Annotated in this window: 43 protein-coding genes, 2 rRNA genes, 1 other RNA gene and 6 pseudogenes (1 of these 52 running past the window's edge); 24 read left to right on the forward strand and 28 right to left on the reverse strand. The window is 31.0% G+C overall.

Translation table 11 applies throughout. The annotated features are described in order from the left end of the window. The first annotated feature begins 3 nt into the window (after positions 1 to 3). The 6 genes and pseudogenes from AJ930_RS00765 (at position 4) to AJ930_RS00790 (ending at position 11898) form a co-directional block, all read left to right on the forward strand. A 23S ribosomal RNA gene (locus AJ930_RS00765) occupies positions 4 to 3060 on the forward strand. A 254-nt stretch (positions 3061 to 3314) separates the two neighbouring features. After that, positions 3315 to 3431: ribosomal RNA gene (gene rrf / locus AJ930_RS00770) — 5S ribosomal RNA — on the forward strand. Positions 3432 to 3536: 105 nt separating this feature from the next. Beyond that, complete coding sequence (locus AJ930_RS00775) at positions 3537 to 4934, forward strand: PDDEXK-like family protein (RefSeq protein WP_002800617.1); 1398 nt, start codon at positions 3537 to 3539, stop codon at positions 4932 to 4934. Between the two features lie 60 nt (positions 4935 to 4994). After that, positions 4995 to 8751 (forward strand): annotated as a pseudogene (locus tag AJ930_RS00780) (class I SAM-dependent DNA methyltransferase). Next, a complete protein-coding gene (locus AJ930_RS00785) occupies positions 8739 to 9905 on the forward strand; it encodes a hypothetical protein (protein ID WP_032585832.1) in 1167 nt (388 codons plus the stop codon). The pseudogene AJ930_RS00780 and the gene AJ930_RS00785 overlap by 13 nt, the downstream one beginning before the upstream one ends. Next, positions 9892 to 11898: a putative membrane protein gene (locus AJ930_RS00790; RefSeq protein ID WP_021137770.1), complete on the forward strand. Its 2007-nt coding sequence runs from the start codon at positions 9892 to 9894 to the stop codon at positions 11896 to 11898. The genes AJ930_RS00785 and AJ930_RS00790 overlap by 14 nt, the downstream gene beginning before the upstream one ends. Before the next feature lie 29 nt (positions 11899 to 11927). Here AJ930_RS00790 and AJ930_RS00795 read toward each other — a convergent pair whose 3' ends face one another. Together AJ930_RS00795 and AJ930_RS00800 are read right to left on the reverse strand one after the other, a co-directional pair. Next, a complete protein-coding gene (locus tag AJ930_RS00795; protein WP_002875622.1) occupies positions 11928 to 12629 on the reverse strand; it encodes an SIMPL domain-containing protein in 702 nt (233 codons plus the stop codon). Further along, a complete protein-coding gene (locus tag AJ930_RS00800; protein ID WP_002779294.1) occupies positions 12626 to 13828 on the reverse strand; it encodes a multidrug effflux MFS transporter in 1203 nt (400 codons plus the stop codon). Before AJ930_RS00800 ends, AJ930_RS00795 begins: the two co-directional genes overlap by 4 nt. A gap of 103 nt (positions 13829 to 13931) precedes the next feature. Here AJ930_RS00800 and AJ930_RS00805 point away from each other — a divergent pair, with 103 nt between their 5' ends. After that, positions 13932 to 15281: a DUF2130 domain-containing protein gene (locus AJ930_RS00805; RefSeq protein WP_053872666.1), complete on the forward strand. Its 1350-nt coding sequence runs from the start codon at positions 13932 to 13934 to the stop codon at positions 15279 to 15281. A gap of 23 nt (positions 15282 to 15304) precedes the next feature. Here the strand turns inward: AJ930_RS00805 and AJ930_RS00810 are convergent, their stop codons facing one another. The 3 genes from AJ930_RS00810 to typA all read right to left on the reverse strand — a co-directional run bounded on the left by AJ930_RS00810 (position 15305) and on the right by typA (position 18981). After that, the gene (locus AJ930_RS00810; RefSeq protein WP_002860887.1) at positions 15305 to 16348 is read right to left on the reverse strand and encodes a c-type cytochrome; all 1044 of its coding nucleotides are present in this window, start codon (positions 16346 to 16348) and stop codon (positions 15305 to 15307) included. A 177-nt stretch (positions 16349 to 16525) separates the two neighbouring features. Next, positions 16526 to 17173, reverse strand: a complete 648-nt coding sequence (locus AJ930_RS00815) for a hypothetical protein (protein ID WP_002860888.1) — start codon at positions 17171 to 17173, stop codon at positions 16526 to 16528. Further along, a complete protein-coding gene (typA, locus tag AJ930_RS00820) occupies positions 17173 to 18981 on the reverse strand; it encodes a translational GTPase TypA (protein ID WP_002799607.1) in 1809 nt (602 codons plus the stop codon). Before typA ends, AJ930_RS00815 begins: the two co-directional genes overlap by 1 nt. A 134-nt stretch (positions 18982 to 19115) precedes the next feature. Here typA and AJ930_RS00825 point away from each other — a divergent pair, with 134 nt between their 5' ends. Genes AJ930_RS00825 through AJ930_RS00840 form a run of 4 tightly spaced genes read left to right on the forward strand, consistent with a single transcriptional unit; the run spans position 19116 to position 23897 of the window. After that, on the forward strand, positions 19116 to 19439 hold the full coding sequence (locus AJ930_RS00825; protein ID WP_053872605.1) for a hypothetical protein: 324 nt from the start codon (positions 19116 to 19118) through the stop codon (positions 19437 to 19439). Positions 19440 to 19456: 17 nt separating this feature from the next. Beyond that, entirely contained in the window at positions 19457 to 21319 is a 1863-nt protein-coding gene (locus AJ930_RS00830; RefSeq protein WP_074498169.1) for a flagellar hook-length control protein FliK, read from the forward strand. Positions 21320 to 21377: 58 nt separating this feature from the next. After that, positions 21378 to 22256 carry a flagellar basal body rod modification protein gene (locus AJ930_RS00835; RefSeq protein ID WP_096637118.1) on the forward strand — a complete coding sequence of 293 codons (879 nt, stop codon included), beginning with the start codon at positions 21378 to 21380 and terminating at the stop codon, positions 22254 to 22256. Positions 22257 to 22259: 3 nt separating this feature from the next. After that, on the forward strand, positions 22260 to 23897 hold the full coding sequence (locus tag AJ930_RS00840; protein ID WP_053872546.1) for a flagellar hook-basal body complex protein: 1638 nt from the start codon (positions 22260 to 22262) through the stop codon (positions 23895 to 23897). A gap of 3 nt (positions 23898 to 23900) precedes the next feature. On the opposite strand, the pseudogene AJ930_RS00845 reads toward AJ930_RS00840, so the two are convergent. Next, positions 23901 to 25771, reverse strand: a pseudogene (locus AJ930_RS00845) (flagellar assembly protein A). Between the two features lie 2 nt (positions 25772 to 25773). After that, positions 25774 to 26451 carry a hemerythrin family protein gene (locus AJ930_RS00850; RefSeq protein ID WP_044780471.1) on the reverse strand — a complete coding sequence of 226 codons (678 nt, stop codon included), beginning with the start codon at positions 26449 to 26451 and terminating at the stop codon, positions 25774 to 25776. A gap of 190 nt (positions 26452 to 26641) precedes the next feature. Between AJ930_RS00850 and ffs the strand changes: the two genes are divergently transcribed. Both ffs and AJ930_RS00860 read left to right on the forward strand, forming a co-directional pair. After that, an RNA gene (ffs, locus tag AJ930_RS00855) (signal recognition particle sRNA small type) lies at positions 26642 to 26739 on the forward strand. A 191-nt stretch (positions 26740 to 26930) separates the two neighbouring features. Further along, the gene (locus tag AJ930_RS00860) at positions 26931 to 28727 is read left to right on the forward strand and encodes a DASS family sodium-coupled anion symporter (protein WP_070274708.1); all 1797 of its coding nucleotides are present in this window, start codon (positions 26931 to 26933) and stop codon (positions 28725 to 28727) included. 27 nt (positions 28728 to 28754) lie between these two features. Here AJ930_RS00860 and mnmA read toward each other — a convergent pair whose 3' ends face one another. From mnmA to aroQ, 10 genes are all read right to left on the reverse strand, one after another. Then, positions 28755 to 29771: a tRNA 2-thiouridine(34) synthase MnmA gene (gene mnmA / locus AJ930_RS00865; RefSeq protein ID WP_002860896.1), complete on the reverse strand. Its 1017-nt coding sequence runs from the start codon at positions 29769 to 29771 to the stop codon at positions 28755 to 28757. Beyond that, positions 29771 to 30376 (reverse strand): TIGR00730 family Rossman fold protein, encoded by a 606-nt coding sequence (locus AJ930_RS00870; RefSeq protein WP_070274709.1) that lies wholly within the window; start codon positions 30374 to 30376, stop codon positions 29771 to 29773. The genes mnmA and AJ930_RS00870 overlap by 1 nt, the downstream gene beginning before the upstream one ends. Positions 30377 to 30444: 68 nt before the next feature. After that, positions 30445 to 31287 carry a flagellar motor switch protein FliY gene (gene fliY / locus AJ930_RS00875; protein ID WP_070210676.1) on the reverse strand — a complete coding sequence of 281 codons (843 nt, stop codon included), beginning with the start codon at positions 31285 to 31287 and terminating at the stop codon, positions 30445 to 30447. Continuing rightward, a complete protein-coding gene (fliM, locus tag AJ930_RS00880) occupies positions 31284 to 32363 on the reverse strand; it encodes a flagellar motor switch protein FliM (RefSeq protein ID WP_002851710.1) in 1080 nt (359 codons plus the stop codon). The genes fliY and fliM overlap by 4 nt, the downstream gene beginning before the upstream one ends. Continuing rightward, positions 32363 to 33055 carry an RNA polymerase sigma factor FliA gene (locus AJ930_RS00885; RefSeq protein WP_032603269.1) on the reverse strand — a complete coding sequence of 231 codons (693 nt, stop codon included), beginning with the start codon at positions 33053 to 33055 and terminating at the stop codon, positions 32363 to 32365. The genes fliM and AJ930_RS00885 overlap by 1 nt, the downstream gene beginning before the upstream one ends. Continuing rightward, a complete protein-coding gene (locus tag AJ930_RS00890) occupies positions 33036 to 33392 on the reverse strand; it encodes a hypothetical protein (RefSeq protein WP_002854547.1) in 357 nt (118 codons plus the stop codon). The genes AJ930_RS00885 and AJ930_RS00890 overlap by 20 nt, the downstream gene beginning before the upstream one ends. An 18-nt stretch (positions 33393 to 33410) precedes the next feature. Continuing rightward, entirely contained in the window at positions 33411 to 34277 is an 867-nt protein-coding gene (gene flhG, locus AJ930_RS00895) for a flagella biosynthesis ATPase FlhG (protein WP_002854691.1), read from the reverse strand. Further along, the gene (gene flhF / locus AJ930_RS00900; RefSeq protein ID WP_002871493.1) at positions 34270 to 35724 is read right to left on the reverse strand and encodes a flagellar biosynthesis protein FlhF; all 1455 of its coding nucleotides are present in this window, start codon (positions 35722 to 35724) and stop codon (positions 34270 to 34272) included. The genes flhG and flhF overlap by 8 nt, the downstream gene beginning before the upstream one ends. A gap of 9 nt (positions 35725 to 35733) precedes the next feature. Then, positions 35734 to 36207 carry a 2-amino-4-hydroxy-6-hydroxymethyldihydropteridine diphosphokinase gene (gene folK, locus AJ930_RS00905; protein WP_002851803.1) on the reverse strand — a complete coding sequence of 158 codons (474 nt, stop codon included), beginning with the start codon at positions 36205 to 36207 and terminating at the stop codon, positions 35734 to 35736. A gap of 2 nt (positions 36208 to 36209) precedes the next feature. Further along, positions 36210 to 36689: a type II 3-dehydroquinate dehydratase gene (gene aroQ, locus AJ930_RS00910; RefSeq protein ID WP_070274710.1), complete on the reverse strand. Its 480-nt coding sequence runs from the start codon at positions 36687 to 36689 to the stop codon at positions 36210 to 36212. Positions 36690 to 36780: 91 nt separating this feature from the next. On the opposite strand from aroQ, the gene mqnF reads away from it, so the two are divergent. From mqnF to AJ930_RS00925, 3 genes are all read left to right on the forward strand, one after another. Next, a complete protein-coding gene (gene mqnF / locus AJ930_RS00915) occupies positions 36781 to 38010 on the forward strand; it encodes an aminofutalosine deaminase family hydrolase (protein WP_070274720.1) in 1230 nt (409 codons plus the stop codon). Beyond that, positions 37998 to 38894, forward strand: a complete 897-nt coding sequence (gene sppA, locus AJ930_RS00920; RefSeq protein WP_070274711.1) for a signal peptide peptidase SppA — start codon at positions 37998 to 38000, stop codon at positions 38892 to 38894. Before mqnF ends, sppA begins: the two co-directional genes overlap by 13 nt. A 78-nt stretch (positions 38895 to 38972) precedes the next feature. Then, the gene (locus AJ930_RS00925; RefSeq protein WP_070274712.1) at positions 38973 to 40004 is read left to right on the forward strand and encodes a Cj0069 family protein; all 1032 of its coding nucleotides are present in this window, start codon (positions 38973 to 38975) and stop codon (positions 40002 to 40004) included. Here the strand turns inward: AJ930_RS00925 and AJ930_RS00930 are convergent. From AJ930_RS00930 to AJ930_RS10225, 9 genes and pseudogenes are all read right to left on the reverse strand, one after another. After that, positions 40001 to 40185, reverse strand: a pseudogene (locus AJ930_RS00930) (hypothetical protein). The gene AJ930_RS00925 and the pseudogene AJ930_RS00930 overlap by 4 nt on opposite strands. A gap of 48 nt (positions 40186 to 40233) precedes the next feature. After that, positions 40234 to 40842 (reverse strand): bacteriohemerythrin, encoded by a 609-nt coding sequence (locus AJ930_RS00935; protein ID WP_052858899.1) that lies wholly within the window; start codon positions 40840 to 40842, stop codon positions 40234 to 40236. A 2-nt stretch (positions 40843 to 40844) separates the two neighbouring features. After that, positions 40845 to 41491, reverse strand: a pseudogene (locus tag AJ930_RS00940) (bacteriohemerythrin). 178 nt (positions 41492 to 41669) lie between these two features. After that, positions 41670 to 42326 carry a LutC/YkgG family protein gene (locus tag AJ930_RS00945; RefSeq protein ID WP_002871085.1) on the reverse strand — a complete coding sequence of 219 codons (657 nt, stop codon included), beginning with the start codon at positions 42324 to 42326 and terminating at the stop codon, positions 41670 to 41672. Then, positions 42319 to 43758, reverse strand: a complete 1440-nt coding sequence (locus AJ930_RS00950) for a LutB/LldF family L-lactate oxidation iron-sulfur protein (RefSeq protein ID WP_070274714.1) — start codon at positions 43756 to 43758, stop codon at positions 42319 to 42321. The genes AJ930_RS00945 and AJ930_RS00950 overlap by 8 nt, the downstream gene beginning before the upstream one ends. Further along, a complete protein-coding gene (locus AJ930_RS00955; RefSeq protein WP_074486977.1) occupies positions 43755 to 44495 on the reverse strand; it encodes a (Fe-S)-binding protein in 741 nt (246 codons plus the stop codon). Before AJ930_RS00955 ends, AJ930_RS00950 begins: the two co-directional genes overlap by 4 nt. Positions 44496 to 44614: 119 nt before the next feature. Beyond that, positions 44615 to 46297 (reverse strand): L-lactate permease, encoded by a 1683-nt coding sequence (locus AJ930_RS00960; protein WP_079860759.1) that lies wholly within the window; start codon positions 46295 to 46297, stop codon positions 44615 to 44617. Positions 46298 to 46467: 170 nt separating this feature from the next. Next, positions 46468 to 47007, reverse strand: a pseudogene (locus AJ930_RS00965) (cytolethal distending toxin subunit A/C). Positions 47008 to 47043: 36 nt separating this feature from the next. After that, positions 47044 to 47866 (reverse strand): annotated as a pseudogene (locus AJ930_RS10225) (cytolethal distending toxin subunit B family protein). Positions 47867 to 48011: 145 nt separating this feature from the next. On the opposite strand from AJ930_RS10225, the gene AJ930_RS00980 reads away from it, so the two are divergent. Genes AJ930_RS00980 through cydB form a run of 3 tightly spaced genes read left to right on the forward strand, consistent with a single transcriptional unit; the run spans position 48012 to position 50932 of the window. After that, positions 48012 to 48245: a DUF4492 domain-containing protein gene (locus AJ930_RS00980; RefSeq protein WP_002860921.1), complete on the forward strand. Its 234-nt coding sequence runs from the start codon at positions 48012 to 48014 to the stop codon at positions 48243 to 48245. After that, the gene (locus tag AJ930_RS00985) at positions 48246 to 49808 is read left to right on the forward strand and encodes a cytochrome ubiquinol oxidase subunit I (protein WP_044779365.1); all 1563 of its coding nucleotides are present in this window, start codon (positions 48246 to 48248) and stop codon (positions 49806 to 49808) included. Further along, positions 49808 to 50932: a cytochrome d ubiquinol oxidase subunit II gene (gene cydB / locus AJ930_RS00990; protein WP_070274716.1), complete on the forward strand. Its 1125-nt coding sequence runs from the start codon at positions 49808 to 49810 to the stop codon at positions 50930 to 50932. Before AJ930_RS00985 ends, cydB begins: the two co-directional genes overlap by 1 nt. 193 nt (positions 50933 to 51125) lie before the next feature. Here cydB and AJ930_RS01000 read toward each other — a convergent pair whose 3' ends face one another. Both AJ930_RS01000 and ung read right to left on the reverse strand, forming a co-directional pair. Then, positions 51126 to 51821: an aspartate/glutamate racemase family protein gene (locus AJ930_RS01000; protein WP_002860924.1), complete on the reverse strand. Its 696-nt coding sequence runs from the start codon at positions 51819 to 51821 to the stop codon at positions 51126 to 51128. A gap of 119 nt (positions 51822 to 51940) precedes the next feature. Next, positions 51941 to 52636, reverse strand: a complete 696-nt coding sequence (ung, locus tag AJ930_RS01005) for a uracil-DNA glycosylase (RefSeq protein ID WP_070243405.1) — start codon at positions 52634 to 52636, stop codon at positions 51941 to 51943. A gap of 275 nt (positions 52637 to 52911) precedes the next feature. Here ung and aspA point away from each other — a divergent pair, with 275 nt between their 5' ends. From aspA to lpoB, 5 genes are all read left to right on the forward strand, one after another. Next, positions 52912 to 54318 carry an aspartate ammonia-lyase gene (gene aspA, locus AJ930_RS01010; RefSeq protein ID WP_002854440.1) on the forward strand — a complete coding sequence of 469 codons (1407 nt, stop codon included), beginning with the start codon at positions 52912 to 52914 and terminating at the stop codon, positions 54316 to 54318. A gap of 16 nt (positions 54319 to 54334) precedes the next feature. After that, the gene (locus AJ930_RS01015) at positions 54335 to 55672 is read left to right on the forward strand and encodes an anaerobic C4-dicarboxylate transporter (protein ID WP_044779367.1); all 1338 of its coding nucleotides are present in this window, start codon (positions 54335 to 54337) and stop codon (positions 55670 to 55672) included. Between the two features lie 105 nt (positions 55673 to 55777). After that, positions 55778 to 57139 carry a COG3014 family protein gene (locus tag AJ930_RS01020; protein ID WP_070274717.1) on the forward strand — a complete coding sequence of 454 codons (1362 nt, stop codon included), beginning with the start codon at positions 55778 to 55780 and terminating at the stop codon, positions 57137 to 57139. Positions 57140 to 57148: 9 nt separating this feature from the next. Then, the gene (locus AJ930_RS01025; protein WP_002860928.1) at positions 57149 to 57517 is read left to right on the forward strand and encodes a DUF1425 domain-containing protein; all 369 of its coding nucleotides are present in this window, start codon (positions 57149 to 57151) and stop codon (positions 57515 to 57517) included. 23 nt (positions 57518 to 57540) lie between these two features. Next, on the forward strand, positions 57541 to 57671 hold the 5' end (the start) of the coding sequence (gene lpoB, locus AJ930_RS01030) for a penicillin-binding protein activator LpoB (protein WP_002851945.1). 493 nt of this gene lie beyond the right edge of the window; 131 of the gene's 624 nt are visible here — the first part of the coding sequence; the start codon lies at positions 57541 to 57543; the stop codon falls past the right edge of the window.

Genomic DNA, 57671 nt, shown 5'->3' on the forward strand with positions numbered 1-57671 from the left:
AAAAGGTAAGCTACTAAGAGCGAATGGTGGATGCCTTGACTGGTAAAGGCGATGAAGGACGTACTAGACTGCGATAAGCTACGGGGAGCTGTCAAGAAGCTTTGATCCGTAGATTTCCGAATGGGGCAACCCAATGTATAGAGATATACATTACCTATATAGGAGCGAACGAGGGGAATTGAAACATCTTAGTACCCTCAGGAAAAGAAATCAATAGAGATTGCGTCAGTAGCGGCGAGCGAAAGCGCAAGAGGGCAAACCCAGTGCTTGCACTGGGGGTTGTAGGACTGCAATGTGCAAGAGCTGAGTTTAGCAGAACATTCTGGAAAGTATAGCCATAGAGGGTGATAGTCCCGTATGCGAAAAACAAAGCTTAGCTAGCAGTATCCTGAGTAGGGCGGGACACGAGGAATCCTGTCTGAATCCGGGTCGACCACGATCCAACCCTAAATACTAATACCAGATCGATAGTGCACAAGTACCGTGAGGGAAAGGTGAAAAGAACTGAGGTGATCAGAGTGAAATAGAACCTGAAACCATTTGCTTACAATCATTCAGAGCACTATGTAGCAATACAGTGTGATGGACTGCCTTTTGCATAATGAGCCTGCGAGTTGTGGTGTCTGGCAAGGTTAAGCAAACGCGAAGCCGTAGCGAAAGCGAGTCTGAATAGGGCGCTTAGTCAGATGCTGCAGACCCGAAACGAAGTGATCTATCCATGAGCAAGTTGAAGCTAGTGTAAGAACTAGTGGAGGACTGAACCCATAGGCGTTGAAAAGCCCCGGGATGACTTGTGGATAGGGGTGAAAGGCCAATCAAACTTCGTGATAGCTGGTTCTCTCCGAAATATATTTAGGTATAGCGTTGTGTCGTAATATAAGGGGGTAGAGCACTGAATGGGCTAGGGCATACACCAATGTACCAAACCCTATCAAACTCCGAATACCTTATATGTAATCACAGCAGTCAGGCGGCGAGTGATAAAATCCGTCGTCAAGAGGGAAACAACCCAGACTACCAGCTAAGGTCCCTAAATCTTACTTAAGTGGAAAACGATGTGAAGTTACTTAAACAACCAGGAGGTTGGCTTAGAAGCAGCCATCCTTTAAAGAAAGCGTAATAGCTCACTGGTCTAGTGATTTTGCGCGGAAAATATAACGGGGCTAAAGTAAGTACCGAAGCTGTAGACTTGCACACAACTTAGATTATTTAAGTTTAGAATATGAGAAACTAAGTTATATGTTTTAGTTATATTTTTACTGATTTTTATAGAGTAAAGATAGAAATAAAACTTAGTAAAATCAATAAAAATATTCTTAGGCTAAAGTTAAGTAGTTTAAGTTGTGTGCAAGTGGTAGGAGAGCGTTCTATTTGCGTCGAAGGTATACCGGTAAGGAGTGCTGGAGCGAATAGAAGTGAGCATGCAGGCATGAGTAGCGATAATTAATGTGAGAATCATTAACGCCGTAAACCCAAGGTTTCCTACGCGATGCTCGTCATCGTAGGGTTAGTCGGGTCCTAAGTCGAGTCCGAAAGGGGTAGACGATGGCAAATTGGTTAATATTCCAATACCAACATTAGTGTGCGATGGAAGGACGCTTAGGGCTAAGGGGGCTAGCGGATGGAAGTGCTAGTCTAAGGTCGTAGGAGCTTATACAGGCAAATCCGTATAAGAACACTCCGAGAACTGAAAGGCTTTTTGAAGTCTTCGGATGGATAGAAGAACCCCTGATGCCGTCGAGCCAAGAAAAGTTTCTAAGTTTAGCTAATGTTGCCCGTACCGTAAACCGACACAGGTGGGTGGGATGAGTATTCTAAGGCGCGTGGAAGAACTCTCTTTAAGGAACTCTGCAAAATAGCACCGTATCTTCGGTATAAGGTGTGGTTAGCTTCGTACTAGGATTTACTCCGAAAGCGAAGAAACTTACAACAAAGAGTCCCTCCCGACTGTTTACCAAAAACACAGCACTCTGCTAACTCGTAAGAGGATGTATAGGGTGTGACGCCTGCCCGGTGCTCGAAGGTTAATTGATGGGGTTAGCATTAGCGAAGCTCTTGATCGAAGCCCGAGTAAACGGCGGCCGTAACTATAACGGTCCTAAGGTAGCGAAATTCCTTGTCGGTTAAATACCGACCTGCATGAATGGCGTAACGAGATGGGAGCTGTCTCAAAGAGGGATCCAGTGAAATTGTAGTGGAGGTGAAAATTCCTCCTACCCGCGGCAAGACGGAAAGACCCCGTGGACCTTTACTACAGCTTGACACTGCTACTTGGATAAGAATGTGCAGGATAGGTGGGAGGCTTTGAGTATATGACGCCAGTTGTATATGAGCCGTTGTTGAGATACCACTCTTTCTTATTTGGGTAGCTAACCAGCTTGAGTTATCCTCAAGTGGGACAATGTCTGGTGGGTAGTTTGACTGGGGCGGTCGCCTCCCAAATAATAACGGAGGCTTACAAAGGTTGGCTCAGAACGGTTGGAAATCGTTCGTAGAGTATAAAGGTATAAGCCAGCTTAACTGCAAGACATACAAGTCAAGCAGAGACGAAAGTCGGTCTTAGTGATCCGGTGGTTCTGTGTGGAAGGGCCATCGCTCAAAGGATAAAAGGTACCCCGGGGATAACAGGCTGATCTCCCCCAAGAGCTCACATCGACGGGGAGGTTTGGCACCTCGATGTCGGCTCATCGCATCCTGGGGCTGGAGCAGGTCCCAAGGGTATGGCTGTTCGCCATTTAAAGCGGTACGCGAGCTGGGTTCAGAACGTCGTGAGACAGTTCGGTCCCTATCTGCCGTGGGCGTAAGAAGATTGAAGAGATTTGACCCTAGTACGAGAGGACCGGGTTGAACAAACCACTGGTGTAGCTGTTGTTCTGCCAAGAGCATCGCAGCGTAGCTAAGTTTGGAAAGGATAAACGCTGAAAGCATCTAAGCGTGAAGCCAACTCTAAGATGAATCTTCTCTAAGCTCTCTAGAAGACTACTAGTTTGATAGGCTGGGTGTGTAATGGATGAAAGTCCTTTAGCTGACCAGTACTAATAGAGCGTTTGGCTTATCTTTAATAAAGCATCACTTCCTTGTTAAGGTTTTTAGAAGACTTTGAATATAGATAATATTTAGAGTTTAATAGAAATCTTTCAAGTAGAGTTTGTATTAGAACTTGCTCTTAACATTGTTTTTTAAGTATTCTATATAAAAACTTATCAAAGATAAAAGATAAGTAAAGAAGAAAGAGAATAAAGAAAAAAGTAAAGGAATAAAAGATTAAGTTTTATTCTTAAATTCAATCTTTCAAAGAATATTTAAATAACAATGTCCGTGATTATACAGATGTGGAAACGCCTTGCTCCATCCCGAACCAAGAAGCTAAGCACATCGTGGGTGATGATACTACGCCTTACTGGCAGGGGGAAAGTAGCTCATTGCGGACTTGTTAATTCTGCTTAACTTGCCTATAAAATTAATAATCAGTTTTTTTAGTTTGTAATTAAAAATTTATTTACATGTAAAATTGTATAAAATTTGGAAAGTGATACATGGAAAAATTTATTGAAAGGTTGCTTGAAGAAGATATTAAATTTGAAAAAGATGTGAATAATGGTTTGAGTGATATAAATATATTTGATGCTTTGAATATTGAAACAAAAGAAAATTATCATTCTAAATTTATAGCTTATTTAATTGATATAAATAAGGATCATTATCAAAAAAATTTTGCAAAGGTATTTTTAGAAAAACTTGGTAAGAGTTTAGTAAATACGAAATTTGAAAATTTAAACATAGAAGATATAAAAAGCGTAGAAACAGAAGCCTGCATAAAAGATAATAGAAGGATAGATATTTTAATAACATTAAGTGATAAAAGATATATTATAATAGAAAATAAAATTTATGCAAAAGATCAAAAAAATCAATTGAAAGATTATATTAATTTTGTAAGAAAAAATATCAAAAATATAAAAGATTGTTATAAAAACATATTGACTATATATTTGCATCAAGATGAGTGTGCTAGTCCTAGTGATTATAGTTTGGGAAATTTTACAATAAAGACAAATTTGATTAAAGATAAAAATGAAAATAATGTTAGCTATTATTTGAAGATGGATTATATATGGATTAAGGAATGGATTGATGAGTGTATAAAAATATATGAAGAAAAATCAACCAAAGATCAAAAATTTATTCTTGATATACAAAACATTATTTTTACTCTAAATCAATACAAAAGTATTTTACAATGGTATATGACAGATGAGTATACTCAAAGAGATGATGTACTAGAATTTATTTTTCAAAACAATATAAAAATGCAAAATTTAAAAAATGCGATGATTTTATATAGATATAACAAAAACAAATCAGAGCTTAAAAATTTAAATGAAGAAAACTATAAGAAAGCTAAAGATATTATCCAGCATAAATGGAGCAACATCTGCGAATATATAATAGAAGAATTTTTTGATAGTTTTGAACACAAGGAAATTAAAATAGGTGATATAACTTTTATCGGCAATAAAATAGAAGAAAATCGTGTTAATCATGGTGTGTTTATATTTTATCCTATTGATTATAAGAATGAAAGCATATATCCATGTATATATATTTATTTTAAAAAAAAATACTATGATATTATTGGTTTGACATTTGAAATTTCAAATGATGATGAAGAAGATATAGAAAATGAAAAATATAAAGAATGTTTAAAATTATTTAAAGATGTAAAAGAAGAAAATGTTAGAAAATATCAAAATCACTATTATTGTGATAAATTAATAAACAATGAAAAATTAGAAGGAGAATACGCTTTTATTTATTGGTTGATTGAAAATCAAAATTCTAAAAAAGATTTTATTCAAATTTTAAATGATTTTTTTATTAAAAAACCTATACAGGAAGCATATAAAGGTATTAATGATATATTAAATTCTTAAAAAATTTTATATAAAAGTAAAATTTGATAAAATACAAAATATTTTTTATAAAGGTTAAAAATGCATTTCACTTTGCTAAATGAAAAAGATTTTTTCAACCCATACTACCGCAAAAAGCAAATCATGCAAAATGAATTTGATATATTTAACAAGGCTTTAATGCAATATCTAGAAAGACTTGAAAGTTCGCAAAGTGAAAATGAAGATTATCTTGTAGCTAATGCACTTAGTCCATTTTTAACCATGTTAAATTTCAAAACCCACATCAAAACCAAGCAAAAAGGCAAAAGTGAGATTGACTTATCCATCTCTAAAGATGAGTTTAGTAAAGACTTAGAAGTTCTTATTGAGGCTAAAAAGCCAAATTCAAAAGAATTTATCACTCATACAAAAGTAAATTCTAAAGCCTTACACGAGACTATTTTATATTATTTTAGAAATAGAGAGTATAGTTTTAGCTTAAAATTTATTATCATCACAGATTTTTATAAATTTTACATTTTTAAAATTAGTGAGTTTGAAGAGCTTTTTTATAAAAATCCAAGTTTTAAAAAACTTTTTGAAGAATTTTATAATCCAAATTCACTTTTCAAAGGTAATACTGAAGAATTCTATAAAGAAGTAGCCAAACTCATAGAAAATTCCAAAGAAAACTTAAAAGGCTTTTTGATTGACTTGACGTTTTTAAAAGACAAACAAAAATCAAATTTTAAAAACCTAGCAAGTATTTATAAAACTTTTCATAGAGACTTTTTGCTAAGTGAGTTTAACCCCAACGATGCAAATTCACTCAACAACGCTTTTTACAAAGAGCTTTTATATATCTTAGGGCTTTGTGAGAGCAAACAAAACTCAAAACTCATCATCGCAAAAAGTGAAGAAAGCAAAGAAGAGCAAGGCACTTTCTACACCGCTATAAATTCTAAGCTTAAAGAAGAAAATTTTGAAACCATCTTAAAACTTTTGATCTTATGGCTTAATCGCATTTTGTTTTTAAAGCTTATAGAGTCAAATTTGGTGCGTTTTAATGATGATAAAAATTTGAAATTTTTAAATTTCAAAAAAATCCCTGATTTTGACAAGCTTAGCGAACTTTTCTTTGAAGTTTTAGCCAAAGAAAAAAGCACAAGAAAGAAAAGCGAATTTGCTTATCTGCCTTATCTAAATTCTTCTTTGTTTGAAAAACAAAGCATAGAAAACACACTTGAAATTTCAAGCTTAAGCAATGACTTAAAGCTTTTTTACTATAAAAACACTGTGCTAAAAGATGATAAATGTAAAGCTAAAAAAGGACAAGTGGGGCTTTTAGAATACTTGTTTGAATTTTTGGATAGCTTTGATTTTGGTAGCGATGATGAGCAAAGCGAAATTTTAAGCCAAAAAGAACTCATAAGTTCAAGTGTTTTAGGAAATGTGTTTGAAAAACTCAATGGCTACAAAGAAGGAAGCTTTTACACGCCAAGCTTTATCACTTCTTATATGTGCAAAGAAAGCATCGCAAAAGTTGTGCTTGATAAATTCAACGCTCAATTTGATCTTGATGCTAAAGATATAAGCGAACTAAGAAAGTCTTTAAGAAAAGAAGACAAAAAAGCACAAAAAGAGCTTTTAAACTCTATAAAAATTTGCGATCCTGCGGTGGGAAGCGGGCAATTTTTTGGTTTCTGCTTTAAATGTTATGTTAAGCATTTATGATGAGCTAAATCTTTTTGATGAAGAGTTTTACCTAGAAGTGCAAAACGATGAAATTCTCATCACGGGTAGAAAAGGTGAGTTTATAGAGTATAAACGCCCAAAAACACCTAAAGATAAAGCCCATCTTATCCAGCAAGAACTTTTTCATACCAAAAAAGACATCATAGAAAACAACCTTTTTGGAGTCGATATCAACCCTAACTCATGCGAGATCACCAAGCTAAGGCTTTGGATAGAGCTTTTAAAACATAGTTTTTATCAAAGCTTTGATGATGGGAATTATCACGATCTTAAAACCCTGCCAAACATCGATATAAACATAAAATGCGGAAATTCTTTGGTATCTTACTTTGAAACAGGCAAAAGCCTAAACCACTATCCTAACATCAAAGAACGTATGGGCAAATACAAACGCATAGTAAAAGACTATAAAGAAGGCTTTTACACGGATAAAAGCCACATCAACCAAGAGATAAAAAATCTCAAAATTTCTTTTAAAAATTTCTGCTTTGCAGATAAATTTAAAAAAGAAATGAAAAGCTTTAACGATAAATGTGAAAAATACTCTAAAAAATACGGAAATTTCTTAGCCGTAGATGATGAAAATTTGAAATTCTTTGTTAGTGCGAATTTGACTCTTTTTGACTTTGATGAAAAAGAAGCCATAAAAGAATTTGCAAATCTTAAAAAAGAATACGACAATATCTTTAACCTAGAAAGCAATCATCCTTTTGAATGGCGTTTTGAATTCCCTGAAATTTTGGACGATGATGGAAATTTCAAAGGCTTTGATCTCATCATCGGCAATCCACCTTATATAAGACAAGAAGAGCTTAAAGAACTCAAGCCCCATTTAGCTAAAAATTATAAGGTTTATAAAGGCACGAGCGATATTTATACTTATTTTTATGAACTAGGATTTAATGTTTTAAAAGATAGTGGAGGGGTATTGAGCTATATCACTTCTAACAAATACACGCGTGCAGGATATGGGGAAGCTTTGCGTGAATTTTTGCTTAAAAATGTTAAGTTTTTAGAATACACTGATTTAAACGGCATAAAAGTTTTTGATAGTGCTACAGTGGATACTTCCATACTTTGTTTTGAAAAATCAAAAAGCAAAGATAATAAATTCAAATACCTTGCTCTAAGCAATGAAATTTTAAAAACTTGTGCTTATGACATTGGCTTATATAAGGACTTTGCAGAATTTTCGCAAAATTCTTTAAGCAAAGAAAGCTTCACTTTTAGCGATGAGAATACTAGTGCTTTAAAGGCCAAGATAGAACGCATAGGAACTCCGCTTAAAGAATGGCAAGGACTTAATATATATCGTGGAATTTTAACAGGCTATAACGAAGCCTTTATCATCACTACTGAAAAAAGAAATGAAATTTTAGCAAATTGCAAAGATGAAGCCGAAAAAGAACTCACCGCCAAACTTATACGCAAAATGCTACGCGGACGCGATATAAAAAGATATAGTTACGAGTGGGCGGGACTTTGGGTGATAGGAACTTTTCCAAGTTTAAAACTCGATATAGAACAATATCCCGCATTAAAACAATATTTATCTCAATTTTTACCACGCATAGAACAAAGCGGAGAAAAAGGTTGTAGAAAGAAAACTAGCAATAAATGGTTTGAAACTCAAGACAATATCGCTTATTATGAAGAATTTGAAAAGGAAAAGATAGTTTGGAATAGAATTTCAAGTGATTTATGCTTTTCTTATGATAATCAAAAGAATTTTATTTTGGATTCTATGTTTTCTATAACTTTTTATTCTAATATAAATTTAAAATATTTAATAGCAAATTTAAATTCTAGTATTTCAAAATTTTGGATAAAAAATAATGCTGCTACATTGGGTGATGGAATTTATGGTGCAAAAATTTATATAGAAAAACTTCCTATACCAAAAATAAATTCTAAAAATCAAAAATTAGTCGATGAGCTTATAAATTTAGTCGATGAAATTTTAAAAGCCAAAGAGCAAAACAAAAACGCAAGCACCCAAGAACTAGAAAATAAAATCAATTCTTTGACTTATAAACTTTACAATCTCACCGAAGATGAGATAAAAATCATTGAAAATAAGGAGCAAAAATGGAAAATTTAACTAAAGAGCAAAAAAAGTTATTTTATAAATTTATTAAAAACATTAAAGATGAAAATTCTTTAAAACAATTAGAGCAATTTCTTGATCTAATCGAAAATAATGCTATACAAAATTCATTGAAAGATATTGCGGAATTTAATTCTGTTTATAAAGGAAACGGCAATAATGAAGAAATGTCTATAAAAGATATGATTGAAGATATAAAAATCGGACAAAAAGATATAGATGAAATTTATTGGAAAATTTTTGATATTCAATCTGATAATAAAAATGAAAGTAGTGCTTTAATCGAGATAGAGAAAGCTAAAGAATATGCAAATAAAATGCAAAATGATTATATGAAATTTTATGATCAAGATCATCAAGGTAATATAACTGAGGGTATTATTTCGAAGTTAAAACAAGCTTGTAATGATATAGAAACAAATAAAGATAAAATAAAAAAATTTGAAGAATTTTATAATGAAATTTTTGTTGGCATTAAAGCAGATGAAAATGGAAAAGGCGGAAAATTATCTCTTAAAGATCGTTTAAATGAACAAAAGACTGAAATAAACAATTTAATTTCTAGTAAAAAACAAGAATTAGAAAATTGTTTAAATGATTATAAAGATAAATTTGAAAATTTGTATAAAGAAAAAAATGATAAAATAGATAAATTATTACCAGGTGCAACTTCTGTAGGATTATCTAAATCTTACAAAAACCAGAAAGAAGAAATCGATAAATCGTTAATGAAATGGAATTGGGTATTTTGGATTTCTATCTCGATTTTTATAGGTGGAGCTATATTTTATTTTTATCATTCTTTTGATGAAAAATTTGATTATATTAGTATTTTTAGATATTTTCCATTTTGGATATTTAGTGGATTTTTTATCTTTTATAGTACTAAACAAATAGCTGAATATAAAAGATTGCGTAATGAATATGCCTATAAAGAAGCTTTAAATGATACTTATGTTGGTTATGAACGAGCAGTTGAAAAGAGTGATAATAAAATTTTAAAAGATAAATTATTAGAAATAATGCTTAAAGCTGCAGAATTTAATCCTAGCGATACATTAGAAAAGTCAAAGGGTGAACATCCTTTAAAAAGCATAATGGGAAAATTTAGCAAAAAAGATGAGGTTGGTGAAAGTGAACAATGGTGATAAATTTTTAAATAATATAAAAGAAATTATTTCTAAATGTTGTGGTTTGTCTGACTTTAATATAACAAGTGAGAAACACAATGAAAATAGTTTGATTTTTAAAGTTTATTCAAATGGTACTTTAAATATTAATTTAGATCAATTAATAACTAGACAAGAATTTAATATTTGCTTTGAAAAATGTAGAGTAAAAATTTCGCGTTCAAGCAATACAAAAATTAAAATAAATTCAAGCTTATTCTTTGAATCTTGTTTCTTTGAAGAGATCGACATAAGCAATGTTTGTTTTTCTGGGAAATTTCAAATAAATCAATTTGATAACATTAAAAAACAAGAGGAAATGATAAAAGATATTACATTTAATAATTGTGTATTTTTTAATTTTATTTTAGAAAAAAATAAAATTAAAAATAATATTTATTTTAAACAAAAAACTAAAATAAAAAAAATGTATTTATATGAAAATGAATTTGAAAAATATTTTTTTATAAAAGAATGTCTCATCGGTGACATTAATTTATGGAAAAATAAATTTAAAAATCGATGTTATTTTATAGATTCTATGTTTTTAAAAGTAGATAAATTGAGTAAATTTAATTTTTCTAATGCAAATTTTCAAGATAATGTTTATTTTAATAATACTCATTTTAAAGATTATGTCGACTTTCACGAATGCGAATTTGAAAAAATAGCTTGTTTTTATGGAGTGAAGTTTTATAAAACTCCGAATTTTAGCGCTTGTTATTTTAAAGAACCAAAAGCTGTAAATTTAATCAATGTCGATATAGATAAGCTAGATTTTAAATCAGTGGAGAAATATATAGAAGATAATTATAAAGATGAAAGTTACAAAAACGAAACCAAAGGAATACAAGATAAAAAAGAGTTTTTTAAAATTAAAAATAAACATAAATTAAGATATGCCAAAAATTTAAAAGATTCTTTCAGGGTTATAAAAGATGTTTTAATCACTCAAAATAATACCCTAGAAGCTCAAGAATGGCACAAGCTAGAGCTTTATGCGAAAGAGAAAGAAAATCATATAAATTTAAGCGTCAAAGACAGAGAAAAAAATGCTGATATATTTAAGAATATATTAATATGGTTTAATTGTGTTTTGTTAAATGTGTATAGAAATACTAGCGATCATCATAATGATTTTTTAAAAATTTTAAATTTTACTGTAGGGATGATTGTTTTATATGGGGTGTTTATTTTCTTTTGTCAAGCTTGTATAGAACCTTATAGTAAATTTTTTAACGAATTGAAATCGAGCGTTATCTTTATTATCATCGGTATATTAGTTTTTCTTTGCTGCATCATGTTTTATTTTAATAGAAAAAAAAGCATTTTTGCAAAATCAATATTTTTTATTATTGCTATGGTGTTTATAGTCTTATATCTCGTAACTTATTTTTATAAAACTAATGAATATAAGACAATTTTATATTTAGTAATGTGTTATATATTAAGCATATATATATGTTATTTCTTTTTTAACATTAAAAATATTATTTTTAATATAGTATTTAAATTTATGTTATATTTAGTATTTTTATTCTTTTTGATTAATAGCTCACAACTTATAAACCCTTTTACAGGTGTATTTTCATCAGATAAGCTTTATGAAAGTCAATTTGAAAAAAGTTTAAATGATTTAAATACGAGTGCTATTATAAATCTAGCAAGTATATTGCAGAGTGATTTTAATCTCCATTTAAAAGATCAAAATATTTCTTTTACAGAGTTAAATTCAGCTAAAGCATTGATAGTAGCAAACAAAGAAAATCTTTTAAAATTAAACGATGCGAATTTAAATAGAGCCAAGGAAGTTTTAGGAGAAAAATATACAGAACTTTTAAAGACTATAAATCAAGACAAGATTACAGAAAACACCATAAAATCTACTAGTGTTTTATATGGCATTATCCTTTTGCTTTGTATTTTCTCACTCCAAAAAACCGCACGAAAAAATTCCATAGTGCCAAGCTAAGCTTTAAAGCTTAGCTTGAAATTTTATCATCAGTCCTTTAAGTAGTATTCTATAGTAGAAACCACTCTTATGGTTTTGATATAAGGGGTGTTTTTATCCCTGTTGCTGATGCTAAATTGTCCTTGATAAGCCTTTTTTATCTTGCCTAGATGGCTGTTTGAGTCTTGTGCGAATTTTATTGCTGCGTTTCTAGCATTGAGCGTTGCTTCTTCTATCATTTGTGGTTTTATCTCATTTAGCTTGGTGTAAAGGTATTCTATATCATAATTATCGATTTTTGTTACTATGCCAAATTTTGCAAGACTTGAAATGTTTTCTAGTATGCTTTTTCCAAGCTTTACATTTTGAGTATAGATGAGTAAATTCGCAGTGCCTATGTATCGGTATGCAGCTTGAGTGTCGTTGCTATAAGGATCACTTAAACGATCTATGATATTTGGCGAGTTGTAGTTGATCTCATCCTCTTTTACGCCTTGTTCTTTTAAAAATTTGATGATATTTTCTTTATCTTGTTCTAGTTCTTCGTATAAATTTGTAAGATTGTTGTTTGATCTTGTGAATTTTATAGGAAGTATCAAAGTATCCGCTTCGACTTCTTTTTGACTTAAACCCTTTACGCTTACACTTCTTTCAAGTGTTTTAAAATCGCTTAAAGCCTTGTTAAATCCAAAAGCTAGAATCAAACTTGCTAAAACTATGGCTAAAGCCATAAAGATATTATTTGTTTTCATTTTTTCTCCTTTATTTTGATTAGAAAATATATCATATTTGCAACCAATACGCAAGCACACATTACAAAAGCAAGGATTATCGGCGTATTTGCGTTAATAGCCCCAACCACAAAAGAAATAAGCCCTGCAAAACCAAATTGCACCGTTCCAAGCACCGCAGAAGCAGTTCCGCTATGTTCTTTAAACCTTGCCATAGCCAAAGTCGTGGTATTGGGTGCGATGAAACCAAGCATAGCGATACTTGTAAAAATACTAAGTTCAAAAAGCAAGAAATTTGGATGAAAAAAGGCATTTGCAAGTAAAATCACAGTCGATATAAACATTATCATCAAAGCTTTTGCCAAAATTTTTTCGCTTTCGTATTTTAAAACCAATCTTGCATTGATATTTGCACAGATGACAAAACCTAAAGCATTTGCCCCAAAAAGCAAAGCAAATTTTTGCTCACTTAAGCTAAAAAACTGCGTAAAAACAAAGCTTGATCCTGTGATATAAGCAAACATCGCCGCCAAAGCAAAAGAAGCACATAGTATATAAACTAAAAAGCGTTTATCGCTTAAAACAAATTTGTAGCTTTTCATCGCTTCATGATGGGAAAATTTTTTGTTTTTAAGATGAGGTGCGGACTCTTTTAAACCAAAAAGTATCATCAAAAAAAGTAAAATTCCTAAAGCAAACAAAGTCGCAAAAATACTATGCCATGAAAAATACTCTAGCAAAATTCCCCCAAAAGTTGGCGAAAGCATAGGAGCAAGAGAACTAAAAACCATCATCAAAGCAAAAATCCCTGCAGCTTCTTTGATCTCAAACAAGTCATTGACAATAGCCCTTGCGATAACCACACCTGCACAACCCCCAAGTGCTTCAAAAAATCTCAAAGCGATAAAAGCATAAATATCATCGATAATCACACAAAACAAACTCGAAACGATGAAGAAAAATATCCCCACCAAAGCTGGAATTTTACGCCCAAAAATATCACTTAAAGGCCCATATATAAGCTGTCCTAAAGCAAAAGCGATAAAAAAACTTGCGATACTAAGTTGGGTTAAAAAAGAATTAGTTTGAAAACTTTGCTCCACATGAGAAAGTGCAGGCAAATACATATCTGTAGAAAGTGGTGCTATGCTTGACATCAAAGCAAGGATAACGATGAGTTTAAATTTAGCAAAGCCGTGAATTTTGGTGTGTTTTTGCATTTGTAATCCTAATTATTCTAAAAGAATGATTTTAACAAGTCAATCTTAGAATAATCTTTGTTTTTCTATGTTAAATTTAGGGAAAAATTCTAAGGAAATTTTTATGCTAAATTTAAACCAAAATGAACAAATCAAATGCCCAAGTTGTGGAAGTTTTATCGATATCAGCGCTGCTTTATATGCTCAAATTTTAGATAAAGCTAAGCAAGAAATGCTAAAACAAAAAAAAGAATTTGATGATGAGGTAAATGCTAAAAGAGCTGAATACACCAAAGCTTTAAATGATTTAAAAACTCAAAAGATAGAACAAGAAAAACTTATAAGCGAGCAAGTAAGCCAAAAGCTTCTTTTAGAAAAGCAAAAATTTGAACAAGAACTTCTTACACAAAAGCAAAATTTCCAAAAAGAATTCAGCGAGAAATTTAACAAAGAGCATGAAAATGAAATGAAAATCATGCAAGAAGAACTAGAGAAAAAAAGCAAAGAACTTAGCGAGTTTTTAAGCATAAAGGCTGAAAATGAAAGACTTAAAAGAGAACAAAAAGAAAATGAAGAAAGATTGAAATTTCAAGCTAAAGAAGAGGCTTTTAAAGAATTTAAAGAACAAGAAAACAAAAATTTGGAATTTGAAAGAGAAAAAATGCGTCTTGAATTTCAAAAAAGCACTCAAGAGCAAGATCTTAAATACAAAGAACTAGAAACGAATTTTAAAAGCGTAGCTCAAAAGCTAGAAGACGCACAACGCAGGATAGAACAAGGCTCACAGCAACTCCAAGGCGAAGCAGCTGAACTACTCATAGAAGAATATATACAAAGTGAGTATTTAAGTGATGAAGTAAAAGAAGTGCCAAAGGGCGTAAATGGAGCTGATTGTCTGCATATAGTAAAGGATAATTTTGGAAATATTTGTGGAAGTATTTTGTATGAGAGCAAACGCACTAAAGAATTTAATAAAGAATGGCTGGATAAGCTTAAACTAGATAGCATAGCTGCAAAAAGTGATATAGCGGTTTTGATCACAAAAACTATGCCAAAAGATAAAGAAAAAACGCATTTTAAAGAAGGAATTTTGATCTGTACTTTTAATGAATTCAAAGGTGTTTTAGCAGTGCTTAGAGAAAGCATTATAAACGCTTACAAACTCAAAAATGCCTTGCAAAACAAAGATGAAAAAAATCACATTTTATACGAATACTTAAATTCTAAGGAATTTAACACGCAAATCACTTTTATACTCAAAACTTACCAAAATATGAAAGAAGAGTTAGAAGCTGAAAAAAGGGCTTTACAAAATATATGGAAAAAAAGAGAAAGAGCTATAGAAAATCTAAGTTTTAATTCCACTGCCATAGTGAGTTCTTTAAATGCGATATTTAGCGATTTACAAGGTGGAAATTTGATAGGCGAAGAAGGGATTAAAAGTCTTGAAAATTTAGCCAAAGATGAGGATTAATTTTGGGCTTAGCCCAAAATTAATCATTCTCCTGGGAAGTGATTTGGATTTTTCCAAGGTCCGTATTTTACTTTTATGTATTCTTTAGGGTCTAAATTTTGTTGCGGTGAGGCAAAATACTCAGGTTTTAATGATGGGGATTTGCTATAAGCTGTATCAAGTCCTGCACGATTTTCTGTAGTGGTTATAGGCATTCTTACAAAACCTGTATTGACATAAGCTGCTATATCTAGTGCATCTTCATCGCTTAATATAGGATTATCTGCACTCGCACCAAAAGGCATGGCTGATTTTAAAAATCTTGCTAAAAATGGTATCATAGCCATGTGTCCACCATCAGGATAGATAAGTAAAGATGGATATAAATGTCCGCTACCTTGTTCGTAATTATCATTTTTTACCCCAAGTCCTCTTTCGCCATGGCAAGCAACGCAATTTTCTTCAAAGAGTTTTTTTCCACGCACAGGGTCAGCTGGGCGATTTGGAAAATTCATCTTAGCGAAAAAATCTCCTTCAAGCTTTACGCCGTCTTTGATACCGTAAGCTTCTTTTAGCCATTTAAAATAAGCTAAAATTGCTTTCATTTCTTTAGAATCATTAGGAAATCTATGAGAGTCAGTTCCGCCCATTCCGCGAATTCTATCTTCAACAGAGATGATTTTCATCGTTTCTATATCAAGTCTTGGATAATTGTTTAGGACATTTAAAAATGGAATAACATATTTTTTTGTCCCTGGTAAACCATTGCCGTCATTGTCCATGTGACAGGAAATACAGTTTACTTCGTTGCTTGTCTTTTTTAGCTTGCTATAGGGTCCTAGAGTACTTTCTGTCTTGCTTAAAAGCTCTATGCCATAACGGATTAAATCCCCTTGCTTGCCTTTTGGAACATCATTGATGCTTAAATTTTTATTTGGCCATTCTTGCACAGGTCTTTTGGAAAGTTCCTTAAAATACTCTACTCCTTCCTTGTCGCTTAATTCTTCTCCTACTTTGTAATCACTCACGCTTTTAGCACTAAGACTCAAACTAAGACATAAACCAAGCAATAAAATGTGTTTTTTCATGATTTTCCTCCTTTTTATTTGCAGTTCAAATTGATTTTAGTGTATTTTTTCTTAAATATTAAGCATAATAAGAATAATTTAAATAAAATTAAATTTTAAAGTGTTACTAAAAGTAATATATTTTTAAAGTATATAATTAATATTTATTAAAATTTTATGATATTAACTTTATGTTAATTATTTAAATAGTTTGTTTTTTATAGAGTTTAGATTTTCTTCTAAATTTTTGAAATTGTTTTCTAAATCTTTTTTTATATCTATAAAGAAAGGATTGCTTAAAGTAGCGATAAGATAATGATTTTCTTTAGAAAAGATATGATTTAAAGTGAAATTTTTATCTTTAAGTTTGATATAAATTTGGTCTTCGTTTTCAAAGCTAGGATTTTTGTTTGCACTTAAAATTTCGAGTAAAATTCCGCAAAAAAAGCGTTTGTTTTCGTCCAAAAACTGAATATCATAAATTTTAAAATCCTTAAATTCAAAGCAGTTTTGACTTTTAAATTCTTTCAAATCCTTTGTAAGTCCTAGTTTTAAAAAGTCTTTTTGGCTTAAACTTTGCTTTTTAAATTTCGCCCCAAAACGACGCAAAAACAAATTTAAAGCATCAATTTGTAATTCTTTTTGTGCGAGTTTTAGTTTTTTGGCTGTAAAACGAAAGAAAAAAACACCTACAAAAACAGCTAAAATTACTGCGATTAAGGCATCTCTTATAAAAACAAAGGCTAAAAAACCTACAAGTAAGGCTTCGATAATGCTTAGGAATTTTAAGATTCCTAAGCGTTTAAGTATATAAAGTCTATTATTTTCTAAGCTTTTTAAATCCATTAAGATTTTGCTTTTTCCATTCTTTTTCTTTGAGTTGGATCAAGATAGCGTTTGCGAACACGCACATTTACAGGCGTAACTTCTACAAGTTCATCTTCTTCTATCCACTCTAAAGCTCTTTCAAGGCTTAATTTTCTAGGTGGTACAAGTTTGATTGCATCATCGCTTCCACTCGCTCTTACATTGGTAAGATTCTTTCCTTTGATAGGATTAACATCTAAATCATTTGGACGAGAGTGCTCACCTATAATCATACCAGTATAAACTTTAGTTTGAGGCTCTATGAAAAGCACTCCACGCTCTTGAAGGTTAAACAAAGAATACCCCAAAGCCACGCCATTTTCCATAGAAATTAACGCTCCATTGTTACGCTTTTCAACCGCACCACTAAAAGGACGGAATTCTAAAAAACTATGATTCATCACGCCTTCGCCTTTAGTATCGGTTAAAAACTGGCTTCTAAAACCTATAAGTCCGCGTGCTGGAATTTCAAACTCAAGTCTTGTTTGTCCATCGCCTGTTGGTGCCATAGTTTTCATTTCAGCTTTTCTTTTGCCAAGTTTTTCTATTACCGCACCACTAAATTCCTCAGGTACATCGATAACTAAATGTTCAAAAGGTTCTGTTTTAACCCCATCTTCAACCTTTACGATAACTTCAGGTCTTCCCATGCAAAACTCAAAACCTTCACGACGCATATTTTCAGCTAAAATAGTGATTTGAAGTTCACCCCTACCGCTTACTTTAAATTTACCTTCGCCTGTGCTTTCGTATTTCATAGCGATATTAGTTTTCATTTCAGCTTCTAAGCGTTCAGCGATTTTATTTGAAGTTACATGTTTTCCTTCAGTTCCTGCTAATGGGCCATCATTTACAGAAAATACTATACTTAAAGTCGGCTCTTCAATGTGCAAAGGATCAAGTGGCATAGGATTGTTTGGATCTACAACGCTATCACCCACATCTAAAGCTTCAAAACCTGCTATAGCTACGATATCTCCACTTCCTGCTTCTTCAATATCCATTTTTTCTAAGCCCATAAAGCCAATGAGTTTTGAAATTCTACCATTTACTTTGGTGCCATCAGCTTTTGCAAGCATTACGCTTTGGTTTTTCTTCACAACCCCATTGAAAATTCTAGCAATGCCTATTTTACCTACAAAATTATCATACCCTAAAGTGAAAACTTGAAGTTGTAAAGGATTGTCATTTGTGCCACTTGGTGCTGGAACGCGTTCAAGTATGGTTTTAAAAAGTGGCTCCATATTATCACTTTCATCGTTTAGATCAAGCTTAGCATAACCATTTTTTGCTGCAGCATAAACTATGGCAAAGTCAAGTTGCTCATCGTTTGCATCTAGGGCTACAAAAAGATCAAAAATTTCATTGATCACTCTTTCAGGATCAGCAGCTGGTTTGTCGATTTTGTTGATTACAACTATAGGTTTAAGCCCTAAAGATAAAGCTTTTTTAACCACGAATTTAGTTTGTGGCATAACGCCTTCTTGAGCATCCACCAAAAGCAAAACTCCATCAATCATTTTTAAAACGCGTTCTACTTCTCCGCCAAAATCAGCATGCCCTGGAGTATCTATGATGTTGATTTTTGTACCTTTGTAATTGATCGCTGTGTTTTTTGAAAGTATGGTAATGCCACGTTCTTTTTCTATATCGTTGCTATCCATAACGCGTTCTGAAATTTGTTCTCTTTCGCTAAAGGTGCCTGATTGTTTTAATAATTCATCTACCATAGTGGTTTTACCATGGTCAACGTGAGCTATAACTGCTATATTTCTAATGTTTTCCAAATTTTCTTCTCCAAAGCTAAATTTTTAAAAGCTTAGATTATACAAAAATTTAACTTAAACTACAAAGTATCAAAACTTGGAACACTTCTTGCTTCAAAAACTTATGAAATTAAAATTTTAAAAAGGAAGTTAAAATGTCAAAACCATTAAATGAAGAGATTTTTGTTGAATTTAAAAGTGATTTAGCTGAGAGAAAAAATGAAGTTTTGCTTCAAGTTTTAGAAGTTTTAGAAACTTTTAGATCAGATAAAAACGAAAAAATGGCAAGAATTTCAAGCGAGCTTACAGAAATTTTAGAAAATGAAGAAAATTTAGAGAAAATTTTAAATGCTAAAAATTTAGAAGAGCTTTTAAATATCTTAACTGCTTTAAATGAAGATAAGATGATTAAAGTATATGAAGATTCTTATTTGAAAGAAAAATTTCCTAATGTAATGGTAGATAAATTTTTAAAATAATTTTTTTTGAAGGAAAAGTGATGTCAAATTTAGCTCCGCAAAATGATGTTTTAAATCTTACGCCGAGTAAAACTTCTACTACTAGCAGTTCTTTTAGTAAAACCAGTAAAAATAAAGAACATGAAAGTAGCGATAGCAAAAATTCAACTAAAGATGATACGGAGAGTTTTTTAAATTCTTTGCTTAATTCTATCGATGAAACCAATGAATTTTTACCTGATCATATGAAGATCAGCCAAAAAGAAGTTGTTAATGAAGCGATGAATAGACTTCAAAAAGGAGCTTTTGATGAGAGTGATAAGATAAGCATTTTCGAATCTGCTTCTTTTATGCAAATTCTTTCTTTGTTGGATAAGCTAAAAACAGATACAGCAGATGTTAAACTGGCAAATCTTTCTACTCAACTTTCAAGTCTTATCAAAACAGAGGCTAATTTTAATGCTTTAAAAGGCGCATCAAATCTTAGTGAGCTTTTGGATATAGCTAAAGATCTGGGCTTAAATGTAAAAAATATTAAAGTAGATCGTCTTCTTGATCTTAAAGCAACTTTTCCAAATTTAGATAAGGCTGATTTTTTTAAAGGTGCTGTGGATAATGTTTTTAAAGAAATCATCAATAATAAAATTTCCAATATGAGTAAAAATTTAAATCACAATTTACAAAATACAACTCATACTACAAGCACTCATTCTACGCAAAAAGCAAATTCTAAAGATAGCGGTTCTTTGCTTTCTCAAACTTTAAAAAATTTAGATTCCATGCTTTCATCCAAAGAAAGCAAACACGAAAAAAATGATAAAGTTAAATCAAAAATAGAAGAAGATACCACAGATGTTAAAAATACTTTAAAAAATATCAAAAATGATGAGTTTGCAAAAAATTTAACAGAAGAGTTAAATATAAAAGATAAAAAAAACCAAGATAATTTAAATAAAGATAACACAAAAGATGCAAAAAATAATGAGCAAATAAAAAAAGATGAAAAAGAATTAAACAACCTAAATAAAGAAAGCAAAGACTTAAACAAAGATTTTAATAAAGAGTTAAATAAAAATCAAGAAAAAAACAATTTAAATCAAGAGAATATACAAGATCAAAATAAAAATTTAAAGAGCAATAATCAAAATTTAAATCTTGATAAAAATTCAAATCAAGAAATTGTCAAAGATGCTCAGAATTTAGTTTCAAATTTAACACAAAAAGATTTTAGTTTAAATAAAGAGCCTAAAAACAACAACAAAGAAAATAAAGATATAAAACAGAATTTCTTTGATCAAAAATTAAATTTTGAAAATTTAAATAAAACTCAAGCAGTTCAAAACAAAGAGAATAATGCTAATTTTAACAACAATACCAATAAAGAAACTTTTACTCAAGAGCAAACAAAAACGCACAGTGAAAATGTAGATAAAAATAATTTAGATGACTTAAATTCTTTAGTCAAAGATTTAAGTAAAGTAACACAAAACAATGCTCGCAATATCACGCCTAAAGAGACTTTGCAGTATTTTTCACAAGATTTAAAAGAGGCTGTAGATCAATATAAAGCACCTATCACTAAGCTCAGTATCACTCTAAATCCTAATAATCTTGGAGAAGTGGAAGTAACTTTGATACAAAGAGGTAATAACCTTCATATCAATTTCAACTCCAATACCAATGCAATGAATTTGTTTATCCAAAATCAAGTCGAGTTTAAAAATTCTCTTGTAAATATGGGATTTACTGGACTTGAAATGAATTTTAGTGATCAAGGTAAAAGAGAGCAAAATCAAAATCAAGGAAAAAATCGTAGTGGATATGGTTTTAAAGATGCTTTAGATGGAAAAAATGAAAGTGAAAAAGTCAATCTAGAGCTTGTTTTAGCGAAGTATTTCTAAGTTGGAACACTTATTGCTTTTAATTAAAAAAGACTGAATGTAAAAAAAGGATTTTATCATGGCGACAACAAATTGGAATAGCAATCTTAACTGGACAAATACTGCTAATACTAACCAAACAAGCAACAAGGATACGAAAGTGGATAATTCATCTAGTAGCAATAGCTCCGGTGTGGTTAGTAATCCAAATGCTACTTTAGACAAAGATGCGTTTTTAAAACTTCTTTTGATAGAGCTTCAACATCAAGATCCAACAGATCCTATGGATAGTGATAAAATGCTTACACAAACCTCACAGCTTAGTGCACTTGAAATGCAACAAAATACCAATACAACTATGCAAAAAATGGTTGAAACTATGGAAAAACTTTCCAATTCTTTTAGCACGAGCATGAGTACTGCAGCAGTGGGAGCTATAGGAAAAATGGCTACGGTAAATGAAAACAAAGTCAAATTAACAGGCGCAGATGAGGTTATTGCATTAAAAATGTATTTGCCCGAAGATTCGGATGATAAAGGAATTACCTTAGAGGTTTATGATAAAAATAATAAGTTGGTATTTAGTGAAAAAAGTAATGAGGGAAAAGAAGTATCAAAAGGTTTATTTACATTAGAGTGGCCTGGTAGAAATAATGATGGTGTTTATGCTGGGGATGGAGAGTATAGTGTTAAAGTGGTTTATAATAATAAAAACGGGGAAAAAATAACTGCAAATTATGGAACTTATCCTATAGAGGGTATTAAATTTGTTGATGGGATTGCTTATGCAAAAATGGGTGGTCAATATGTAAGTTTTGATGATATTGGTGAAATTAGTGATTATAAACTTGGTTCATCTTCAACTTCCGTTGGAGATAGTTCAAGTGGAGACTCAAGTGATGGAGATTCTTCTAATTCTGGATCTACAGAAGATGGTGATAAAGAGGAAAAGGCATAAGCCATGATAAATTCATTTTATAATGGAATTTCTGGAGTTAAAACAAATAGTTTTGGTATTGATATTTATGCAAATAATATAGCTAATGTTAATACTACAGGTTTTAAGTATTCTGATGCTCAATTTAAAGATGTTTTTTATAGCACCATAACTACTCAATCAACTAATCCTGCTCAAGGTGGATATGGCTCAGGATCAGCTTCTTCTAATGTGGTTTTTGAGCAAGGTTCTCTTGTGGCAAGCGATAGCGAATTTGATGTGGCTTTACAAGGAAAAGGATTTTTTGGGGTTTTGGGAGCGGATGGTAATGCTTACTATACTAGAAATGGATCGTTTAAAAGAGATGCAAATGGATATTTGGTAGATTCTTATGGAAATTTTGTTTTAGGAACAATGAACCCTGCTTTTACCGGTATCAACTATAGCGATAGGGTTGCGGGGCTTATGGGGGATTATCTTAACACAGGAACTCCGGTAAATAATGGTTTTACCGTAAATTCAAATAATTCTTTCGGTATAGGCACAACTGCTTCTCAAGGGGCTATTAAAGTACCTGTGAATATGTATTTACCTCCTCAAGTAACTCAAAATGTAAAATGGAGTGGAAGTTTAAATACTAACACAACAACAGAAGTGGTCAAAGTAGATCTTGATCCTGGTAAATTTAACATTACAAAAACCGAAGATGGAAAATATGTAGTTAGCGGTAGTGTTAGCAAAGAAGATGTGTTTAGTGCTAAAGTGGGTGATAGGATCATTTTAAATTTCACTGACGATAATGGCGTAAAAAAAAGCTTTGAAGCAACTTTAGATGAAAATCTTAATTTTAAAAGCAATGAGCTTGATTTAAAAGGATTGGATGAAAATAGCATCAAGCTTGATACAGCTCAAATTTCAACAGAACAACAAAAAGCCAATAAAGATATTTTAGAATCCCCTATTTATAATGCAGATGGAAGTAAAAGTACTTTAAGGGTTACGCTTGAAAGAGTTTTGCCGCAAGAAGGCGATAATATACAATATAAAGCCATTGCTCAAATTTATGATTCTAATGGCAATGCCGTAGGCAATCCAACTGAAGGAAATATGGTTTTTGATAAAAATGGTGCTTTGCTTCAAAACAATATTACAAGCATTGCAAACCCAAATGGCGGAACAATTAATATTGATTTAGGCTCTCCTTATGATGCTAATAAACCTGGTTCGGGTTATAGTGGGATTTATATTAAAGAAGGTGTTGAAAAAAATGTAGTTACACAGCAAGATGGTGTAGCCGAAGGATTTTTTAAACAATATGATATATCTGATGATGGAAGTATTGTAGCACAATTTAGCAATGGTAAAAATGCTATAGTTGGAAAGCTTGCTTTATATAATTTTATCAATGAGCAAGGATTGGCTGCTATGGGCGATAATATCTTTGCTGCAACAGCTAATAGTGGTGATGCAAGTTTTATTATGAAAAATGGACAGATTGTTAATACAGCTAAATTTAAAGGTGGTTTTTTAGAGCAATCTAATGTTGATTTAAGTGTAGAGCTTTCAAATCTTATAGTAACTCAAAAAGCCTTTGATGCAAGCTCAAAAAGCATTACCACAAGCGATCAAATGATACAAAAGGCTATTAATATGAAAAGATAATTTTTAGGAATTATCTTTTTCTAGTTTTTCAAAAATAATTTTAATTTCTTCTATATCGCTTTCGCTATAATCATGACTTGATTTAATATAGCTTGCTTGTTGCCCTTTTTCAAGGTATAAAACTTTTTCATAATCTTTTAAATTTATTTGATGCTTTAGTTCAAGCTCGGTGTTTGTTTTAGGATAAAATTTTAAAAAATTATCCTCTCCAATATTTTCGGCTTTTATGTATATTTTTACATTATAAACCATTTCATCTAAAAAATTTAGCTTTGCGTCAATATGATATTTTAATTTTATAAGTTTTTTATACAAGACACTAAGATGATTATATTTTTTTATGATATCACGATAAAGATTTGAAAATTTCATATCTATAGCATTAAGTTTTTCAGTTTTTTGAAGTTTGATAATCTTGATTTGATTTTTGATTAGATAATCATAGTAATTTTGCATTTGACTTATGATATTATCAAGTTTACTCTTTGTTTTAAGGCTTAAATTTGTAAGATTTTCAGTTTCTGAGTTTGATTTATTGTTAATAAAATCTAGTGGAGAAATTACAATATTATTTTTAAATTTTATATTATTTGTTATGATTAGATTTTTTTGGGATATAAGATATTATCTGCTAATAAATTGCAAATATAAATATTTTCTGCTTCTATTTTTCCACCCATGCAGTTTTCAACAAATACATTTTTGGCTATAACTATCCCGTTTTCTAAATTTTTTATATACACAGTATCAGCTTGCAAAGTTCCTTTGTGTGTTGTAATAAAAATATCTTGTGCAAAAATTTCGCTTTTTGCATGAGTTAGGCCTTTGATGCTGATATTTCTTCCATAAAGTTTTGTCGCTCCAATGCTTCCATTTACTTTTATGTCTGAAGCTTGAACATTTACAATACCTGATTTAACAGCATCATCATTTATATCGAAATTAGTGATTTCTAAGTTTATATTTTCATCAGTATTTGTTTTGATTGAACCGGTTGTTTTAAGTCCTACTTGTGATAATTTTAAATTATTTGTAACGCTATATCCTGATCGGTCTTTATTTAAAAATCCATAATTTGCACTAAAATATTTAATTCTATCTTCTAGTTCTTCTGTATAAATGCTTTCGTCTTTTATGATAAAAGGATTATCAAAAAAAGCTATTGGATTTAAATGAAGGATTTCTCCTCTTAAATTTCTACCTTCTTTGCCAAGAATTCTATAAATGTATTCAAAAAGTAGCTCATTTTTTTCAATAGGTTTACAGTAGCTTCCTTCATCATAGCTAATATTTTCGTCAAAACATTCTTCGTTAACATCTCTATGATAAATAATTTCATCGCTTTTATGTTCAATCTTATCTACACCTTTGGCAATTTCAAGCTCTATTTCTTTAATAGATGGATTTTTTTGTATTGATAAGATAAAATCATCAATCTTGTCAAATAAATTTTTATCAAGTCTTAAGATTAAAAATTTTTGCTTGATCATTACTTTATAAATATTTTGCAAAATGTCAAATTTTAAATTTGGATAGTATTTAAAATTATCCAAAAAATTAATATTGACCTTAAGATAAGTTAAACTAGGATTAGATTTAAGCTTAACCACGAAACAGTTTTTTTGTGTTTTTGGATAAATTTCTATAAGAAATTTTTGCACCATGGTATTGTAATTTTTTACAAAAAAATCATCCGCATAAAATAAGTCAAAATCCTTTCTTTCATAAGTTTTTGTTTTTGCTGGTTTTATATTAGAACACAGAAGTTTAAAATCTATAATTCTAAAATCAAGAATTTGATCTGTGCTGGCTTGTTCATATTTTAAACTTTCAAAAGGATTGAAAGTTTCTAAAGTTTTTATTTCATAGCTCATCATTACACTCCTATGTTTTCGAGGATATGATTTAACATTTCATAATTTTGATTTAAATCAATATGATCTAAATGCACTAAAATTTGTCCACATTTTTCACATTTTAAAGTATTTTCTTTGCTAACAAGTTCTTCGTGTATGGTTTGTGGAACTGCATGAGTACGCAAATAACAGTTGCAAATATAATCATAGGTTTTTTCAGTCTTTAAATCTTGCCTAATCGATTTTAATTTTATGTATTGCTCTAGATTATAATGAATCTCTTGAAGATGTAGAGCTTTTTTTGTGAAGTTAGCTATCCATAAATCTTCAATAGCAAAATGATCTAAAATCCAATCTTTGGTCAATGTTGAAAGTTCAAATGACATTTTAACAATATCATTTGAGTGTTCTAAAAGTTCTTTAGTCTTTTTTAATAATATTTGATGAGATTTTCTATGTTCTTCAATCAAAGGAAAATCAATGCTTTCCATAAATTTTTCTTCATCTTTGAAATGAATTTTTACATATTGGAATAACTTTGTAAGAATTTGTTTTAAATCATTTTTGTGTTGCACATCATTATCTTGAATTTTTAAAGCTAAATCGTTTGCAATTTCAGCAATTTCAAAAATTAGTTCGTGTTGTTTATCTAATTGCATGTTTTTAATGCTAAAATCTTTACTCCATTTGATTTCCATGATTTTTCCTTAAAAATTTATATAATATATCTATATAATCGTATTTCCTTGAAAAAAACAATAATTTTGCAAATTAAATTTAAAAATTTATATAAAATATAACCAATTTGTTACATATTTATACATTTTTATATTTAGTTTTTATAGCTCAACACTTTTTAAGTATATTATGATATAATTTCTTTGCCTTTTCTTAGACCTGTGCAATGCTATTTTTAAGCACCGCTTCAGGGTGGGAACACAGCAGAGCACTTGATTTTAGTGTGTGCCGCAGTTATCTGGGGAAGGGTTTTCTTCATTTAAAATTCCCTATTTATTTTTCAATTAGACTAGCTTCTTTAATAACGTAAAAAATTATGTATGTTTGTAACAATAAATTAAAAATTTATTTAAAAATTGTAATTTTAAGATTTATTAAAATATTAGTTAATTAAAATTTAAGCATTGTAAATTACATTACCAATATCAAAGGATAAATAATGAACAGAAGTAAAATTCCCTTGTTGGTGCTGTGTATTTTAATTGCAGCTGTGTTTTGGCTTATGCCTACTCCTGTAGGTTTGGAAGATAATTCTTGGCATTTTCTTGGGCTTTTTATTGCTGTGATTATGGCAGTGATTTTGCAAGTAATGCCTTTGGGGGCTGTTTGTATGATAGCTATTGCCATAATAGCTCTTAGTGGCATTACCACTACCCAAAGTTCTGTGCGTGCTACACATATAAAAACTCTTGAGGGAATTGTTTTAAGAGATAATTCTAATATCTATAAAACAACTATGGATGAGGCAGTTGAAGCCTCTATTTTGCAGGCTTTAATCAATGCTAATATAAGTAGAAATTTAAAAGCAAAAGTTGATGAAATTTTAAAATCAAGCACAGATGTAAATTACCAGATTGAAAATCTAAGTAAAATTTACACCAAGGCTACTTCAAAAACTTCTACGCAACAACTTATTGATGAGACTAAAATTTCAGCTTTAAATACTTTAGCACTTGATTTTTTATCTCAAAAGAGTATAGATGAAAAGGTAAATACTGCTATATCAAATTTAAAATCTAAAACAGGTATAAAAGATGCTTTAAGTGGTTTTTCAAATTCTCTTATTTGGCTTATAGTGATTTCTATTATTGTGGCTCGTGGAGTTATTAAAACAGGACTTGGAGAGCGTTTGGCTTATCATTTTATCAGTATTTTTGGTAAAAAAACCTTAGGTATTGCTTATTCTATAGCTTTTTGTGAAACCATTTTAGCTCCAGTTACTCCTTCAAATACTGCAAGAGCAGGGGCTATCATAAATCCTATAGTTCAAGCTATTGCAAGAAGTTTTAAATCCACTCCTGAAGATGGAACGCAAAATAAAATAGGCACTTATCTTTCTTTGGTAAATTATCAAGCTAATCCTATTTCATCAGCTATGTTTATTACAGCTACAGCTCCAAATCCTTTGGTGGTTGATCTTATAGCACAAGCTACAAATTTAGAAGTGCATTTAACTTGGGGGCAATGGGCTTTAGGAATGTTTTTACCTGGTATAGCTGCTATGCTTTTGATGCCTTTGTTGCTTTATTTTCTCTCTCCACCAGAAATTAAATCTTCCACTTTTGCTAAAGATAAATTGAAAGAACTTGGAAAAATGAAAAATAGTGAAAAAATCATGCTCAGTGTTTTTGTCTTGCTTTTGCTTTTATGGGCTGGGACTTTTGGTTTGCTTTTTGGAATTTCTCTTGATGCGACTAGCGTGGCTTTGCTTGGGTTGTCTTTGGTGTTGATTAGTGGAGTTTTAACTTTTGGGGAAGTTTTGGCTGAAAAAGCTGCTTGGAATACTTTAGTATGGTTTTCAGCTCTTGTAATGATGGCAACTTTGCTTGGCAAACTTGGTGTTACTCAGTTTTTAGCTGAAGCTTTAGGTGAATTTGCTTCTGCTATGGGACTTGGGGAAATTTCTATTATGATATTTTTAAGCCTTGCTTTTTTATATACGCACTATTTCTTTGCTTCTACTACAGCTCATATATCAGCAATGTTTTTTGTTTTTTATAGCGCAGGGCTTGCCTTAGGAACACCACCACTTCTTTATGCTTTTATTATGATAGCTTCAGGTAATGTTATGATGGCATTAACTCACTATGCAACAGGAACAGCTCCTGTTATTTTTGGAACAGGCTATGTAACTCTTAAAAAATGGTGGAGTATAGGTTTTGTGATTTCCATAGTTGATATAGTAGTGATGATAGCTGTTGGACTTATTTGGTGGAAAATTTTAGGATTTTATTAATAATTTCTAGGAATTAATTCCTAGAAATTATTCTATAAAACCGCTTGCTATGACTTTATCATAATCATAAAAGACTGCCATTTGTCCGCTAGCAAGTCCATAAACAGGATTTTTTAGAGTGATTTTTGCACTTTTATCTTCATAAATTTCTACCTTGCAAGGTGTAGATTTTGAACGATAGCGGATTTTTACTTCGCAATCAAGCTCTTTAGCATCTATAAAAAGATTGATATTTTTTAGCTTAAATTCACTGATTTTAAGTTCTTCTTTGGTTCCTACGATGATTTGATTTTGCTTAGGATTGATTTTTAAAACAAAATGTGGTTCATGTGCCCCACGCACTTCAAAGCCTCTTCTTTTGCCTATAGTATAGTGCATATAGCCCTCATGTTTGCCTACTACTTTTCCGCTGCTATCTAATACTTCTCCAGGAATTTTTGTATCCATAAACTGATCTAAAACTTGCACATAAGTATCTTCAACAAAGCAAATTTCAGAACTTTCCTTTTGAGTGGCAAAAGATTTTAAAACCTCTATAGTGGAAGCAAATTTTTTCACATCTTCTTTTTTCATTTCGCCTAGCGGAAAAATAAGATATTTTAAAGCTTCTTTATCTGCACTGGCTAAAAAATAGCTTTGATCCTTGCTTTCATCTACTGCGGTTTTTATTAAGTTGTTTTCAAGTCTTGCATAATGCCCCGTGGCAAGTTTTTCACAACCTAAACTTTTAGCAAATTCTAAAAGTTTTCCAAGTTTGATAAAACGGTTACATAAAGCGCAAGGATTTGGTGTTTTACCCTCTTTATAAGTATCTACAAAAGGCATATAAACTTTGTTTTTAAAATCTTCTTGTAAGTCTAAAATATGATAAGGAATTTGTAAAAAATTTGCAACTTTTTCTACTTTTTTGATATTTTCTTCGTGGTAATTTGGTTTGCCATGAAGCTTCATATAACAACCTATAACTTCATGACCTAAATTTTTAAGTTTATAAGCAGTGACTGTACTATCAACTCCACCGCTCATAGCGACTAGAATTTTCATTAAATTTCCTTTAAAGTATTAATTATAAAATTCAAGTCGTCAGTGATTTTATACTTTAACTCATCTCCTTTAGAAATCACTTCAAGTTTGAGCAAAGAATTTCTGACGAACTCATCAAAACCTCGCCAAAATTCACCCCCAAACAAAATAATAGGAACATCTTTTTTAAATTCTAGTTGTTTTAATGTAAGAATTTCACACAATTCATCAAGTGTTCCAAAGCCGCCTGGGAAGATCACAAAAGCTAGACTCTTTTCAATAAGAGCCATTTTGCGTATGGCTAAGCTCTCAAAAGTAATATTATATTCTACAAAATCATTAAGTTTTTGCTCGTGAGGTAAAAATATATTAAACCCTACAGAACTCATTGAATTTGTATTATTTTTTTGTGAAAAAGCACCTTCGTTGGCTGCACGCATAATACCTCCTCCTCCACCGCTTATCACACAAAAACCATTTTGAACACATTTTTGTGCCAAAATTTTAGCCTGCTGATAATAAAAATTATCTTCTTTAAGTCTTGCTGAACCAAAAAAAGTAACAGCCTTTTCTAGTTCGGGTATATTTTCAAATTTTTCAACATCTTTTATGATTTTTGTATCCATCAAATACCTTTTTTAGCAAAACTATAAAAAATGATTATAGCTAATTTTTTTAAATTTATAGAGTAATTTTATCTTAATTGCTCTAATCTTTCTTTTTTAGATCCGATTTCTGTGATTTGAACACCAAAGTTACCATCGACAATTACTACTTCACCATAAGCAATTCTTTTATCTCCGATTAAAATTTCAAGCGGATCATTTGCAAGTTGATTAAGCTCTACAACTGAACCTATATCCATAGTTAAAACATCTTTTAAAAGCATTTTTTTATTGCCTATACGCACACGAACAGGTAAGCGTACATCCATGATAAGATTGATATTTTTAAGTTCTTCGCTAAGCATGATTGTTTTTTCTTCAGTATTGTGATTAGAATCAGTGCTTACATTTCCTGTTTCAGCAGGTTTCCCGCTTAGGATGTTATGGAGTGTTTGATCCATGGCTAAAGAAACTTGTTCTTCTAAATCGCCTATTTTTACATCATATAAAAATAATTTTTTAAAATCTTTAAAATCTACGCTTTCAGGCACAAATTCACAAGATTCTATACTAAAATCCATTTTTGGAATGTCTTTTTGGGCTCCTAAGGTTGTAGAAAATGCTGAAACGATGTTTTGGATAGCTTCTTTAGCTGCATCCATTTCATCAGGACCTAGTTTATCGTTTTTGGTGATCTCTTCTTCACCCATCATCCATTCACCAATAGCACTCATTAAAACAGCACCAGCTAAAATTCCTATTTTTCCACCATTTGCTATATCAAATATAGCATACACTAAAGGTGCTTTTAAAGTATCACTTGCATTGACATCAAATTCTTTATATTCGCTAAATTCAGCACTTTTTCCTGTTAAACCTTCAATGGTGCTGATGCATTCATTTGTAAACATTTTTAAAAAATCATTGATCATATTTCTTCATCCTCCTCTTCAGGCTCATCATAAACACTAGCTTTAGCTTTACGTTCTTCTTCGTATTTTTCCAAAATTTCTTTGATTTCATCTTTATCTGTGCGTATGAGTTCTAAAATTTTAATAGATTTTCTAAAACGATGCAATCCAATTTGTGCTAAGAAAACATCTTTTTTATCGATGCTTACTATAGCTTTATCATCTGCTTCTCTATCAAGCCTTAAAATATCGCCTTGTTTAAGTTCTAAAAATTCATGAACATTAATTAAGGTTTTTCCTAAAATTGCCTCATATACCACTTCAGCACGACCGATTAAAGTTTTAAGTTCTTTGTTACGTGATTTTTTGGCTGAGGTTTCACCCATCATAATATCGCGGTTTGCCAAACGGCTTAATATACTTTCTAAATGCACTACAGGATAGCAGATATTTACCATTCCGCTTGAATTTCCTATGATGATTTCCATTACCACCATGATAACAATCTCATTTTGAGATACGATTTGTACAACATTTGGACTTGATTCTTTAGCTTCAATACTAGGATAAATTTCAGTTACAGTAGCCCAGCTTTCTTTAAGTCTTTGCATAATGATACGCAAAATAGAATCAAGCAAATTAAGCTCAATATCCGTAAGCTCACGCGAAGCTTCATAGCTATCACCTTGACCACCTAAAAGCCTGTCTATCATAGGAAAAGCTATGCTTGGATTGATTTCTAAAACACAGTTTCCATCTAAGGGTTTGATAGAAAAAACGTTAAAGCTTGTTGGACTTGGTAAAGACATTAAAAATTCTCCATAAGTCATTTGATCGACTGAATGAAGTTTAGTTTCAACAATACTTCTCATCATCGATGAAATTTGAGAGGCTAAATTTCTTGCTAATTTATCATGTATGCCTTTGATTGTCCTAAGTTGTTCTTTTGAAACTCTGTTGGGACGCTTAAAATCATATACAACGATATTTCTTTCATCTTTTTCATCTTTTGAATTTGAGGCTATGGGTGTGTCGGTGTTATCATCGACAACTTCAAGCAGGGCATCAATTTCTTCTTGGGAAAGTATCTCAGCCATTACACTAGCCTTTCTCTAAGTTTTTTAAGGAGTTTTTTGTGAATTTGTGAAATTCTGCTTTCACTGATTTGTAAAATTTCACTGATTTCTTTTAGGCTTAATTCTTCATAATAATAAAGCTGAATAATTAACTGATCGCGCTCTTTAAGATCATCTAGCACTTTGTGAATTTTTTCTAAAAGTTCTTCTTTTTCAATTTTTTCTAAAGTATTGTCTTCGTTATAAAGTTCGATTTGCTCATCGATGGGCAGGGTATAGCTAATAGCATGAGCTGTTCTTACCTCTTTGATTTTTTCTACATCTAAATCAAGTTTTTTGGCTAGATACTCATCATCAGGTTCGCATTCATTCTCAAGGAAATATTCATCCATGATTGCATCAATATCTTTAATAATTTTGCGATTATTGCGACTCATTACATCAAGACTTCTAAGATAATCAAGCATAGAGCCATTAACTCTTTTTCTTGCAAAACCCCAGAAGTTATCATTTTGTTCTTTATCGTAACGGCGTGAAAGCTTTATCATTTCTTCAACGCCTATGCTAATAAGATCATTAACATCTATGCTTGAAGGCAAGCGTTCTTTTAGTCTAAAAGCCATAGCACGTAGGGCTGGCATGTAAGAAAGCACAAGCTCATCTTGCTCTTTCTTTAGCATTTGTGCATAAGCTTTAGGCGGCTCTTTTAGCATTTCTTCGTCTTTCTTTGGATTCATTTTTCTTTAGCTCTTCTCTTTCTTCATTGAGCTTTTCTAAAATTATATCCATTTTCTTTTCACGAATAACTAAATCGTTGATAATATTATTGCTAGTTTTTTCATAATCGTGTTTATTAAAGATTCTGCCACTAATTTTCTTTACATCTATAAAATTCATAATAGCAATATGAACAAAAACATAAAACATAAAAGTAATAAAACAAGTAAAAATCAGTATATCAAAGGCTTCATCTATACTAATAATGCTAAATGCAAGTCCTATAAAAAATCCACAAACAGTGAAAAATGCTACGTAATTTTCTGGCCTCATAATCTCTTCTCTTTATTGCTAAAATCTTTCAATAATTTTTCTAAAAAAACTTGAAAAACTACGATTTGAAACATTATCAAGCACTTTCCGTTCCAATCTATATAAAAGCTTGGAAGCTAGGGCTTTAAGCTCATCACTTGAGGCTGTGTTTTCATCGCTAAATAAAGTTCTTTTTTTAATACTACCACTTACATCTTTAGAAGCGCTTAAATGACCTAAGAATTCTAAATTTAAAGGATTTTTAATGTTTGCATCTGCAACTTTTTTAATATTTTCAAAAACTTTTAAAGCTTCATTTTCATTTTTTACAACATTAAAGAGCATTAGTAAATTTTCTTTTGTCTTAGAAGTTGTTTTTATGGTTGCATACGCATCAGTGATTGCTGCAGGATCAGGAACAGTTACTACTATAACTTCATCAGCCATTTCTAAAAAATTTAAAATATTTCCACCAATACCCGCGCCTGTGTCGATAATAAGAAAATCAAGCTCGTCTAAAATACTTGCTTGATTTAAAAATCTCTCGTAAATATTTTTATCATTATATTTTAAAATCTCATCTCCACTTTCGCCTGGGATGAGCCATAAATTTGGCTTAACTTCTATTAAAATATCTTCCAAGGAACATTCTCCGCGTAAAACATGCAAGAGATTTTTTTGTATGCGCACATTTAAAATGACATCCAAATTTGCCAAGCCAATATCAGCATCAAAAAGCCCAACTTTATAGCCATTATTTGCTAAAACATTGGCTAGATTTGCACTAATAGTACTTTTTCCAACGCCACCTTTTCCACTTGTAATAGCTATAAAATGAGTATTTTGGGATTTTTTGGTTCCATTTTGACTCATGAGATTGCGAAGTTTATTTGCTTGGTTATTCATTATTTTTTCCTTTGTTAAACCCTTCTAAAATACAATGAACTAGAAAATCACTATTGGCTACTTCTAAATCATCTGGCACTTCTTGTCCTGTAGAGAAAAAGCTTAGAGGAATATTTGTTTCATAAATAAGAGAGAAGATATTTCCAAAAACCTTTGTTTCATCAAATTTAGTAATAATCAAAGTATCAATATTTAAGAATGAAAAATTTTTATAAATTTCCATTAAATCTTCATGTTTGGTGTTTGCAGAAACCACTAAATTTACATCAATTTCTGCATTTGAGTGCATTAAAAATTCTTTAGTTTTAGCAAGTTTACTTTGATCGTATTGTGAATTTCCTATAGTATCAACTAAAATTACTTCGCAATTATTTAAGCTTTTTATCGCTTCATCTAAATCCTTTGGTTCTATGCTATCAATAATAGGAAGTTTCATCATTTTTGCATACTGAAAAAGTTGCTCAACCGCACCGATTCTATAAGTATCAAGCGTAATAATACCTGTTTTATAACGCTTATCTCCATAAGCATAGCGAAAAGCTAACTTAGCTAAGGTTGTTGTTTTTCCGACTCCTGTTGGGCCTACTAGCATCATGATTTTTTGTTTTTTTATATCGCTTTCAACACGACAAGGCAAGATATTTCTTAAAAGTGAGTGAAAATATCTTTGAACCGCATCTTTGTTGGTTTTCATAGCAGCTGGCATATTTTCTATAGTTGCTTTCATAATCGCTTCTAGATGATTTTCAAGCATTCCACTTTCTTTGGCTTGTTTATAAATACTTGCAAATTCAGGAGGTATCATAAGATTTTTTCTAGCTTCGGCTTTATCGTCCCACATCATATCTGCAAGAAGATCTATTTTATCGTTAAGCTTGTTGATTTGTTTTTCAAATTGCTTTTCAAAATTTTCTATTTTTTTATTATAATTTGGATTAGGGGTGTAATTTTCTAAAGGTGTGTTTGTGACTTTAGAAATTTCATTGCTAACTTCACTTAGTTTTTCTTTAAAATCATCAAAGCCTAGAGTCTTATTTTGATGAGGGTTGATTTTGTTTTGTGGAAAATCTTGATAGGTTTTTTTAGTTAAGTCATTGTTTTTTACAGTGTTTAAATTTGTATTTAAGCGAGTGTTTGAGAAATCCAAGACTACATCTTCATCTTCTTGAGGGATTTGAGATCTAATTTTTTCTTCTGTAAGAGAGGTAGAAGATGGTTTTGGCGAGCTTTTTTTTGCAGGTAAAGATTTTCCTTGTTTTTTTAAGTGTTCTTCATAGTCGCTTTCTTCTATGGCTACCATAACCTCATAAAGCGCACTGCGATTTAAGGTTTTAGGACGAATTTGTTTATTTGTTATAATTAAAGCTTTATCTCCGTAATCTTCTTTTACTTTGGGTATAATTTGTTCTGTATCTTCAACAGTAAAAGTATGTATAAGTTGTCCCATTTATATTCCTTATATCATGCCTAAAGGCAAAATTACACTCACTCTTTCTTTAGCCCCTTTATGAGGCACCTCACACCACTTATCACGCTTGACTTTTTGTGAAAAGTATAAAAGATCTAAATCAAGCGTTCTAGGAGCGTTTTTGAAAGTTCTCTTGCGTTTAAATTTTACTTCATAATAAAGTAAAACTTTCAAAAGTGCTCGTGCATGCAAATTAGTTTGTATCAACATAACAGCATTGGTAAAATCTTTTTGCTCTTTAAAACCAAAGGCTTCATTTATCAACATAGGAGATGTGGATAAAATTTTAAATCTTTTATCATCCATCATTACTCGAAAAAGCATATCAAATCTTTTTTTTTCGGGCTCTATATTGCTTCCTAAGCCTATAAGAGCTAAATATTTAAAAGATCGTATATTTTGACTAAAAAAAGGAAAAAAACGACTTTTTTCAAAGTGTTTTACTCCTTGAATTTTTAGCATTATTATTTATTTGTTTGTTGTGCTTGTTGCATCGCGCGCAAATTTTTTATTTGCTCACAAATTTGAATTATACCCATTAAAGCCAAGTGATAGCCAAAAGGACCAAAACCAACAATAGTTCCAGAACATACAGGCGCTATAAGACTTTTTTGACGAAATTCTTCTCTGCGATAAACATTGCTAATATGCACTTCAATTGTAGGTAAAGCTACTGCTGCAATAGCATCGCGAATAGCTATTGAAGTATGAGTATAGCCTGCTGCATTGATAATAATTCCATCAACTGTTCCAAGGCATTCTTGAATTTTATCTACGATTTCACCTTCAAAATTACTTTGGAAAAAGTCAAGTTCTACATTGTTTTGCGATGCTGCAAGTTTCATTTGCTCATGAATTTCTTCCATTTTCATAGCACCATAAATTCCCACTTCTCTTACGCCAAGCATATTAACATTTGGGCCTTGGATAATCATTATTTTCATGGATTTAACCTTAAAAATTTATTTTTTAACCTTTTATTATAACATTTTAAAAATAAATTTTTGCTACAATGTAATTTTTGAAAGGAAAATCGTGTTTATAGCTGCTGCAAGATATCTTTTTTTATGCGATGAAGATTTTACAATACTAGAAAATCAAGCCTTTGTTTTTGAAGATAAAATTTTAGAATTGGGTGAATTGGATAATTTAAGAAAAAAATATCCCAAGGCTAAAATCATCAAAACACCTAAAAATTCGGTTATTTTACCTGCTTTTATAAATCCTCACACACACTTAGAATTTAGTGCAAATTCAACAACTTTACATTTTGGAGAATTTTTAATTTGGCTTAAAAGTGTTATAAATTCTCGTTCCATGTTAAATGCACAAGCCAAAGAAGAATTAATACTTCAAAGCATTAAAAAAATGCAAAAAAGCGGTATAGGCACTATAGGTGAAATTTCAAGTTTTGGGAGTGATTTAGATCCTTGTTTAAAGGCTAGTCAAAAGGGTATGCGTATAGTATTTTTTAATGAAATTTTGAGTACAAATGAAAATCAAGTTGAAGATAAAAAACAAGAATTTTTAAAAAGATTTGAAAATTCTTTGAAATTTAAAAATGATTTTTTTATCCCAGCAATTTCGATTCATTCTCCTTATTCAACTCATCCTAGTTTGGCTCATTTTGCTCTTGATTTAGCTAAAAAGCAAAATTTGCTAGTTAGTACGCATTTTTTAGAAAGCAAGGCTGAAAATATCTGGCTTAGAGAGTCTAAAGGGGGGTTTAAAAAATGGCTTGAAAATTTTACACTTCATCCTAAGCCTCTTTATACACCAAAGGATTTTGCTAAACTCTTTAAAGGAGTAAGGACTCTTTTTACACATTGTGTTTATCTAAAAGAATACGAATGGTTAGATAAAAATTTACATTCTATTACACATTGTGCATTTTCAAATCGCCTTTTAAGTCAAAAAAGCTTAGATTTAAAAACGGCTTTAAAAAGTGGATTAAATATCCATTTAGGAACCGATGGACTTAGCTCAAATATTTCATTATCCTTACTTGATGAAATGCGTGCGAATTTGCTTATACATAAGAATTTTGATTTATTAGAGTTAGCCTCTAAGCTTTTGCAAATGGTAACACTTTATCCTGCAAAGGCTTTAAATTTAAATTTAGGAGAGCTTAAAAAAGGTAAAATTGCTGATTTTAGCGTATTTGAGCTAGGAGAATGTGATAAAAAGCAAGCTCCTTTGCAGTTTATTTTAAATGCTAAGGAAGTAAATAAATTATTTATAAAAGGAAAAGAATGCAAATTTTAAAATCATTTTTTAAGGCTTTAGGATGCGGTATAAAATTTATCAATACTTATTTTAAAACCTTTGTTTTACTGTTGATTGTTATATGGATTTTAATGCCTAGTGCAAATTCAAGCTCCAATCTTGCAAATTTAGAACGCATTGATTTAAAGGGTGAAATTTTTGACAGCTCTGCAGTTTTGGAAAAAATTATCAACGCTAAAAATGATAGCAATATCAAAGGAGTGCTTTTTGTTATAGACTCTCCTGGTGGAGCTTTTGCTCCTAGTATGGAACTAGCTCTAGCTATAAAGGATTTAAAAATTAAAAAGCCTGTGCTTGTTTATGCAAGCGGAACTATGGCAAGCGGAAGTTATTTAGCAGGAGTTGGAGCTAATAAAATTTTAGCCAATCCAGCAAGTTTTATAGGCTCTATCGGTGTGATTATGCAAGGAGCTGATTTAAGCGGATTGGCTAATAAACTCGGTATTAAAGAACAAACTATTCAAGCGGGTGAATTAAAAAGTGCTGGAACTTTTGCAAGAGCTTGGAATGAGAATGAAAGAAATTTTTTACAGGGTTTAATTGATCAAAGTTATGATCTTTTTACAGGTTTTGTTGCCAAGGAAAGAGCATTAGATCTTAATAAAAAAGATCAATGGGCAAATGCAAGAGTGTTTTTAGCTGCCAAGGCTAAGGAGCTTGGTCTTATAGATGAGCTTAGTAATTATGAAAATGCTAAAAAGGAGCTTGAAAAACTTGCTAATGTTTCAAATCCTGTTTGGAAAGAAGAAGATAAGATTGATAAATTTCTTAACCGCCTAGAAGGACAAACATCAAGCTTGATAAGTAAAAGCTTAATCGAAATCGTTTATAAAACTAATAGCAGTTTTATAAACGCTAGATAAAATATATAAATATTTTTATTTAATTTTTGTAATATTTTTATGCAATAATTATTTATATCTTAGATAAGGAGTAAAATAATGAAAAAAAATATTGTTTTTTTCGAAGTTAAAGGTGGGAGTGATAAAGGTGAAGATGGCTATAGAAAAGATACCATGCCTATGGTAAATGCCTTAAAAGCTAAGGGTTGGAATGCTGAGGTGATTTTTTTTGAAGTGGGTAAAAAAGATGAAATTTACAAATATGTGAAAGAAAATTTTGATGGTTATGTTTCTCGCATCAATCCTGGCAATCTTAAAGAAGAAAATGAGTATTTTGATATGTTAAGAAAACTTTGTGCCGATAAGCTTGTAGGCATGCCTCATCCTGATGCTATGATAGGTTATGGCGCTAAAGATGCACTTACAAAATTAGCAGATACTGATCTTGTTCCAAGTGATACTTATGCTTACTATGATATTAAGACTTTTAAAGAAAATTTTCCAAAAAGTTTGGCTAAAGGTGAAAGGGTTTTAAAACAAAATCGTGGCTCTACAGGAGAGGGAATTTGGCGTGTGAGTGTAGAGGGTAATGTTAATGGAGATAGTTTGCCTTTAAACACAAAAATCAAGTGTACGGAAGCTAAGGATAATCATGTAGAACATAGAGAGCTTGGGGAATTTATGGATTTTTGTGAGCAATATATCATAGGTGATAATGGTATGCTTGTGGATACGACTTTTTTACCGCGCATTAAAGAAGGTGAAATCAGACTTTTAATGCTTTATAACACCCCTGTAAATGTAGTACATAAAAAACCAGCTGAAGATGCTGATGCTTTTTCTGCTACGCTTTTTAGCGGTGCAAAATATCGCTATGATAAGCCAGAAGATTGGAAAACTTTGGTGGATATGTTTTTAGGCGAGCTTCCTAAGGTAAGGGAAAAATTAGGCAATTATGACTTACCATTGATTTGGACGGCTGATTTTATTTTAGATACTGATGAAAAGGGCAATGATAAATATGTTTTAGGCGAGATTAATTGTTCTTGTGTAGGCTTTACTTCTCATTTAGAACTTGCTGATGAAGTAGCTTCAAATATTATTAATATTGTAAGTAAAACTAAGGCTTAGTCTTTAAGTTTAATGTCCATTTTATTATTACAAAATGGACATTCTTTTTTATTGTTTTTAGGTTTGAGCTATATTCTATTGGAAAAAATTTTTCACAAAATGAGCATTTTATATCTTTGGTTAGTATAGGATAGGAATAATCAAATTTATCCAAAATAAAATATTTTATTTTTTTATCCATTAAATTTCCTTCTTTGTCTAACTTATATTTTAACGCATAAATAGTTAATTAGAAATTTTCTGAATATTTTTTATAAAACTGTATGGCTTCTTTGCATTTTTTACATTTAAATTTTACGCCCTTAAGTTGAATTTTTTGATGAATTCCAAAAGGTACATCATGCATTTGTCCTACGCATTCACATATGTAAAGATAAACTGCATTTTCATCATCTTTTTCTTCTTTAACTTCTTCAAAGCTTACTTCTCCATCATCTTCAGAAGCCAAAGAAGATCTTCTGTATTGTTCAACCTTCATATCTTCATAGAGTATATGTTCTAAAAGCCATTTTTTAGAAACTGTGTAAAGCTTCTCTTTTAAATCATTAGTGGACTTTATATTTTTAATAAGATCTATCATGGATTGAATGATTTCTTTATGAATTCTTTTATGTTCTTCTAAGTCAGGATATCCTATAAGTTTCATGTATTTTTCTTCATCATTAAAATGATCTTTCATGTAGTTAAAAAATTCAGCCAATAAAGCTTTTACATCATCCTTGTAAACAGGTTTATCAAACATAAACTCTACTTTACCTGCAAGTTCAAAAAGTTTTTTGTGCTGTTCATCTATTTTTGCATTATGAACGCTATAACTATCATCCCATTTTGGAAACATTTTTAATCCTTTAACTCACTTTTAACGTAGAATAAATTTTTTGACATTTTTTACATCTTAATTGTTTTTTATGACAGAGAATGTCAAGGTGTTCTGTATATGAAAGTATGTGATTTGTTCTACAAGGGCAAGAATAGATAAATTCATATTCTTTATGTTTTACTTGTTTGGCGGTAGGAGTTGTTGGAGTGTTTTCGTATAATATTTCTTCATTGATTTTTTCAAGCTCTTCTTCTTGTTTGCTTAAAATTTGATCCGAAAGCCAATTTCCTATCATAACATCATGATGTAATATATGTTCTAAAAGCCACTCTGACATTATAGTATAAAGTTTTTCTTTTAAATCATTAGTGGTTTTTATGTTTTGTATAAGATAAGACATATCATGAATGATATTTTTATGCATGATTTTGTGTTCATTTAAATAAGGATAATGAATTTCTTGCATATAATCTTCTTCATTACTAAAATGTTCTTTCATATAGTTAAAAAGTTCTGTTAAAATTTCTTTTAACTCATCTCTTTGAACAAATTTATAAACCGCATTTTCTATTTTTGCTGCAAGTTCAAAAAGTTTTTGATGTTGAGCATCTATTTTCTCATCATTGATACTATATTTTTCATCCCAAACAGGAATTAATTTATCCAAAAGCACCTTCTTTAATTTTTGTATTTAAAATTAATTTAATATATTTGAGTGAAATATTACATTATACTTTATTAAAATATTATTAATTAGAAATTATTTATTTTATTTATATTTGTATAATATAAAAAGTATATATAATTAATATTAAAAATTAAGACTTACTGATTCTAGTATAGAATCAGTAAATAATAATATGTGCAATTTGTGGCCCATGAACACCAAAAACAGTGATAAGTTCTATATCTGCTGTTCTTGAAGGCCCTGCTATAAATAAGATATTAGTAGGTAAAATTTCATTTTCTTTTTTTACTAAATTTAAAGCTTCGCTAAGACTTTTAACAACATTTTCTTTTTTAAGCAATACTATGCAAAGTTTAGGTGCAAGGCTTAGCATTCTAGGTTGGGTTTTACTTGAAGGTATAAGTGCAACTCCGTGAGAGCTTACCCCTGCTCTTGCGTGAATGATGGAAAAATCACTATGAAAAACTTCAGATCTTAGATTTTCGATTTCTTTATCAAAGCAAATCTTCTTTTCTGCCTTGATTTGTTCTAAATCTAAATTTAAATCCGCCCCATAAATCATACTTTTAAAGCCATATCTTGCGATAATTTCATTGATTTTTTCTTCTAAGGTATCTTTAGTCGCATTTTCAACGATGTATTTATTATTGCTCATTTTTTGCTTCATTTCTGCAAGCATATCTTGGGTGGTTTGGATATGTTCTACAGGATCTATACTTTCAATACGCGTAAAGTCTGTTTCTTTGTAAGCTTTTTTAAGATGTTCTAAAATACTTGCTTTACTTTTGCTTGAAATTTCATCGATTTTACTCATAGCTTACTCCTTCTAGTTTTTGCACTTCTTTATAAAGATCCATTTTAATTTGAGGTAATTCTTTAAAAGCGTGCCATTTTTTAATCACAGGTAAAACGCTTGCGAAATTTTGTACCGTCCAGTTGAAATAATGTGCTTTTGAAAGTGAAAAACGCCATTTATTGCCATTGGTTGCGATATTTTTAAATTGTTTAAAAGCAAAGGCTTCTAAGGCATTGTGATGAACATTATTTGCTCCTAAAGGTGGATTTTTACCTTGTCCTATTTTATCACATCTTAATTTGCGAATAAGATCAGCCAAAGGAATTTGCACTGGACAAACTTCAGAACAACGCCCACAAAGTGAACAGAAATTTAAAATATCTCCTGTATGATCTATACCAAAAATATTAGGACTGATTACTTCTCCTATAGGTCCTGGATAAGTGGTTTGATAGGCATGTCCGCCGATTTGATCATAAACAGGGCAAAAATTCATACAAGCCCCACATCGAATACAACGCAAAGCCTCATAATAATCCTCATGAGCTAACATTTTAGAGCGATTGTGATCAAATAAAATCACATGCACTTCTTTAGGACCATCTAAATCCCCATTTTTTCTAGGACCTGTGATGATATTGTTATAAGTTGGTATAAATTGTCCTGTGGCTGAAGGAGTGAGTAAAGAAACCATAGTAGCCGCATCTTCAAAGCTTTCCATGACTTTTTCTATGCCGCAAAGTGCGATATGAATATCAGGTGCTGTAGTGCACATTCTACCGTTTCCTTCATTTTCTATAAGCCAAAAAGCTCCTTCTCTTGACATGGCAAAATTGACCCCACTAAGTCCAAGTTTTAAGCCTTCAAAATCTTTTCTTAAATGCTCTCTAGCTACCGCATTTAAACTTTCAGGTTCATTGTTTTCTAAATTCGCTCCTAATTTTTCTTTGAAAATTTCTCCGATTTCATGGCGGTTTCTATGTATAGCAGGTACAACTATATGTAAAGGAGGCTCTTCATTAAGCTGTAAAATAAGCTCTCCAAGATCGGTTTCTATAGCTTTTAAACCTTTTTTTTCTAGGTAGTGATTTAGGCCTATTTCTTCGCTTGCCATAGATTTACCTTTTAAAAGCTTAGTGATATTTTTTTCTTTCATGATTTCATAGACGATTTCACAGGCATCTTCATCACTACTTGCCCAATGCACTTTAATGCCATTTTTTGTAGCATTTTTTTCAAATTCTAAAAGCCTTTCTTCTAAACTCATTAAGGCATTGTTTTTAGCTTGTTTAGCTTTAGCTCTTAAACCCTGCCAGTCTTTAAATCTAGCATCAATAACATTGAGTCTATTTTTTTGTAAAGTATGCATGGCAGTCATTAAATTTTCTTGCATTTGCTTGTCATTGAGTTTAATTTGAACGATTTGTTCGTGAGGAATTTTTTGACTCATAGTCTTTCTCCTTCTAAGCGTTTAAGTAAAAAGTCATATAAATGTATGCCTTTTATATCTAAACCCATTCTTTTCATTGTGCCATCTATATTTAAAAGACAACCTCCATCGCCACTGATGAGATATTTTGCACCGCTATTTTGTATATCTTTGATTTTGCTTCTTGCCATAGCATTTGAAATTTCAGGCTCTTTTACTGAAAAAGTTCCGCCAAAACCACAACATTCTTCCTCGTATTGAAGTTCTACTAATTCTACATTTTTTAGTTTTTTGATAAGATTTTTACTCGCTTGTATGCTTTTTTGCACTCTTAAAGCATGGCAATTAGAATGCCAAGTTACTTTTATAGGTGCACCTTTATCTTCATAATCTACTTTTAAAACTTCATCAAGGTATTGTGAAAGTTCTATAACCTTAGAGCTAAAATCTTTGACTTTAGAAAATTCAGGTCTGTTTTTAAAAAGTTCTTTATAGTCATGACTCATCATACCCGCACAAGATCCGCTTGGCACAACGATAGGGTAATCTTTATCAAATAAATCTACATTATATAAAACAATCTCACGACTTTCATCGAAATAACCTGAGTTAAAAGAAGGTTGAGCGCAACAGGTTTGATTTTTTTTAAAAATCACTTCAATACCTTCACGCCTTAAAAGTTTTATTGCATTTAAAACGCTTTGTTGCATAGCAGCACTTCCTAAGCATGTGGCGTAAAAATACACCTTTTTCATGATCTCTCCTTTTGGGATAATTTAGGATAAATATTCTAATCCTATAAAAATAAAAGCAAAGTAAAATTTCCAACAAATATTCTAAAAACGAATATTTGTTGAAGTAAAACTTAAATTTTTAATTATTTCACTATAACTTCAGGGATGATTCCTTGTAAGAAAAAAGCTATAATACAAGTCCAAATTCCTATTAAAATAATAAAAGCTACAGAATATTTTAATGTGAATTTGAAAAGATCAGATTCTTTTCCTACAAGCCCAACCGCTGCGCAAGCTATAGCAATGCTTTGTGGACTGATCATCTTTCCAACGACCCCACCTACTGAATTAGCCGCTAAAAATAAAGCTTCACTAACACCTAGTTTTTGAGCACTTACTTGTTGTAAGGTTCCAAAAAGTAAATTTGCGCTTGTATCAGAGCCTGTTAAAAACACTCCTATCCAGCCAATGATTGGTGAAAAGAAAGAAAAAGCATCGCCTGTGTGTGCAAAAGCAAGCCCTAAGGTAGTACTCATACCACTATTTTTAGAGATAAAAGCAAAAGCTACAACTAAACCTATAGTGATACAAGGTATGGCCATTTCTTTTAAGGTAGCCCAAAAGCATTCTGCAGCATCTTCAGCTTTAATTTTTAAAATAGCTATAGTTAAAAAAGCTGCAAGCAAAATTGCTGTTCCTGCTTGAGCTACGGTTTTTCCATTGATTAAATCTACACCTAAAGCCAAAGATAAAGGCTTAGCTTCTCCTATGCCTGTGATAGAAGGGCTTAAAATTCCAGTTGTGATATTGCTAAATTGTAAAGTAATACTTGTATAGCTTAAAATTCCGTCCTTATCAAAGAGAGCTTTAAACCAAGGTTGTGTCCAAATGATAATACAAACAATGAGTAAAATAAAAGGCGACCAAGCTTTTAGAATTTGATTAAAGCTTAGAGTATTATCTTGAGTGAAATTACTTTCATTATCAAATCTAAAAATATTTTTTGGTTTCCAAAATTTTAAAAATATAGTCGTAACCGCTAAAGAAACCACAGCTGAAATAATATCAGGCAATTCCGCTCCTAAGTGATTTGAGCTTAAAAATTGAGTAGTTGTAAAGCTTAGCGCCGCAACTAAAATAGCTGGAAAAGTTTCTTTAACGCCTTTAAATCCATCCATTAAAAAAACTATGAAAAAAGGTATAGTAAGGCTTAAAGGAACTAGCATTCTACCTACCATGGCAGAAACTGAATGCTGTTCTATGCCGACAAGATTTGCCATAGCAATAATAGGAATTCCCACCGCACCAAAAGCAACAGGAGCGGTATTTGCGATAAGACAAAGTCCTGCAGCTTGCAAAGGACGCAAACCAAGTCCTACTAAAAGTGCAGCAGTTATAGCCACAGGGCCACCAAAACCTATAGCACCTTCTAAAAATGAACCAAAACAAAAACCTATTAAAATCACTTGAATTCTATGATCTGGAGTAATGCTCATCACGCTTTTTTTAATGATTTCAAAAGAACCCGACTTGATAGAAAGTTTGTAAAGAAAGATTGCCGCAATGATAATCCAAGCTATAGGCCACATACCATTTGTAAAGCCTTGAATAAAACTTGCGCCCACTAAATTCCAAGGCATTTTATAGGCAAATAAAGCTACCAAAGTAGCAAGTATAACAGTTAAAAAACCTGCTTGATAACCTTTAAGTTTTAAAACAACCAAACAAACTAAAAAACATAGTATAGGTAAAAATGCCACTAAAGCACTTAGCCAAATGTTTGAAAAAGGGTCGTAAACTTGTTGCCATGTTAAAATTTGCTCCAATTTTTCCTCCTTGATAATTATCATGTATAAATTTATTGTAACAAAAAATTAAATTAAAATAAAAAAATTATAGAGTAAAGTAAATTATATTGTGTTGTTATTGATTATTTTGTGTATTTTTGTAATATCATAAATATTAAATAAATATAAAAATAGAACAAGAAAAAATCTTATTCTAAAGGGGTAGAAGCTGTTAAAGGTGGAGTTATAATCATTAGTTCGTTTACTTCATAAAAAATTAGGATCTAAGGTGCAAGGGGCTATTCTAAAGCGTTTTTGTGTAGGAATATTTGGATTAAAAAGTTACCATACATTCATCAGATTCCAAAACTAAAGAACAAATTTGCACATCTGAAGTTGTTGTTGGCATTCATAGAAAATACAGTTTCTAGTTTACCATCTTTTAGATTATCTCGACAAGATTTTGCTCCAAAGATTCCATCTTCTAGGATGGTCAAACAAAGATCGCTTTCCTTTGGATTTGTAAATTGCACATAACCAAAAGGAAGTTCATTGGCTAATTTATCTTTTTGTTTTAACTCATTGCTTAAAACAATTTCTTTAATATTCCAATTTTGATCAATAGGATCTTTTGAGATATCTCTAAAGGTGCTTAAAAAAATTCCCGTTTCTAAACTTCCTATAGAAACCATTTCGGTAAAATCTTTCAAATCTCCAGTAGGAGTTGCAAAGGCTAAAGTTATAAACATAAAAAATAAAGCAACAATTTTTTCATATTAAATGTCTTAAAATTTTCTAAAATTAACTGGAAAATGATCTTAAACTTGCAAGCATCAAAATCACAGCTAAAAGTGGTGGAGTATAGGCTTGTTGTATGTTTAATTGCCTGTAATTGCATAATCAATAGTCCCTCCGTTTGCTTGAGTTACACTAGTTGGAAAAACCACTCTAATTTTATTTGCTAATTCTCTATCCACTGTATTTGTTATAGTAGAAGGATCGCGGTTAAAATCCCCTGCTATCATCCAGTTAACTTGAGGTATATTTACAAAATGTGTATTTATGGGCTGTGATAATTGCTCCTACATCTGTTCCTTCATTGGCTAAAGCATAGATATTGAAAAAAAGCATCACTTCCATCGCGAATTCCTATAATGGGTCTTGAAACTATAGCTAAATTTACACGATTAGCTTCTACATCAATGTGAGAATAATAAATAAAAACCCTATCAGGTCTTGAAAGAGTCCTCAAATTCTACTCATATTCGTCAATAGGCGTTCCACTTTGTTGCACATGGCGTCCTATTGGAGTGGCTATTCTTAGTAAAGTTCCTATTTCTTGTATCATCAAGATATCTAAGGGGTTTGCTCCACTTGCAAGTTGTCTTACTGCATTATTGTTGATGCTACTAGTTAAAGGTGGGGTAAATAGGAGTAATAAGTACTAAATCAGCATTGCTAATTAAACTTGGAATTTCTTGATTGGTAGGAAAAATAGGTTCAAAATCCAGTTTTAAAGAGTGAGTGTCTTCAAATTCCCCAAATGAACGCCCCAAAGGATTTACATTTTCAAAATTTAGAAGAACATGCATTAAAGAAAAAAATCATAAAACAAAAATAAAAACTTTAATTTTTTGCATTAAAAACCTTGATTATGTATTTAAATTTTTTAAGAAAATAATAACATAATTTTCATTATAATTTTCCGCTTCTTAAAATGTTTTATTTTGTTGTTTTTAAAGGTAGAATTTACATGCATCTTAAACACTTATATTTTAGTATTTCTCAAATTTTTAATTTTTACAAAGAAGGTTTTAAAAATTTAACTCTTGGAAAGACCCTTTGGAAAATTATCTTTATCAAACTTTTTGTTATGTTTGTGATTTTAAAACTTTTTGTTTTTGATGTAAATTTTAATTCTATTTTTAAAAGCGACAAAGAAAAAAGCACTTTTGTACTCAAAAATCTTACACTTGAAGGAAAATAAATGAACGAGCTTAATAGCGTTGATTGGTCAAGAGCGCAGTTTGCTTTAACTGCACTTTATCATTTTTTGTTTGTGCCTTTAACCTTAGGTTTATCTTTTATCATTGCTATCATGGAGACTATCTATGTAAAAACTAAAAATGAAAGATGGAAAAAAATCACCAAATTTTGGCTTTCATTATTTGCTATAAATTTTGCTATCGGTGTAGCTACAGGTATTATAATGGAATTTGAATTTGGAACAAACTGGGCAAATTATAGCTGGTTTGTGGGAGATATTTTTGGTGCACCTTTGGCGATTGAAGGTATTATGGCATTTTTTTTAGAGGCTACTTTTTTTGCAGTTATGTTTTTTGGCTGGGATAAAGTAAGTAAGGGTTTTCACTTACTTTCAACTTGGTGTGTGGCTATAGGAAGTAATCTTTCTGCTTTTTGGATTTTAGTGGCAAATGGTTGGATGCAATATCCTGTAGGAATGAGCTTTAACCCTGATACAGCAAGAAATGAAATGCAAAGCTTTTTTGAAGTAGCACTTTCTCCTGTGGCTATTTCAAAATTTTTACATACCATAGGCAGTGGTTATGTGATTTCAGCTTTATTTGTAATAGGAATTTCAGCTTGGTTTATGTTAAAGGGACGCCATATTATCGAGGCTAAAAAAAGCTTAGTTGTAGGAGCTAGTTTTGGTTTGGTTTGTTCAATCTTTTTGTTTTTCAGCGGAGATGAAAGTGCTTACCGTGTAACTCAAACTCAACCTATGAAACTTGCAGCTATGGAAGGGGTTTATCAAGGTGAACATCGTGCAGGACTTGTGCCTTTTGGAATTTTAAACCCTAAAAAAACCATAGACAATAACGAAAGTGTGTTTTTATTTGACATTACTATACCTTACGCTCTTTCTATATTAGGAAACCGTGATCCAAATTCTTTTGTTCCAGGAATTGAAGATTTAATCTATGGAAATGAAAGCAAAGGTATAGAACCTATGCAAAATCGTATCGATAGAGGAAAAATCGCTATACAAGCTCTAAAAGACTATAAACTTGCTAAAGAAAACAATGATACAATAGCTATGGCAAATCACAAATCTATTTTAGAAACTCATTTTAAAGATTTTGGTTATGGATATTTAGAAAAACCAAGTGATACTATTCCGCCTGTGGCTTTAACTTTTTATAGCTTTCATATTATGGTTGCTTTAGGAAGTTTTTTCTTTTTACTTTTCATCGTTACGCTTTATCTTACTATGGCAAATGATATTGAGAAATTTAGAAAAGTACTTTGGGTGTGTTTGTTATCCATTCCATTGGGTTATATTGCTGCTGAAGCAGGTTGGATTGTTGCTGAAGTAGGCAGACAACCTTGGGCAATTCAAGACTTACTTCCCGTACATATCGCAGCAACACAACTTGGAAAAGTCAATGTTCAAATTTCATTTTGGATTTTTGCAGTACTTTTTACAGCCTTATTGATTGCAGAAGTTAAAATAATACTTACTCAGATTAAAAAAGGTTTTGACGCACATGCAGGACATACTCCACTTATGGGCAAAGGAGAAAAATAATGTTTTTTGGTTTAGAACTTGAAGGTTTGCAAATTTATTGGTGGTTGATTTTAAGTTTGCTCGGTGGACTTTTAGTTTTTATGTTTTTTGTCCAAGGTGGACAGACTTTAATCGATGAGCTTAGCAAGGATGAGCTTGAAAAAACCATGCTAGTCAATTCTTTAGGGCGTAAATGGGAGCTTGGTTTTACAACTCTCGTACTTTTTGGTGGAGCAGCTTTTGCAGCTTTTCCACTTTTTTATAGTACCAGTTTTGGCGGAGCTTATTGGGCTTGGCTTTGTATTTTATTTTGTTTTATTTTACAAGCTGTGGCTTATGAGTATCGTAAAAAAGAAAATAATGTTTATGGCTCTAAAACCTATGAAATTTTTCTTAAAATCAATGGTTATTTAGGTGTATTTTTAATCGGAGTTGCAGTAAGTAGCTTTTTTAGCGGTTCTGAATTTATCTTAAATGAGCATAATTTTGTTTCTTGGCAAAACCCTTTGCACGGCTTAGAACTTTTACTCAATCCTTTTAATTATCTCTTAGGCTTAGCTTTAGTATTTTTAGCAAGACTTTTAGGCGCAGCGTATTTTATGAACAATATCAATGATGAGAATATCAAAATAAGAGCTATGAAAAAACTTATGATCAATAGTATTTTGTTTTTACCTTTTTTCTTAGGTTTTTTAGCGTGGATTTTTTTAAAAGATGGTTTTAGCGTAGATGCCAATGGAACTGTAAGCATGAGTGCGAATTTGTATTTATATAATTTCTTAAATCAAATGATTTTTGCTATCTTGCTTGCTATCGGTGTGATTTTAGTGCTTTTAGGTATGATTCAAGGAGCAAAAGGTTGCTCTAAAGCTATTTTTACCCTAGGACTTGGAACGGTTTTAACAGTTTTTGCTTTATTATCAAGCATTGGTTTAGGTCAAAGTGCTTTTTACCCATCTTTAAGTGATTTGCAAAGTTCTTTAACTTTAAAAAATGCAAGTTCAAGCTATTATACTCTAAGCGTCATGGCTTATGTGTCTTTACTTGTACCCTTTGTTTTAACTTATATTATCTATGTTTGGAATGCAATGGATAAAGTAAAAATTACACGCGAAGAAATCGCAAACGATGATCACGCATATTAAGGAGAAAAAATGTTACATGCTTTGTTTTTATTGGCTTGGCCTTTAGTAATTTATCTAAGCTATAAATTTATAATGCTAAATATCAATCAATTAGAAAAAGATAGCAAACTATAAAGCAAGATAAGATTTAAACCGATATAAGTATAAATCTTTTCAAAATATTGCAATTTTCCCATTTTTGGGCATCTTTTAATCATAAATCTTTTAAAGCTTCATTAGCAGCATCAAGGGCGTGAATAAGGCTTGTGTCAAAAATTTTAATATTTGTATCATTTTTGGATATTAATAAACCAATTTCAGTGCAAGCTAAAAGCACTCCCTTTGCCCCTTTTTCTTGTAGTTTTTTTATAATATTTAAATATTTTTCTTTAGAATCTTGCTTGATTTTACCTTTGCAAAGCTCATTAAAAATAATATCATTAACGATTTTTATATCTTCATCGCTAGGAGTAATAACGCTAATATTTTCTTCAATCAGTATTTTTTTATAAAAATCCTGAGTCATTGTGTATTTAGTACCCAATAAACCAATTTTTTGTATGTTTTCTTGTTTTAAAGCCTTAGCAGAACTTTTTGCAATATGCAAAATAGGGATATTTATGTTTTGTTGAATTTCATCAAAAACCTTATGCATAGTATTAGTTGCAATTATTATAAAATTAGCCCCTGCAAGTTCTAATTTTTTAGCACATTGAGTCAAAATTTGTGCAGCTTCTTGCCATTTATCTTGGCTTTGTAAATTTTCTATTTCTTCAAAATTAACACTGTAAAGTAAAATTTTTGCAGAATTTAAAGATTTTAATTTATCATTTATAGCTTGATTTATTGTTTTATAATAAGTAATAGTGCTTTCAAAACTCATTCCGCCTATAATACCAATGGTTTTCATTTTTCTCCTTAAGAATTAATTTTTGAGTTATTTTATTACAATATATTTCATAGAAATACGATTTATTTTTAAACAAATAAATATATTTTAATATTTTTATTAAAATTTAAAATAATTTTTTAAACTATTTTCCAATCTACAGGAATTTTACCAACTTTTTTTAAAAATTCATTAGCTTTTGAAAAATGCTTACAACCTAAAAATCCTGTTCTAGCTAAAGGGCTTGGGTGGGCCGCTTTTAAAATCAAATGCTTAGTATTATCAATCAAAATCTCCTTGCTTTTTGCGTAATTTCCCCAAAGCATAAAAACAAGCCCTGATTTTTCATTGCTTAATTTATGTATTATAGCATCACTAAATTCTTGCCAACCCCACGAACTATGACTAGCTGCTTTACTTGCTTCAACGCTAAGAATAGAATTTAAGAGCAAAACTCCTTGTTTTGCCCAAGAGCTTAAATCTCCGCTTTTTGCTGGAGTGATGTTTAAATCATTTTGCAATTCTTTAAAAATATTATTAAGACTTGGTGGGATTTTTACATTTTTTGGAACCGAAAAACTAAGCCCCATTGCTTGGTTTGGTTGATGATAGGGATCTTGTCCTAGGATAATAATTTTAATTTCTTTTAAGGGACATAAATTAAAAGCATTAAAGATTAAATTTGCAGGCGGATAAATAATTATATTTTGATCAATCGCATTTAGGTATTGTTTTTTGATTTCTAGAAAATATTTTTTTTGAAATTCGTCTCTTAAAAATTCTTTCCAGTCATCATTTATTTTAATCTTATCTATGTTTATTGTAATTTCTTCCATGTTATCCCTAATTATTTAAATTATTAAAAATTTTATTCTAGCAAAAAAAGCTTGCAAAAATATATTAATTTTTTTTGAAGTAAATAAAATTTTTTATATTAATAAAAATTAAATATAAAGACATAATTTAGGATATAAAAATACTTAATTTATTATATTTTGAAAGTATTTTAATTATTAACCAATTATTAACTAAAAATGCAATATCATTATTTTATGATTTAAATCAAAAATTTTTGATTTTAAATTAAAATACTTTTTATGAAAGGTTCAAAATGGGAACAAGAAAAGAACATGATTTTATTGGGGAATTGGAAATCTCTGATGAGGTTTATTATGGAGTGCAAACTTTTAGAGCTGTTGAAAATTTTGATATTTCTCATGATAGATTAAAAGATTTTCCTCGCTTTGTTAGAGCTTTGGCTAGAGTAAAAAAAGCTGCAGCTATGGCAAATCATGAATTAGGTCTTTTGGATAAAAATATCCAAGATGCGATTATTAAAGCGTGCGATAAAATTTTAGAAGGCGGGTATTATGATCAATTTGTAGTAGATATGATCCAAGGAGGTGCTGGAACAAGTACAAATATGAATGCTAATGAAGTTATAGCAAACATAGGACTTGAACTTATGGGTCATAAAAAAGGTGAATACCAATATCTTCATCCAAATGATCATGTTAATTTAAGCCAAAGTACTAACGATGCTTATCCTACAGCTTTACACCTTGCTTTGCATGATTATTTAAGTGATTTGGCAAAAGCTATGGAACATCTAAAAAAAGCTTATGAGAGAAAAGCTGAAGAATTTAAAGATGTTCTTAAAATGGGTAGAACCCAACTGCAAGATGCTGTACCTATGACTTTAGGTCGTGAATTTAAAACTTTTGCCGTAATGATAGGTGAAGATATACAAAGAGTATTAGAAGCTAGAAAATTGATTTTAGAGATCAATTTGGGCGGAACTGCTATTGGAACGGGAATTAATTCTCATCCTGATTATCCGAAGGTTGTAGAAAGAAAAATAAGAGAAGTGACAGGTTTTGAATATACTGTGGCTGAGGATTTGATCGAGGCGACTCAAGATACGGGAGCTTATGTACAAATTTCAGGTGTTTTAAAACGTGTTGCAACAAAACTTTCTAAAGTATGTAATGACTTAAGACTTTTAAGTAGTGGTCCAAAATGTGGCCTTAATGAGATTAATCTTCCAAAAATGCAACCAGGTAGTTCTATCATGCCAGGTAAGGTAAATCCTGTTATTCCTGAAGTAGTTAATCAAGTTTGTTATTTTGTTATTGGAGCAGATGTAACTGTAACTTTTGCTTGTGAGGGTGGACAATTACAACTTAATGTTTTTGAACCAGTTGCAGCATATAGCTTATTTAATTCTATTGTAATGCTAGAAAAAGCAATGTATACTTTAGCTGATAAATGTATAGATGGTATTACTGCAAATGAAAAAATTTGTTCAGACTTTGTCTATAATTCAGTAGGTATAGTAACAGCTTTAAATCCTTATATTGGTTATGAAAATTCAGCTTCTATAGCTAAAGAGGCAATGAACACTGGAAAAAGAGTGGCTGATATTGCGCTTGAAAGAGGGCTTTTAAGTAAAGAACAAATTGATGAAATTTTAACACCATCAAATATGCTAAATCCTCACATGGAAGCTAAAAAATAGCATTTTAGGATTTAATATGGATATAATGATAATTTTGCAAGTAATCGTCCTTCTTGGGGCAATTTTTATCGGTATTCGCCTAGGCGGTATTGCTATAGGTTATGCTGGAGGATTGGGTGTAGTTATACTAGGACTTGTTTTAGGTATGAAACCTGGTAATATTCCTTGGGATGTTATTTTAATTATTGCTGCAGCTATTGCAGCAATTTCTGCTATGCAACAAGCAGGTGGACTTGATTATATGGTAAGGGTGACAGAAAAAATTTTAAGATCAAGCCCTAAATTTATAAATTATTTAGCTCCAGCTTGTGGATGGTTGCTTACAATCTTAGCAGGAACAGGAAATGCAGTATTTTCTTTAATGCCTGTTGTAGTTGATGTTGCAAAATCTCAAAACATAAAACCTAGTGTTCCACTTTCATTAATGGTTGTTTCTTCGCAAATTGGAATCACTGCTTCTCCTGTAAGTGCAGCTGTGGTTTATATGAGCGGCGTTTTAGAGCCACTTGGATGGAATTATCCAACTTTAATTGGAATTTGGATCGGTACAACTTTTATAGCTTGTATGCTTACAGCTTTTATAGTGAGTTTAATCACTCCTATGGATTTAAGCAAAGATAGTGTTTATCAAGAACGCTTAAAAGCAGGACTTGTTAAAGATGCAGGAGCTATTTTACATGGTGAAGATAAACCAGGTGCTAAACTTTCAGTAGGAATTTTCTTGATCACTGTTTTGGCAGTTGTACTTTATGCAACTGCAATTTCAAGTAATATTAAATGGATTGATCCTGTTGTGGTTCCAAGAGATGCAGCTATTATGAGCTTTTTACTTACTGCAGCAACTTTGATCACTTGGCTTTGTAAAGTTGAACCAGGTAAAATTCTTGATACCAGTGTATTTAAAAGTGGTATGACTGCTTGTGTTTGTGTTTTTGGTGTAGCATGGCTTGGAAATACTTTTGTTGCAGGACACGAAGCTTCTATTAAAGAAGTAGCAGGCGACTGGGTTAAACAAACCCCTGCTATGTTAGCAGTTGCATTTTTCTTTGCAAGTATGCTTTTATATTCTCAAGCAGCAACCGCAAAGGCCATTGTACCTGTAATTATCACCGCTTTAGGAATTTCAGCAACAAATCCGCATGATTCTTATATGCTTGTAGCTTGTTTTGCAGCAGTTTCAGCACTTTTTGTGCTTCCAACTTATCCAACCTTACTTGGCGCTGTGCAAATGGATGATACAGGAACGACTAGAATTGGTAAATTTATATTTAATCACTCTTTCTTTATACCAGGAGTTTTAGCTATTGCAATTGCTGTAGCATTAGGCTTTGTATTAGCTCCTATGCTTATTTAAATCAAACCCTAGGTTTTTCTCCTAGGGTGAAAATTTTTTCATTAGTTTTTAAGTATATACTACGCTATAATATTCATTTTTAATTTTCTTTAAGAAAGGAATTTAATGAAGATAAAAGTTGGGTTGATTTTTTCAGGTATTGTTTGCCTTTTTTTAACAGCTTGTGTTAATCAGGTTAAACAAAATACAACATTTGAAAATGCTTTAACACAAAAATATTGTGGTGATGATTTTTTCAATCAAAATTTAAAAAAAATTAAAAAAAATGATGATGTCATTTATACAGGATTAAATGCAGGTTTGATTGCTAGAAATTGTGGTGATTTTAACAAAAGTAATGTATTTTTTGATGCTGTGGAAGAATCTTATAAATATGATGTGGATTTAGAAAATGTAGGCTCTAAAGCAGCTAAATTTGTTGGTACAACCTTGCTTAATGATACTATAGTTGATTATGATGGTTCTTTATATGAAAGAATTATGGTTAATATATATAAAGCTCTAAACTATATGGAAGAAGATGATTATGAAAATGCAAGAGTTGAGTTTAATCGTGCTTTAATGCGTCAAGATAAGGCAAAAGAATATTTTGCTAAAGAAATTGAGAAAAATCGTGCTGATTTAGATAAGGCAAAAGAAGATAAAAATTATGATAAAAATATGAATGAAAACTCAAAAGTTATAGAAGCACAATACGATAACTTATTTAAAGAGTTTGATACAACAAAAAATTTCATAAATCCTTATGCGACTTATCTTGCTTCAATATTTTTCTTTATGGATAAAGATTATAGAAAAGCTGCAGATTTATTTAGAGAAGTAGCTATTATTTATCCAAAAAACAAAACTATCAAAAAAGAGGCTAAAATTTTTAAAGAATATGCCACAAAAATAAAAGTCAAAAAAGCTAAAAAATATGTTTTTGTAGTTTATGAAAATGGATTTGGTGTAGTTAAGGATGAATTTGCTTTAACCTTACCTTTTATAGTGGATAAAAAAATTATTAGCACAAATATTGCTTTACAAACCTTGAAAAAAAGGGAAGCTTCTTTTGCAAATTTAAATATAAATGGTCAAAATACAAATGATTTTGTAAATTTAGACAATATTGTCGCTACTGAATTTAAAATAAATATGCCTGCAATGATTGCTAAAGCCTTAGCTCAAACTATAATTAAAACCACTTTAAATGTAGCTGTTGCAAATAATGACTCTACAGGTGGATGGCTAAGTCTTGCAACAGCAGTAGCAACTGCTGCAACCAACAAAGCTGATGTGCGTTCTTGGAGAGGTTTACCAAAAAGTATTGCCATAGCAACAATAGAAAACGACGGAAATTTAGAAATCAAAGATCCACAAGGCAATATTTTGTTTCAAAAATCATTGGATAAAAATAAAAATGCTCTTGTGATAGTGCGTTCTTTTGCTCCGTATTTACCTGCAAGTGTTGCTATCATGGAAAAATAAGGCTAAAAGATGAAAAAAATTATTTTATTTATTTTAATGTTTTTACTTGGTGCTTGTACACCAAGTTATCAAATAGTATCAAATCAAAATACTGTAATTTTAGGTTCAAATTTACCAAAAAGTTTAGTAAAACAATTTCAAAAGCGTATAAATAGCAATGGTTATTTAGAATTTGAAGTGATTTTACGCAGTACTTTTGCTAAAGATGTAATTTATAAAGTAGATTGGTTAGATAAAGATGGTTTTGTGCTAAGAGATGTTTTAAATGAGGATTATCAAGCCCTTAGAATTCCAGCAGGACAAGAGGTAATTCTTCGTAAACTTGCATCTGATACAAGAGCGAAGGATTTTAGATTAGAAATTAAAGCAAAAAATTAATCTCATTTTAGGAAGGATAAATCATGAAAAAAACAAAAATTTTAGGAACAGCTCTTATTGGAGCTTTGCTTTTTAGTGGTTGTGCGCAAACAGCTTATACAGATGGAAAGGCAAGTCAGGTAAAAAAAGGCGATGCTTTAACCTTGGGTCTTGA

Source organism: Campylobacter sp. BCW_6871, assembly GCF_001762325.1.
Classification (GTDB): Bacteria; Campylobacterota; Campylobacteria; order Campylobacterales; family Campylobacteraceae; genus Campylobacter_D; species Campylobacter_D jejuni.

What these genes read in the sequence shown, in the direction of transcription:
- AJ930_RS00775 (WP_002800617.1), top strand. Translation starts at nt 3,537, where the DNA reads ATGGAAAAATTTATTGAAAGGTTGCTTGAAGAAGATATTAAATTTGAA.
- AJ930_RS00785 (WP_032585832.1), top strand. Translation starts at nt 8,739, where the DNA reads ATGGAAAATTTAACTAAAGAGCAAAAAAAGTTATTTTATAAATTTATT.
- AJ930_RS00795 (WP_002875622.1), bottom strand. Translation starts at nt 12,629, where the DNA reads ATGAAAACAAATAATATCTTTATGGCTTTAGCCATAGTTTTAGCAAGT.
- AJ930_RS00800 (WP_002779294.1), bottom strand. Translation starts at nt 13,828, where the DNA reads ATGCAAAAACACACCAAAATTCACGGCTTTGCTAAATTTAAACTCATC.
- AJ930_RS00805 (WP_053872666.1), top strand. Translation starts at nt 13,932, where the DNA reads ATGCTAAATTTAAACCAAAATGAACAAATCAAATGCCCAAGTTGTGGA.
- AJ930_RS00810 (WP_002860887.1), bottom strand. Translation starts at nt 16,348, where the DNA reads ATGAAAAAACACATTTTATTGCTTGGTTTATGTCTTAGTTTGAGTCTT.
- AJ930_RS00815 (WP_002860888.1), bottom strand. Translation starts at nt 17,173, where the DNA reads ATGGATTTAAAAAGCTTAGAAAATAATAGACTTTATATACTTAAACGC.
- AJ930_RS00825 (WP_053872605.1), top strand. Translation starts at nt 19,116, where the DNA reads ATGTCAAAACCATTAAATGAAGAGATTTTTGTTGAATTTAAAAGTGAT.
- AJ930_RS00835 (WP_096637118.1), top strand. Translation starts at nt 21,378, where the DNA reads ATGGCGACAACAAATTGGAATAGCAATCTTAACTGGACAAATACTGCT.
- AJ930_RS00840 (WP_053872546.1), top strand. Translation starts at nt 22,260, where the DNA reads ATGATAAATTCATTTTATAATGGAATTTCTGGAGTTAAAACAAATAGT.
- AJ930_RS00850 (WP_044780471.1), bottom strand. Translation starts at nt 26,451, where the DNA reads ATGGAAATCAAATGGAGTAAAGATTTTAGCATTAAAAACATGCAATTA.
- AJ930_RS00860 (WP_070274708.1), top strand. Translation starts at nt 26,931, where the DNA reads ATGAACAGAAGTAAAATTCCCTTGTTGGTGCTGTGTATTTTAATTGCA.
- mnmA (WP_002860896.1), bottom strand. Translation starts at nt 29,771, where the DNA reads ATGAAAATTCTAGTCGCTATGAGCGGTGGAGTTGATAGTACAGTCACT.
- AJ930_RS00870 (WP_070274709.1), bottom strand. Translation starts at nt 30,376, where the DNA reads ATGGATACAAAAATCATAAAAGATGTTGAAAAATTTGAAAATATACCC.
- fliY (WP_070210676.1), bottom strand. Translation starts at nt 31,287, where the DNA reads ATGATCAATGATTTTTTAAAAATGTTTACAAATGAATGCATCAGCACC.
- fliM (WP_002851710.1), bottom strand. Translation starts at nt 32,363, where the DNA reads ATGGCTGAGATACTTTCCCAAGAAGAAATTGATGCCCTGCTTGAAGTT.
- AJ930_RS00885 (WP_032603269.1), bottom strand. Translation starts at nt 33,055, where the DNA reads ATGCTAAAAGAGCCGCCTAAAGCTTATGCACAAATGCTAAAGAAAGAG.
- AJ930_RS00890 (WP_002854547.1), bottom strand. Translation starts at nt 33,392, where the DNA reads ATGAGGCCAGAAAATTACGTAGCATTTTTCACTGTTTGTGGATTTTTT.
- flhG (WP_002854691.1), bottom strand. Translation starts at nt 34,277, where the DNA reads ATGAATAACCAAGCAAATAAACTTCGCAATCTCATGAGTCAAAATGGA.
- flhF (WP_002871493.1), bottom strand. Translation starts at nt 35,724, where the DNA reads ATGGGACAACTTATACATACTTTTACTGTTGAAGATACAGAACAAATT.
- folK (WP_002851803.1), bottom strand. Translation starts at nt 36,207, where the DNA reads ATGCTAAAAATTCAAGGAGTAAAACACTTTGAAAAAAGTCGTTTTTTT.
- aroQ (WP_070274710.1), bottom strand. Translation starts at nt 36,689, where the DNA reads ATGAAAATAATGATTATCCAAGGCCCAAATGTTAATATGCTTGGCGTA.
- sppA (WP_070274711.1), top strand. Translation starts at nt 37,998, where the DNA reads ATGCAAATTTTAAAATCATTTTTTAAGGCTTTAGGATGCGGTATAAAA.
- AJ930_RS00925 (WP_070274712.1), top strand. Translation starts at nt 38,973, where the DNA reads ATGAAAAAAAATATTGTTTTTTTCGAAGTTAAAGGTGGGAGTGATAAA.
- AJ930_RS00935 (WP_052858899.1), bottom strand. Translation starts at nt 40,842, where the DNA reads ATGTTTCCAAAATGGGATGATAGTTATAGCGTTCATAATGCAAAAATA.
- AJ930_RS00945 (WP_002871085.1), bottom strand. Translation starts at nt 42,326, where the DNA reads ATGAGTAAAATCGATGAAATTTCAAGCAAAAGTAAAGCAAGTATTTTA.
- AJ930_RS00950 (WP_070274714.1), bottom strand. Translation starts at nt 43,758, where the DNA reads ATGAGTCAAAAAATTCCTCACGAACAAATCGTTCAAATTAAACTCAAT.
- AJ930_RS00980 (WP_002860921.1), top strand. Translation starts at nt 48,012, where the DNA reads ATGCATCTTAAACACTTATATTTTAGTATTTCTCAAATTTTTAATTTT.
- AJ930_RS00985 (WP_044779365.1), top strand. Translation starts at nt 48,246, where the DNA reads ATGAACGAGCTTAATAGCGTTGATTGGTCAAGAGCGCAGTTTGCTTTA.
- cydB (WP_070274716.1), top strand. Translation starts at nt 49,808, where the DNA reads ATGTTTTTTGGTTTAGAACTTGAAGGTTTGCAAATTTATTGGTGGTTG.
- AJ930_RS01000 (WP_002860924.1), bottom strand. Translation starts at nt 51,821, where the DNA reads ATGAAAACCATTGGTATTATAGGCGGAATGAGTTTTGAAAGCACTATT.
- ung (WP_070243405.1), bottom strand. Translation starts at nt 52,636, where the DNA reads ATGGAAGAAATTACAATAAACATAGATAAGATTAAAATAAATGATGAC.
- aspA (WP_002854440.1), top strand. Translation starts at nt 52,912, where the DNA reads ATGGGAACAAGAAAAGAACATGATTTTATTGGGGAATTGGAAATCTCT.
- AJ930_RS01015 (WP_044779367.1), top strand. Translation starts at nt 54,335, where the DNA reads ATGGATATAATGATAATTTTGCAAGTAATCGTCCTTCTTGGGGCAATT.
- AJ930_RS01020 (WP_070274717.1), top strand. Translation starts at nt 55,778, where the DNA reads ATGAAGATAAAAGTTGGGTTGATTTTTTCAGGTATTGTTTGCCTTTTT.
- AJ930_RS01025 (WP_002860928.1), top strand. Translation starts at nt 57,149, where the DNA reads ATGAAAAAAATTATTTTATTTATTTTAATGTTTTTACTTGGTGCTTGT.